Annotated in this window: 40 protein-coding genes and 3 tRNA genes; 24 read left to right on the forward strand and 19 right to left on the reverse strand. The window is 59.7% G+C overall.

The window, feature by feature from the left end; translation table 11 throughout:
• Positions 1-156 precede the first annotated feature (156 nt).
• The 9 genes from ACOYNB_RS12055 (at position 157) to ACOYNB_RS12095 (ending at position 6,898) form a co-directional block, all read left to right on the forward strand.
• The gene (locus tag ACOYNB_RS12055) at positions 157-309 is read left to right on the forward strand and encodes a hypothetical protein (protein WP_422839296.1); all 153 of its coding nucleotides are present in this window, start codon (positions 157-159) and stop codon (positions 307-309) included.
• A gap of 116 nt (positions 310-425) precedes the next feature.
• On the forward strand, positions 426-761 hold the full coding sequence (locus ACOYNB_RS12060; RefSeq protein WP_422839297.1) for a TfoX/Sxy family protein: 336 nt from the start codon (positions 426-428) through the stop codon (positions 759-761).
• 117 nt (positions 762-878) lie between these two features.
• Positions 879-1,274 (forward strand): VOC family protein, encoded by a 396-nt coding sequence (locus tag ACOYNB_RS12065; protein WP_422839298.1) that lies wholly within the window; start codon positions 879-881, stop codon positions 1,272-1,274.
• 288 nt (positions 1,275-1,562) lie between these two features.
• Complete coding sequence (locus tag ACOYNB_RS12070; RefSeq protein WP_422839299.1) at positions 1,563-1,901, forward strand: hypothetical protein; 339 nt, start codon at positions 1,563-1,565, stop codon at positions 1,899-1,901.
• Between the two features lie 119 nt (positions 1,902-2,020).
• Entirely contained in the window at positions 2,021-3,337 is a 1,317-nt protein-coding gene (locus ACOYNB_RS12075; protein ID WP_422839300.1) for a hypothetical protein, read from the forward strand.
• 40 nt (positions 3,338-3,377) lie between these two features.
• Positions 3,378-4,025: a response regulator gene (locus tag ACOYNB_RS12080; RefSeq protein ID WP_422839301.1), complete on the forward strand. Its 648-nt coding sequence runs from the start codon at positions 3,378-3,380 to the stop codon at positions 4,023-4,025.
• Between the two features lie 94 nt (positions 4,026-4,119).
• A complete protein-coding gene (locus ACOYNB_RS12085; protein WP_422839302.1) occupies positions 4,120-5,889 on the forward strand; it encodes a sensor histidine kinase in 1,770 nt (589 codons plus the stop codon).
• A gap of 51 nt (positions 5,890-5,940) precedes the next feature.
• The gene (locus tag ACOYNB_RS12090; protein WP_422839303.1) at positions 5,941-6,183 is read left to right on the forward strand and encodes a hypothetical protein; all 243 of its coding nucleotides are present in this window, start codon (positions 5,941-5,943) and stop codon (positions 6,181-6,183) included.
• Positions 6,173-6,898 carry an alpha/beta family hydrolase gene (locus ACOYNB_RS12095; protein WP_422839304.1) on the forward strand — a complete coding sequence of 242 codons (726 nt, stop codon included), beginning with the start codon at positions 6,173-6,175 and terminating at the stop codon, positions 6,896-6,898. Before ACOYNB_RS12090 ends, ACOYNB_RS12095 begins: the two co-directional genes overlap by 11 nt.
• A gap of 20 nt (positions 6,899-6,918) precedes the next feature.
• On the opposite strand, the gene ACOYNB_RS12100 is transcribed toward ACOYNB_RS12095, so the two are convergent.
• The gene (locus tag ACOYNB_RS12100; RefSeq protein ID WP_422839305.1) at positions 6,919-7,572 is read right to left on the reverse strand and encodes a c-type cytochrome; all 654 of its coding nucleotides are present in this window, start codon (positions 7,570-7,572) and stop codon (positions 6,919-6,921) included.
• 284 nt (positions 7,573-7,856) lie between these two features.
• On the opposite strand from ACOYNB_RS12100, the gene ACOYNB_RS12105 reads away from it, so the two are divergent.
• Both ACOYNB_RS12105 and ACOYNB_RS12110 read left to right on the forward strand, forming a co-directional pair.
• Positions 7,857-9,002 carry an FIST signal transduction protein gene (locus tag ACOYNB_RS12105; RefSeq protein WP_422839306.1) on the forward strand — a complete coding sequence of 382 codons (1,146 nt, stop codon included), beginning with the start codon at positions 7,857-7,859 and terminating at the stop codon, positions 9,000-9,002.
• Positions 8,995-10,134 carry a GGDEF domain-containing protein gene (locus ACOYNB_RS12110; RefSeq protein WP_422839307.1) on the forward strand — a complete coding sequence of 380 codons (1,140 nt, stop codon included), beginning with the start codon at positions 8,995-8,997 and terminating at the stop codon, positions 10,132-10,134. Before ACOYNB_RS12105 ends, ACOYNB_RS12110 begins: the two co-directional genes overlap by 8 nt.
• 20 nt (positions 10,135-10,154) lie before the next feature.
• Here ACOYNB_RS12110 and ACOYNB_RS12115 read toward each other — a convergent pair whose 3' ends face one another.
• Complete coding sequence (locus ACOYNB_RS12115; RefSeq protein ID WP_422839308.1) at positions 10,155-11,045, reverse strand: LysR family transcriptional regulator; 891 nt, start codon at positions 11,043-11,045, stop codon at positions 10,155-10,157.
• 104 nt (positions 11,046-11,149) lie between these two features.
• Between ACOYNB_RS12115 and ACOYNB_RS12120 the strand changes: the two genes are divergently transcribed.
• Complete coding sequence (locus ACOYNB_RS12120) at positions 11,150-11,893, forward strand: SDR family oxidoreductase (protein WP_422839309.1); 744 nt, start codon at positions 11,150-11,152, stop codon at positions 11,891-11,893.
• Here ACOYNB_RS12120 and ACOYNB_RS12125 read toward each other — a convergent pair whose 3' ends face one another.
• On the reverse strand, positions 11,894-12,745 hold the full coding sequence (locus tag ACOYNB_RS12125) for an SDR family oxidoreductase (RefSeq protein WP_422839310.1): 852 nt from the start codon (positions 12,743-12,745) through the stop codon (positions 11,894-11,896).
• Positions 12,746-12,836: 91 nt separating this feature from the next.
• Here ACOYNB_RS12125 and ACOYNB_RS12130 point away from each other — a divergent pair, with 91 nt between their 5' ends.
• Positions 12,837-13,247, forward strand: coding sequence for a winged helix-turn-helix transcriptional regulator (locus ACOYNB_RS12130; protein ID WP_422839311.1), 411 nt, complete (start codon positions 12,837-12,839; stop codon positions 13,245-13,247).
• A gap of 161 nt (positions 13,248-13,408) precedes the next feature.
• On the opposite strand, the gene ACOYNB_RS12135 is transcribed toward ACOYNB_RS12130, so the two are convergent.
• The 3 genes from ACOYNB_RS12135 to asd all read right to left on the reverse strand — a co-directional run bounded on the left by ACOYNB_RS12135 (position 13,409) and on the right by asd (position 16,593).
• Positions 13,409-14,656, reverse strand: a complete 1,248-nt coding sequence (locus tag ACOYNB_RS12135) for an MFS transporter (RefSeq protein ID WP_422839312.1) — start codon at positions 14,654-14,656, stop codon at positions 13,409-13,411.
• 5 nt (positions 14,657-14,661) lie between these two features.
• A complete protein-coding gene (locus ACOYNB_RS12140; protein ID WP_422839332.1) occupies positions 14,662-15,663 on the reverse strand; it encodes a zinc-dependent alcohol dehydrogenase family protein in 1,002 nt (333 codons plus the stop codon).
• Between the two features lie 84 nt (positions 15,664-15,747).
• A complete protein-coding gene (gene asd / locus ACOYNB_RS12145) occupies positions 15,748-16,593 on the reverse strand; it encodes an archaetidylserine decarboxylase (RefSeq protein WP_422839313.1) in 846 nt (281 codons plus the stop codon).
• Positions 16,594-16,703: 110 nt separating this feature from the next.
• On the opposite strand from asd, the gene ACOYNB_RS12150 reads away from it, so the two are divergent.
• From ACOYNB_RS12150 to ACOYNB_RS12165, 4 genes are all read left to right on the forward strand, one after another.
• Positions 16,704-17,759, forward strand: a complete 1,056-nt coding sequence (locus ACOYNB_RS12150) for an ABC transporter substrate-binding protein (protein WP_422839314.1) — start codon at positions 16,704-16,706, stop codon at positions 17,757-17,759.
• A 28-nt stretch (positions 17,760-17,787) separates the two neighbouring features.
• On the forward strand, positions 17,788-18,615 hold the full coding sequence (locus ACOYNB_RS12155) for an ABC transporter ATP-binding protein (protein WP_422839315.1): 828 nt from the start codon (positions 17,788-17,790) through the stop codon (positions 18,613-18,615).
• Positions 18,615-19,388: an ABC transporter permease gene (locus ACOYNB_RS12160; RefSeq protein WP_422839333.1), complete on the forward strand. Its 774-nt coding sequence runs from the start codon at positions 18,615-18,617 to the stop codon at positions 19,386-19,388. Before ACOYNB_RS12155 ends, ACOYNB_RS12160 begins: the two co-directional genes overlap by 1 nt.
• 64 nt (positions 19,389-19,452) lie before the next feature.
• Positions 19,453-20,124: a YceH family protein gene (locus tag ACOYNB_RS12165; protein ID WP_422839316.1), complete on the forward strand. Its 672-nt coding sequence runs from the start codon at positions 19,453-19,455 to the stop codon at positions 20,122-20,124.
• On the opposite strand, the gene ACOYNB_RS12170 is transcribed toward ACOYNB_RS12165, so the two are convergent.
• Both ACOYNB_RS12170 and ACOYNB_RS12175 read right to left on the reverse strand, forming a co-directional pair.
• A complete protein-coding gene (locus ACOYNB_RS12170) occupies positions 20,121-21,050 on the reverse strand; it encodes a prenyltransferase (protein ID WP_422839317.1) in 930 nt (309 codons plus the stop codon). The genes ACOYNB_RS12165 and ACOYNB_RS12170 overlap by 4 nt on opposite strands.
• 3 nt (positions 21,051-21,053) lie before the next feature.
• Positions 21,054-21,599 carry a DUF1415 domain-containing protein gene (locus ACOYNB_RS12175; RefSeq protein WP_422839318.1) on the reverse strand — a complete coding sequence of 182 codons (546 nt, stop codon included), beginning with the start codon at positions 21,597-21,599 and terminating at the stop codon, positions 21,054-21,056.
• Between the two features lie 87 nt (positions 21,600-21,686).
• Between ACOYNB_RS12175 and ACOYNB_RS12180 the strand changes: the two genes are divergently transcribed.
• On the forward strand, positions 21,687-22,532 hold the full coding sequence (locus tag ACOYNB_RS12180; RefSeq protein WP_422839319.1) for an urease accessory protein UreD: 846 nt from the start codon (positions 21,687-21,689) through the stop codon (positions 22,530-22,532).
• A 162-nt stretch (positions 22,533-22,694) separates the two neighbouring features.
• Positions 22,695-23,477, forward strand: a complete 783-nt coding sequence (locus ACOYNB_RS12185) for a response regulator (protein ID WP_422839320.1) — start codon at positions 22,695-22,697, stop codon at positions 23,475-23,477.
• 16 nt (positions 23,478-23,493) lie between these two features.
• Here ACOYNB_RS12185 and ACOYNB_RS12190 read toward each other — a convergent pair whose 3' ends face one another.
• The 4 genes from ACOYNB_RS12190 to ACOYNB_RS12205 all read right to left on the reverse strand — a co-directional run bounded on the left by ACOYNB_RS12190 (position 23,494) and on the right by ACOYNB_RS12205 (position 28,178).
• A complete protein-coding gene (locus ACOYNB_RS12190) occupies positions 23,494-24,456 on the reverse strand; it encodes an NAD(P)H-dependent flavin oxidoreductase (RefSeq protein WP_422839321.1) in 963 nt (320 codons plus the stop codon).
• A gap of 134 nt (positions 24,457-24,590) precedes the next feature.
• Positions 24,591-26,396, reverse strand: coding sequence for an acyl-CoA dehydrogenase (locus ACOYNB_RS12195; RefSeq protein ID WP_374258624.1), 1,806 nt, complete (start codon positions 26,394-26,396; stop codon positions 24,591-24,593).
• A 91-nt stretch (positions 26,397-26,487) separates the two neighbouring features.
• Positions 26,488-27,417, reverse strand: coding sequence for an electron transfer flavoprotein subunit alpha/FixB family protein (locus tag ACOYNB_RS12200; protein WP_422839322.1), 930 nt, complete (start codon positions 27,415-27,417; stop codon positions 26,488-26,490).
• Between the two features lie 11 nt (positions 27,418-27,428).
• Positions 27,429-28,178 carry an electron transfer flavoprotein subunit beta/FixA family protein gene (locus ACOYNB_RS12205; RefSeq protein ID WP_374258628.1) on the reverse strand — a complete coding sequence of 250 codons (750 nt, stop codon included), beginning with the start codon at positions 28,176-28,178 and terminating at the stop codon, positions 27,429-27,431.
• A gap of 173 nt (positions 28,179-28,351) precedes the next feature.
• Between ACOYNB_RS12205 and murI the strand changes: the two genes are divergently transcribed.
• Positions 28,352-29,203, forward strand: a complete 852-nt coding sequence (gene murI / locus ACOYNB_RS12210) for a glutamate racemase (protein WP_422839323.1) — start codon at positions 28,352-28,354, stop codon at positions 29,201-29,203.
• On the opposite strand, the gene ACOYNB_RS12215 is transcribed toward murI, so the two are convergent.
• Positions 29,204-37,786 (reverse strand): beta strand repeat-containing protein, encoded by an 8,583-nt coding sequence (locus tag ACOYNB_RS12215; RefSeq protein WP_422839324.1) that lies wholly within the window; start codon positions 37,784-37,786, stop codon positions 29,204-29,206.
• 345 nt (positions 37,787-38,131) lie between these two features.
• Between ACOYNB_RS12215 and ACOYNB_RS12220 the strand changes: the two genes are divergently transcribed.
• From ACOYNB_RS12220 to ACOYNB_RS12230, 3 genes are read left to right on the forward strand one after another with little or no spacing between them, the layout of a single operon-like run.
• On the forward strand, positions 38,132-40,039 hold the full coding sequence (locus tag ACOYNB_RS12220; RefSeq protein ID WP_422839325.1) for a tetratricopeptide repeat protein: 1,908 nt from the start codon (positions 38,132-38,134) through the stop codon (positions 40,037-40,039).
• A 9-nt stretch (positions 40,040-40,048) separates the two neighbouring features.
• On the forward strand, positions 40,049-41,170 hold the full coding sequence (locus ACOYNB_RS12225; RefSeq protein ID WP_422839326.1) for an O-fucosyltransferase family protein: 1,122 nt from the start codon (positions 40,049-40,051) through the stop codon (positions 41,168-41,170).
• Between the two features lie 23 nt (positions 41,171-41,193).
• Positions 41,194-43,167, forward strand: coding sequence for an FkbM family methyltransferase (locus ACOYNB_RS12230; RefSeq protein WP_422839327.1), 1,974 nt, complete (start codon positions 41,194-41,196; stop codon positions 43,165-43,167).
• A 13-nt stretch (positions 43,168-43,180) separates the two neighbouring features.
• On the opposite strand, the gene ACOYNB_RS12235 is transcribed toward ACOYNB_RS12230, so the two are convergent.
• From ACOYNB_RS12235 to ACOYNB_RS12255, 5 genes are all read right to left on the reverse strand, one after another.
• Positions 43,181-44,272: a hypothetical protein gene (locus ACOYNB_RS12235; RefSeq protein WP_422839328.1), complete on the reverse strand. Its 1,092-nt coding sequence runs from the start codon at positions 44,270-44,272 to the stop codon at positions 43,181-43,183.
• 2 nt (positions 44,273-44,274) lie between these two features.
• Positions 44,275-45,681: a TolC family protein gene (locus tag ACOYNB_RS12240; protein WP_422839329.1), complete on the reverse strand. Its 1,407-nt coding sequence runs from the start codon at positions 45,679-45,681 to the stop codon at positions 44,275-44,277.
• A gap of 8 nt (positions 45,682-45,689) precedes the next feature.
• The gene (locus tag ACOYNB_RS12245; RefSeq protein WP_422839330.1) at positions 45,690-46,919 is read right to left on the reverse strand and encodes an HlyD family type I secretion periplasmic adaptor subunit; all 1,230 of its coding nucleotides are present in this window, start codon (positions 46,917-46,919) and stop codon (positions 45,690-45,692) included.
• A gap of 2 nt (positions 46,920-46,921) precedes the next feature.
• Positions 46,922-49,213, reverse strand: coding sequence for a type I secretion system permease/ATPase (locus ACOYNB_RS12250; RefSeq protein WP_422839331.1), 2,292 nt, complete (start codon positions 49,211-49,213; stop codon positions 46,922-46,924).
• A 175-nt stretch (positions 49,214-49,388) separates the two neighbouring features.
• A tRNA-Gly gene (locus ACOYNB_RS12255) sits at positions 49,389-49,464 on the reverse strand.
• A gap of 178 nt (positions 49,465-49,642) precedes the next feature.
• Here ACOYNB_RS12255 and ACOYNB_RS12260 point away from each other — a divergent pair.
• Positions 49,643-49,731: transfer RNA gene (locus ACOYNB_RS12260), tRNA-Leu, on the forward strand.
• Between the two features lie 126 nt (positions 49,732-49,857).
• On the opposite strand, the gene ACOYNB_RS12265 is transcribed toward ACOYNB_RS12260, so the two are convergent.
• Positions 49,858-49,933, reverse strand: a tRNA-Gly gene (locus tag ACOYNB_RS12265).
• Positions 49,934-49,935 lie beyond the last annotated feature (2 nt).

Here is a 49,935-nt window from a genome sequence, read left to right on the forward strand (position 1 = left end):
GCCAAGCTCACCCTTGGCTAGTTCGGGACGGGGAAGTCCCTTTCATTCGTTAGGCTCCCTCACACAGCCCTCATTGACAGCCCCTTGGTCCCCGCGTGGCGCGGGGTCCGCCTAAGGGTGGTAAGGTGAGCCACTAACAACCCAAAGGTACGCTACATGGCCAAGCCAAATTACCAGTTCGAAAAGCGTCAACGGGAGCAGCAAAAGAAGCAAAAAAAGGTCGAGAAGGCCCTTCGAAAAGCCACACCAGCTCCTCAGGGCGATGCCGCCCCCATCTCACCGGAACAAGGTGAGGCAATCCCAAGTTGATTTGACGATGCTCGCGAGCTGACTGCCCCCAGTCTGACAGGGCGTTCAACGCGTGCACCACCAGAGCGTGAGGCACATCGACAGGCAAAGCGCACAGCTCGGAACCAGCAATTCAAATGGCAAGTGATCTCAACTTTGTCGAACATGTCTGCGAGCAAGTAGGACTCGGAAGCGCCCTGTCGTTCAGGAAAATGTTCGGCGAGTACGCCCTCTACATCGACGGCAAAGTTGTCGCACTCATCTGCGACAACCAGGTGTTCGTCAAGCCAACGCCCGAGGGAGAGCAGATCCTCCGTCAAGTCACAATGGCTTCTCCATATCCCGGCGCAAAGCCACAGTTCCGGATCGACGAAGCTCTAGATGATCGCGACCTGCTGAAGATGTTGTTTACCGCTACCGCACGAGCGCTTCCTGTGCCAAAAGCGAAGAAGCCCAAGGCAAGGGCCAAATGAAGCCATGCATAGGGGCGCCGGCGTGACCTACCCCATATTGCTTGCGATGGCAACGCAAGTGCGCCGCGTTGCTTGATATGCTGCGGTGATCCGCACTCAGCTTTGATGGGAGTTTCGATGTTCAGTCACATCATGGTCGGCTCCAACGACATTGAGCGCTCAAAGCGCTTCTACGATGCCGTTCTCTCGGTCCTTGGCGCCCCAGAGGCGTTGCGCAACCAGAATGCAACGGGCCACACGAGGCTGTTCTATCGACACGAGGGCAACACATTCAGCGTTGTCGAACCCATCAACGACGAGCCCGCCACGTTCGCAAATGGGGGAACCATCGGCTTCAAGTGCACCTCCCCTGAGCAAGTCCAGGCGTTTCACGACGTAGCGGTCGCCAATGGCGGCACATCCATCGAAGAGCCGCCCGGCCTTCGCGAAGGCAGCCTGGGCGCCATGTATCTGGCCTACGTCCGAGACCCCGACGGCAATAAGCTATGTGCCCTGCACCGCGTCAAAACCTGAGTCCGGTTGGGTCACACGCACAGGCACACGGGCACGATCCGCTGACACACTGACCAGCCCTGCCCAAAGATGACAGCTCAATTCGACGATTCGTTCTTGTTCAACGGCAAGGAATATGCGCTCGCGGACGTCCGTGGCGACGAGGATGGCTTTTGAACCCACCTCATTCAGCAACAACACTGCCACGGTGATTTCACCGCCGGTTGATGAAGGCCCCCTCACCCGCTTGGTGCAGGTCGAAATCGACACAATCAAAGTCCACTCACCATGCCGACGCATCGCAACATCATGACAGCACTCATCGTGCTCGCGATGGGGTTGGCTGTTTCATCGCTGGTGTTGTTTGTTTTGCCGGGCTACTACCTCTTCCTCGTGGGAGACTGGCTGTTTGGCACTCAGCTTGGCCACATTCACGGAGACAACCTGCTCCCGATTGCCATGCAGGTTCAGATGTTGTGGGCCCCTGCACTGCCATTGAGTTATGCGTTTGCACGCCGCTTTTATCTTCAACGCCCGGGGCGCACACGCATGGTGTTCGCCGTCGCAATGGGCATGCTGACGCTCTACGCGTGGGCTGCAGCGTTGGCTGTCGTCTTTCATGCGTTGATGGCCGAGGTGCCGGCCTAGCCCCCCATATGGGCTACATCCCCCCACATCAAGATGTGAAGCACAAAGAGTGAGGGCTTCGAACAATCCAGTGACATCACGTGACGTGATGAAAAGATCAATTACTGGATGTGTTGAGCATGAAAAAAGCCCTCTCTTACGCGGCCGTGTCCACGGTCTTGGTCACGCTGTCGGCATGTGGTGGCGGTGGTGACTCGTCTGATCAGACTGTCACACCCAGATCACTGTCACAGCAAACGGTCACCGATACTGGCGCCACGTTGATGACACCCACCACCAGCGAGCAAACAGACGTCAGTGGCGCCGACAAGGCCTTTGACCTGGTAGCGACCGTCGGCGACAGCTGGCGCATTGTCCTGAACACCACGGGCAAGACTTTCAAGGTCTATACGCTGGGCTCCAGCTACGATGCAGTCCAAGCATACGTGGGGTCCAACCTCCAGATCCTGGACGACGGCGACTTCACTTACTACTACGGCAACGTCAACGGCAACTGGGGTTCCAACATCCAGATCGCGGTAGACAAGCGCACCCAAACCGTGACCGGCTGGGTGACGCAGGCAGCCCAAGCTGGTGGTGTGAGCAGCATCAGCAGCCGTGTGCTGGGGTCCGCCTATCAGGTCTCCAACCCTGCCAAACTGGCCGGCGATTACGTTTACCTTCGCACCACCAGCTACACGGCCACCAATGGTGTGACCAGCTATGGCGACGAGCCAGGCCACATGCGCCTGAAGTGGGACGGTGCCTACCTGACCGGCCTTCTGTGCCCCAAGTCTCGCATCAGCGCGGATGACCAGTTGTGCGTGGATGATGCCGGCGTCGGCACCACATCGGGTCCCGTCACACCGCTTCCGCTCACGTTCGGTCAAGACAGCCAAACCGGCCGCATCTACCTGGCAACGTACGACCGTCAGAACCGCGGCGACATCTTCTACCGCAACAACATCAACGTTCAGATGGGCGACCGGGGCGCCGTCATCGCCATGGACTATGACTTCAGAAACCCCTTGGGGGCACGCTACCTGGGCGCGATTCACGCCGTCAAAGAAGCGACGCTGAAACAGGCTGACGTGACCACCACCATGGAGTGCATCACATCGTCCAGCCGATCTGCCTCCAGACAAATGACGCTGCAATTGAAGTCAGACAACACGTACACCTACACGTGGAACAGCACAGGATCGGTCGAAAGCGGCACTTATGTCATCAACAAAATCACCGATGGCTTCAGCAACACAACCAACATCAAGGGTGGCGTGGTGCTGACCGACAGTTCAGGCAACACCAACCCCAAAACGCTTTTGCCCCTGTCGTCCAGCATCTGGGCCTTGCACGATGACTATGGTGACACGCACCTGACCTACTGCATGCCACATAACCCTGGCAAAGTGGTCTGGCCTTCCACTGGCAACACAGGTGGCGGCGCAGTCAACTAAGCGGAACGCACGATAGACTTCTTCAAAACAGGGGGCGCAGGTGAGCAGTATTGGTTTGGTCGAGGATGATGCACTGACACGCAATCGTGTAGTGAATCTCATTGCGGCAGAACCGCAATGGCAATTAGCTTTTGCCGTAGAGTCACTTCAGCAGGCCTACTCTGCATTAGCTGAAGCTCCCCCTGATGTTTTGCTGGTGGATCTGGGCTTGCCGGACGGCAATGGGCTGGATCTCATCCGCTATGTGATGCAGCGCGAGCTACCTTGCCAGACCTTGGTCATCTCCGTCTTTGGTGAAGATGACAAAGTCTTTGATTGCATTGAGGCGGGTGCCAGCGGCTATCTCATCAAGGGCCAGGGCGATGCCGACCTGGCTGCGCATTTGCGCGACCTGTTCGCCGGTGGATCCCCCGTGTCCCCCCGCATCGCACGGCGACTTCTGACCGCCGTACGGCAAGCCCGCCCCACCCCTCCCGAACCTGATCCATCGCCCCCAGCAGACCTCACCGCCAAAGAGTTTGAAACATTGAGCCTGCTGTCGCTGGGCTACTCCTATGCAGAAGTAGCCAATAAGCTGGATGTGTCGGTGAACACGGTGCGTTTTCACATCAAGAGCATCTACAGCAAGCTCTACGTTTCCTCCCGATTCCAAGCTGTTCAAGAGGCTAGCAAACGTGGTTGGCTTTGAACGTTTGATGAGGCTCGCATGGTTGCTGCTTGGGCTCTTGCTGACCGGATGGGTACAGGCAGCTCCCATCATTCATGGCGCGGAACGGACCACAGTGACCATCTGGGACGTGGACATCGCACCTCGCCTGGTCACGCCTGCGGACGCCGAGTCCACCCAGTGGCACCCCGTTGAGCTGGACCACGCCTGGCGCCGCAAAAAATGGTGCGACGCCCCCATTTCCACGTATAGATTTCAATTTCACCTGGACACTGTGCCCAAAAATGGCTTGGGCCTTTACCTCAGGCGTGCAGGCAACCGATTGACCGTATGGATTAACCAAGAGCCTGCGGCTCGTTTCGGTGCACTCAATGAGCCCAATGCTGACTTTTCCAATCTACCGCTGTTCGCACCATTTGCCTGGCACGCGCTGAAGCCAGGGCTGAACACCGTCCTGATTCAAGTGGCGGGCGATTGCAGACGTTACTCAGGCCTGGCCCACATGGACATTGGCCCGCGTGACGTGGTGGAGCCGGTTCAGCAATCGGCTCGACGTGCAAGAACCTATCCGACCGTGGGCATTGTGTCCGTCTGCGGCTTGTTGGCAGTCGCTGGCTTTGCATTTGCCACCATGACGCGCCAGCGCATTGCGCTGTTTTTTGGGCTCTCCAACGGACTGTGGGCCATTCGTGCTGCGCTGTGGGGCATGACAGACCTGCCCATGCCCTACAGCCTGTGGTTCTTTTTGATTGATGCCACATATGCTGCCTGGATGTCATTGGTTGTGATGCAGTGTTTGTGGCTGGTGTCTGTTCAAAAGCCATGGCTTGAACGCCTCCAATGGCTGGCCCTCGCATTCATGTTGGTGACCTCCATCACTGCGGCAACCGGGCACGCCATCTGGCTGAAAGCGCTGGGGTTGGAAGCAACGATGCTCAGCGCCGCCCTGGCCATGCTGAGCATCATTTACGAAGCCATTCGTCGACCGAAAGAAACCAACGTGGCCATGAGTCTGGCCACACTGCCGATGTTTGTTCTGGCCGTGTGGGATCACTGGAATGTCTGGCTGTCTGGGGCCCGCGACGCTTACCAGCGGTATTACTACTCGCCTCTGCTGGTGCTGTTCATGCTCGTTGCGATCACGCTACTGATGATGCGCCAGTTTCAACTGGCCATGCGCAACGACGAGCAATACCGCCGATCACTGGAACAAGAAGTGGAGCGCCAGCGTGCCGAGCTTCAAGTACAACATGAGCGAGAGCGTGCTCGCGCACAACAGACGGCGGTGATGGCCGAGCGTCAGCGGATCGTGCGCGACATGCACGATGGGCTAGGAGCCCAACTGGCCGGCATGCTCGCCGTCGTGCGAAGTGACCAGGCCATCGCGCAAGAGTTGGAGGCAGACATTGCCTCGGCCATTGCGCACCTGCGCTCGACCATCGACAACTTGAGCACCTCGGAAACCGATCTCTCCACCGTGCTGGCACAGTTCCGCTTTCATCATGAACAGCGATTGAAGCGGGCAGGCCTGGAGTTGATCTGGCAAGTGGAGTTGCTACCCGTGCCTGAGTGGCCCTCGTCCGCGCTCTGGGAGTTACAACAAATGCTGAGAGAAGCCTTCGCCAACATCTTGAAGCATGCCCGAGCAAGCACCATCACGGTCCGAGCCGACTGTCGCGATGGCCTTTGCACCATTTGCATCCAAGATGATGGGTGCGGCTTTGACCCGGCGTCGGTTCGAAATGGGCGGGGCATGCAGCATTTGCGTGAACGCGCAACCCACATTGGTCTGCATTTTTCCCTGACGAGCGACAAGGGCCTGGGCACCCAAATTCGCTGGACGTGGCCCCTTGAGCATGTTCCGCCCACGCAAGGCGCCAGTTGATGCCATAAGGTCTAGACTGGCAGCAGTTCCACTTGTTGCCACCTTGTGCCCATGCTTCGCGTACTGATTTATGCCCTGGCCATCCTGCACCTTGGGCCCGGCTTTGCATTTGCGGTTCTGGCCTTTGGTTGCGAGCCATCCGCCCCCCTGCTGGGCACGCTCTGCGAGCAAAGCTCCATGGCGGCTTTTGTCTGGATGACACTGGGCGCTTGGGGCGTGATGATTCTGGCCTTGGTGCTCAAGCACCTCTGGCGCCGTCATACACACACCGCAGCCACTGGCGATGCACGCTGAGTATCTGGGGTCTCGCCACGCCAGGACATTGATCGTCGTGGTGGGACGCAACAATCAAGACAAAGCATCAGAGCCGATCATTTCGATTCAGCATCGCTTGCATGATCTTGGTGCCAGCATCTGCTGGCTCGACACCAAGGCGCGCTTTCATGGTCGTCAGCGCGAAATGACCTTGGCTCGCATCCGGCATCAGTGGCTGAGCGACTGGAGCCACGCGCACCCCAAGGCAGGACGCTTAGCACTGCGGTTGATCCGACTGGCACTGAAAATCAAATACCCGAAGCGCCATGCCTATGTCTTGAGGCGCTATCAAGCAGAACCGACTGCAGAAGGCTTGCGTCGATTCATCAACACCCTGCGCAACCCCACCATTCATGTGGTGACACATTCGGCTGGCGGCATCCTGGCGACTCAAATTGCCAACGAGACGGCCATTCAAAAGATCGTGTGTTTTGGATACCCGTTCAAACACCCCGATCACCCTGAAGAACCGCACAGAACCTCACACTTGCGCGACATCCGCAAGCCGGTGTTGATCTGTCAGGGGAGGATGGACGAGTATGGCGCTCCGGAACAACTCCACCGGTATGCCACCTCATCGAGCATCAAGGTGCACGCCGTGGAATCCGACCACGACTACGCGGCACTCTCTGCGGTTGAACAAGCCTCGCTAACCGGGCTCATCACAGACTTTTTGTCGCTGAGTGATGCATAGCCCGGTCGGCCCTGAACTCATCAGGGCATCGAGCTCACGTAAACCGCCAATGCGTTGATGTCATCATCCGACAGCATCTGGGTGGTGGCACGCATCAGAGGATTAGGACGAACTGGATCCTTGTCACGATAGCGCTTCAGGTTCTTGCGCAAGTAATCCGGCTGCTGCCCGGCAATGCGAGCGAACTGCGCGTTGCCTCGCCCATCGTTACCGTGGCAACGGAAGCAGTTGGATGAGAAGATTTCTTGACCGCGCTTGGCCAACCGCGCATCGGTCACAGGCTTGCGAGGTACTTCGCGCGACGAGTAGAAGAGGACCATGCCCACTTTCTCGTCCGAATTCATGGCCTTGATCATGCCCTCCATGAACTCGTACTTGCGCTTGCCTTCAGCAAACAGGCGAACCTGCTCCATCAAATATGAACTGTTTTGACCTGCCAGGTTGGGCACATCGGGCTTGACGCTGTAACCACCGTCACCGTGGCAGTTGGCACAAACGGCCGCAACCTTCTCACCCGTACGGATGAACGTTGCCAAACGGGCGGGATCGGCCTGCACTTCAGCCAGACGCTGGGCCAGATCTACGGGAGGTGCACCGGGCTTATCTGCCGCCCAGGCCATGGAAGAAGCCAGCAACAGTCCTGTCAACCCGAACCATACCCGCAGTCTTTTCATGTCGTGCACTCCTAAAAAGCTGACGTATGTTAAGCGAGTCTGCGCACGACATATTGACCGATGTTGCTCAGAAGCCAGATATTGCAGCCCGAGTGCAATAGTTCACTGCGCCATCTCAAAGTCTGTTGTGACACTGTCTAAGGGGCATCCCCAAGCATTCGACGTGTACTAATGCGCGGCGGCCCCTTGACGCTCAGGGTGAACGCCTAGACGCGTCCGATAAATCAAATATAGAGTGTCTAAAAGTTTCACTTGGCGACAAACCGTACTGGAAGCATGACCTCATGAGTTCAGGTCACCTCATCCGCATCGGTCACTCGACTCAGCCACACACTCGGGACGCCGTTCTGGAGTTTTGTCTGGCTGTGGATCAGCCTGACCTGGCGCTCGTGCTGTTCTTTTGCTCGGACACGTACGATCTGGATGTGGTGGCCGCCGAGTTATCGACACGGTTTTCCGGAATACCCGTGTTGGGATGTTCCACTGCCGGGGAAATTGGTCCTCAGGGATGTCGGGACCACAGTATTTCCGGGGCAAGTTTCAGCAAAGCAGGGTTTGCCGCGACGGTCTGCTGCATCGATGCACTGCATGACTTTGAAGTCACAGACGGCAAGGCTTTTGTGACCGAGCAGTTGCGGCAATTGAGCCAGCGAGCGCCCACCGCCGAGCCTCAGAACACCTTTGCCTTGATGCTGATTGACGGTTTGTCGATGGCCGAGGAAAAAATCACCCGCTCACTGCAAAACGCACTGGGCCGGATTCGCCTGATCGGTGGGTCTGCAGGTGACGGGATGGATTTCTCGAAGACGCTGGTCTACTGGAACGGCACGTTTCAATCGGACCGCGCAGCCATGGTCTTGGTGAGCACCCCTCACCCCTTCGAAATCTTCAAGATTCAGCATTTTTTGCCCACCAGTGAGCGGCTGGTGGTCACGGCAGCGGATACGTCGAAGCGCTTGGTCACCGAAATCAACGGCCTGCCCGCAGCACAAGAGTACGCCCGCCTGATCGGTGTCCCCGTGGAGGCATTAAGCACCGAGCACTTTGCTGCGGTGCCCTTGCTGGTGCTGATCGACGGAACGTCGTACACAAGGTCCATTCAAAAGGTGAACGCAGACGGCAGTCTGACCTTCTTCTGCGCGATCGAAGAAGGCATCGTCATGCGCGTGGCACAGAGCGAGGACATCCTGAGCAACATGCAGCACTCGTTCGAAGAGATTGCACGCAAGATCGGTCGCCCCACGCTGACGATCGGGTTTGACTGCATCCTGCGCAAACTGGAAAACCAGCGACTGGGGCTGAATGCTGACATCTCTGAGGTCTTCAGCAGTTATCACACTGTGGGCCTCAACACGTACGGCGAGCAGTACTGCGGTGTGCACGTGACCCAGACGCTGACGGGCGTGGCGATTGGAGATGGCCGTGGCTGACGCTTTGCCGCCCTCTTCCAATCTGAAGGCTGAAAATGCCGCACTCCGCGATGAAGTCACTCGCCTGAACAAGGTCGTCGAGGCGCTGATGAACCGCGCCGAGCGAAGCACCAACACAGAGGGGTCTGACTTTGGGCAATTCCAGACCACCCTGATGCTGGAAGACTTGGTGCGTCGACGTACCGAAGATCTTGAAAGTGCCCTGCGCAACAACGAACGCATCACACGCGAACTTCAGCATTCGGAGGCGCGTTTTCGGGGGCTGGCCAACCAGTCGATGGTCGGGATTGCGATCGTTGAGCACGGTCACGTCACCTACATCAATCCAAGGCTCCAGGAGATGTACGGCTACACAGCCGAGGAGCTGAACGCACGCGGATTCATGTCTGTGGTGGTGGACGAAGACCGGGCCAAAGCATCGGCCCTGCTGAGCCAACGTCTGAGTGGCGAACTCAAACAGGTGCATCACTGCTTTCGAGCGCGACGCAAGGATGGTGACGTCATTGATGTGGAGTTGCACGGCAGCTCCATGGAGATCGACGGCGGTGTGGCCTTGATCAGCCTGACCCTGGACGTGACCGAGCGGGTGCGTGCCGAGCGCGAGGTGCTCGCGCTGCAAAGTCAATTGAGAGAACAATCCGTCCGGGATGCACTCACGGGCCTGTACAACCGGCGCCATCTGGACGAGGTCCTGTCGCGAGAGTTGCTGGTGGCCCAACGCTATCACCGCCCACTCAGCATCGTGATGGCCGATGTCGATCACTTCAAAGCGGTAAACGACCGCTACGGACACTCTGCCGGGGACATGGTGCTGCGCAATGTGGCCGATGTTCTCAAGCGCAACGCCCGCGCAAGCGACATATGCTGTCGCTACGGCGGGGAGGAATTCTTGCTGGTCATGCCGGGCATGCCCCCTGAGGCAGCTCGTTTGCGTGCAGAGCAATTGCGCCGCGAGATTGCGTCCAGTCCCTGCATCTATGGCGACATGCCCATCAAAGTGACCTCGTCATTCGGTGTCGCCTCGTACCCTGCGCATGGCAATGAGAGCAGCAGCATCATCAATGCGTCGGATGCGGCCCTCTACGCCGCCAAAAATGGTGGTCGCAATCAGGTCCGGAGTGCCGTGATTTGAGTGAAGCCCCGTTGACCCAGTCACAGCGCGAGTGATTGCACCAGCGCATCAAACACGACCCGCACCCTCTTGGGTACCGGGCCTTGTTGCGGACGATACAGATACAGATCCCAAGGCGGCGGCTCCAACTCAGGCATCAACCGGACCAGCGCACCTGAAGCCAATTGCCGCTGAACCAAGAAGTCAGGCAACTGCCCAATGCCGATGCCAGCACACACGGCGTCCAGCTCGACGTCGGTATCCGTCGAGATGCAGACGTGCTGAGTCGGTGAAAAATAGTGCCCATTGGCGAAAAACCAAGGCCAGGGACGTCCGGTTGACAGGTCGTACTGTCCCGTCAGCGGCCAATCGTGGAGTTCCTCCACCGTCTGTGGTGCCGTCTTGCCGGTCAAAAGACCAGGCGTGGCCACGACATGGAACTGAACGGGCCTCAGTCGGCGAACCACGAAGCGGTTATCGCGAATGGCACCGATTCGAATGCCCAGATCAATGCGCGCATCCACCACATCGTCCAGTTGATCGGAAAGCCGCAAATCAAAACGCAGCCCGGGATGCTGCTTGGCAAGATCACGCAAAACAGGCCAGACCATCAAGCGGCCGGTGCTGACTGGCGCCGTCAGACGGACCAAACCCTGCATGCCACGCTCGTGCGGTCGGGCGCCGGACTCGAACAAGGCATCCACGCCTTCGAGCTGAGCGCGAGCCTTGACGCAAAAGGCTTCACCGAAGGTGGTCAGCACCACCTGACGCGTGCTGCGATGAAACAGCAACTCCCCCAGGGTGGACTCCAACTCTTTGACCGCTCGCGTCACGGCCTGAGGTGCCACGCCATGACGCAGCGCTGCTTGCTTGAAGTTCAGCGTCTCCGCAGCGGCACACACCAGCCTCAGTTGCTCCAGTCGATTTGACATTCATTCTTCCGTTTTTTGGAATTATGAAATCAAATTCATTCCATTTACAAGACAACCTGGCCTCGCGAACATCACGCCATCGCAACGTTCAACTAGGACAGTTCATGAGCAACAACATTCAAGACAAAGTGGTCGTCATCACGGGCGCATCCAGCGGTTTGGGAGAAGCCACGGCACGACATCTCGCCAGCTTGGGGGCGAAGGTGGTGCTCGCAGCGCGTCGTGCAGATCGACTCGGCCAGATCGTCGCCGAGATCCAAGCTCAAGGCGGGCAGGCCATTTACCAGCAGGTGGACGTGACTGATCTGGCGCAGATGCAAGCACTGGTTGCCGCAGCCATCCAGACATTCGGTCGCATCGATGTGCTGGTCAACAACGCCGGCTTGATGTCCATTGCCCCGATGGCCGCACTCAAGGTGGACGAGTGGGATCGCATGATCGACATCAACGTCAAGGGTGTGCTCTACGGGATTGCTGCCGCTTTGCCTGAATTCCAGAAGCAAAACAGTGGCCATTTCATCAACATCGCGTCCGTTGCGGGCATCAAGGTATTCAGCCCCGGTGGCACGGTTTACAGCGGTACCAAGTTTGCCGTCCGCGCCATCTCCGAAGGGCTTCGGCATGAGGTGGGTGCCAACATCCGAACCACGACCATCGAACCGGGCGCAGTGGACAGCGAGTTGAAGTTGGGCAGTTCGCACGAAGCCAGTGCCAACGCCGTCAAAGACTTCTACAAGATCGCCATTCCCGCGAGCGCCGTCGCACGTGCCATCGCCTATGCGATCGAGCAACCCGCGGAAGTGGACATCAATGAGATCGTGCTGCGCCCAACAGCACAAGAGTTCTAATCAGGGCAAGACGCCGGCCACCATCGCGGCGAGCGGGGTGGTTGGCCGACCAATCAGGGCACTCAACTGGCGCTGACCGTCAAACAAGCCCCCCTTCGATGCACCGACATCCGAGTCGGCGAGCAGGTCAGCCAACGGCTCGGGCAATCCCGCGCCAACCAACGCTGCCTTGAAGTCAGCCTGAGGCAGGTCCACATAGGGAATGGTCTTGCCAGACTGGCGGCTGAGTTCAGCCGCAAACTCAGCCAAGGTATAGGCATCGTCCCCCGCCAGCTCGTAAACCTTGCCGGCCTGGTTCGGGCTGCTCAGCACGACGGCAGCGGCCTCTGCGTAATCGGCTCTGGCCGCAGAGGCGATCTTGCCTGCGCCCGCACTGCCAATGAAGGCACCGTGTTGCAGCGCGGGTTGAACACTGGCCAGGTAGTTTTCGGTGTACCAGCCATTGCGCAAGATGACGTGAGGAAGCCCCGATTCCGTCAACAGGGCTTCGGTGGCCAAGTGCTCGTCTTTCAGCGCAAGCGGACTGACATCGGCATGCAACAAGCTGGTGTAGGCCACCAAGCCCACGTTGGCTCGCTGGGCCGCTTCAATCACATTGCGGTGCTGAGGCAAGCGTTGCCCCACTTCACTTGAAGAAATCAGCAGTACCTTTTGCGCGCCCTGAAAGGCGGCATCCAACGATGCCGGCTGGGTGTAATCAGCCTGACGAACCTGAACCCCTCGGTCAGCCAAGTCGGCCACGCTGGCGGGGTTTCGGACTGCCGCAACAATTTGGTCTGCGGGAAGACGATTCAACAAAGACTCGATCACCAAACGGCCCAGTTGGCCCGATGCACCTGTCACAACGATCATGATCAGCACTCCTAAGTAGTCAACAGAAGAAAGTGCTGTCAGAATAGAGTCTTAACTTACTTTTTGTAAGTACACACCGAAAGGTAAGTATATGAATCTCCCTCAATCTCTGCGCGAAGCTTTGCAACGTGGCAACGTTTTTGCGGAGCAATGCCCGTCCAGAGACATCCTCAAGCATGTGACGAGCCAGTGGGGCGTACTGGTTTTGGTTGCACTGCTGGACGGCACGCACCGTTTCAGCGACCTGCGCCGCAAGATTGGTGGTGTGAGCGAAAAGATGCTGGCGCAGACACTGCAAAGGCTGGAAGCCGATGGCTTCGTATTGCGGCAGGCTTATCCGGTTGTTCCGCCCCACGTCGAGTACAGTCTGACCGCTTTGGGCGAAGGAGTCGGCAAGCGGGTCGAGGGCCTGGCTGACTGGATTGAGAGCAATCTCGACCTCATCATGGATGCGCGCACCCAAAGAGCAGAAGAGGCGCTGGCTGCACACACCCTGATGTAATTTCAACGGATCAGACCGTGCTTGATTTCAATGCACTGCTGCAGCACGGTACCGCGTGGCTGTTCTTCCCTAGCGCCATCTTGCTCGGCCCCCTATATCTCCGGCGTTTTGATCATCCTCCTGGGCATGTACGTGACCTACCAGGGGTTGCACACGCTGCTTTAATCCCCCGACGCGGCAACCAAGGGGGCCTGCACCCACACACGCCCGACGATCACGTGGATCAGCAAGGCCAGCGTACCGTTGATCACCAACGCTTCCCGCACGCCCCACGCGTGCACGGTCAAGCCCGTGACCAGGCTCCCAAGCGACATGCCGCCGCGCATGGCCAGCATGAACATGCTGGCTGCCTGCCCGCGCAGGTGAGATGGCGCACATGACTGCAAGACCGCATTGGCCGAGGCATTGGACACCGTCATGGCCACACCCGCGCACAGCAGCAACGCCACCAGCCCGAGAGACCAGGGATTGAGCGCTGCCAGCAAGACGATGACGGCATAAAGCAGGGCAAACCACGCGCTGAAGCGGCGACGATCGCGCTGGGGGTCCACGGCCAACAAGGCTGACGCACCCAGCAAACCGCCCAAGCCAAAGGCCCCCAGGGCCAGACTGAAATCGGCCGCACTGCCTTGAAACACCTCTTTGACGAGGACCGGGCAAAACGTGATCAACGGCGCGCACAGCAAGGCCGTGGTCAGCACGGTCAGCAAGCCGCCGCGCAAACTGGGTTCGCGGGCCACCGCACCCACACTCGCCAGCAGTTGTCGATGGTCCAGCGCAACGCTCAAGCCTTTGGCAGCCGGGAGTGCGGGCAGCACCCACAACGCGACCAGAATGAATGGCACGTAAGACAAGGCACTGACCGCAAAAGCCCCCGCCATGCCCACGCTGGCCATCAGCACACCGGCAATTGCCGGCCCCAGGATGCGTGACAAGTTGAACTGCGTCGAATTGAGCGCAATGCCAGTGGGAATCTGATCCGGGCGAACGATGCTGGGCACTATCGACTGAAACGATGGCATGGACAAGGCATCGGTCACCCCCACCACCAGCGACATGGCAATGACCATCCAGGGCGACACCTGGCCCGTGAGGATCAACACGACCAGCACCACCGGGCACACCATCTGAATCGACTGAAAGATCGCGATGGTCCGACGCCGGTCCGTCTGATCCGCCAAGGCACCGCCGACCAGCGTCAGCAGCAACACGGGAGCCCCTGAAGCGAAGGAATCCAGTCCGAGCAGAAAGGGCGATGCACCCAGGCTCAACATCAGCCACGGCTGTGCCATCTGCTGCGCCCACGTCCCAATATTGGCCAGCAAACTGGCGAACCAGAACGTGCCGAATCGACGCGTCAGCAGCAGCCCCATAGACTGGCGGAAATGGCTACGTTCCAGCCTCGGCATGCGTTTCAAGGCACCAGCACAGCGGCACCGCTGAAACGCCCTGCCCTCAAGTCATCCAAAGCCTGGTTGGCCTCGGTCATGGCATAGGGATGTGCGGTCACATCCAGCTTGCAGGCACTCGCCAGCGCCATGAAGCCGTCGCCATCTGCGCGCGTCAAATTGGCGACCGACACGATGCGCCGCTCCTTCCACAACCACGCATACGGAAAGGATGGAATGTCACTCATGTGGATGCCAGCGCACACCACCACGCCAGCTGGCCGGATCGCCTGCAAGGCCAGCGGCACCAAACTCCCCACCGGGGCAAACAACAAGGCAGCATCGAGTGCGACCGGGGGCTTGGCCTCCGAGGGCCCTGCCCAAACCGCCCCCAGTTGGCGCGCCAGGGCTTGCGCGGACTCATCGCCCTCTCGCGTGAAGGCATACACCTCGCAGCCCTCAAACCGAGCCATCTGAATGACCAGATGCGCGGCAGCACCAAACCCGTACAAGCCCAAACGAGGCTTGGGGCCCTTCAGCGCATCGGCGGCCATCCGCAAGGCCCGAAAGCCGATCAGACCGGCACACAACAAGGGCGCCGCTTCGAGGTCGTTGTACTGATCGGGGATGGGAAACACATAGCGTGCATCGGCCACCACATGCGAGGCATAGCCGCCATGAATCTGATAGCCCGTGAAGCGAGCCTGCTCACACAGGTTTTCATGGCCGGACCGACACAACTCACAGGTGCCACACGTCCATCCCAGCCACGGCACCCCCACGCGTTGCCCAACCATGAGGCCCGAGACGTCGTTCCCCATCGCATCAATGACCCCGACCACTTCGTGCCCAGGAACCACCTGCTGACCAGGAAACGGCAGGTCACCATCGACGATGTGCAGATCCGTCCGGCAAACACCACACGCCTTCACCCGCAAGCGAACTTGTCCCGCTGTCGGCTGAGGCAACTGTTGCCGCCACACTTGTTGCAATGGACGCCCGGGGGCCTCCATTTCCATGGCGTACATGTGATCCATCGTCTCGCTCCAAGGTCGTTGCTTGAAACGATAGCACCGCTGCGGTCATCCCCCGGCAACGGCCTTTGACGTGTATCAGCCTCGCTTCGCCATGGCTTCACCCATGCGAACCGGTGCAGCAGGGGCCCAGCTCTCGTTGAACTGCAGGTCGCCCTTGGGAAACAGCATCACCACGGTCGAGCCCAGCAGGAAGCGACCCATTTCCTGGCCCTTCTTCAACTCGATCTTCTGGTCGTCATAACACCACTCGTGCACTTGCTTGCTGCGAGGCGGGTTCACCACGCCATGCCACACCGTGGCCATGCTGCCCACGATGGTGGCCCCAACCAGGGTCAAAACGAAAGGCCCGTTTGCCGTTTCAAACACACAGACCACGCGCTCATTGCGAGCGAACAGACCAGGCACGCCACGGGCCGTCGCGGGGTTCACCGAGAACAGCTCACCCGGCACATAGATCATGCGGGTCAAGCGACCATCACAAGGCATGTGAATGCGGTGATAGTCCTTGGGGCTCAGGTAGATGGTGGCAAAGTGGCCATCGTCAAACTGTGCGGCCAACTGGGCATCTCCGCCCACCAGTGCGGTGGTCGAATAGTTGTGCCCCTTCGCCTGGAAGATCTGATCCTTGGCAATCGGACCATATTGGCTGATTGCGCCATCCACCGGGCAGATCAGATCAGCCTTGGCCAAGGGACGAGCCCCCGCCTTCAGCGGGCGGGTGAAAAACTCGTTGAAGGTCGCGTAACTGGTGACATCCGGGTTCGCGGCTTCGCTCATGTTCACGCCATAGCGCGCCACAAACCAACGAATGAAGCGCTCGGTCAGCGCACCACCGCGGGCGGAAGCGGCTTTCCCCGCCAGGGTAGTCAGAGCCACCTTGGGCAGCAGGTATTGCATCCAGACAAACAGACGATCAGACACGGCTTCATCCACAAACAATCAATCGAGACGCGCATTCTAGGCGCACAGGTTGGCACGGTTTTCGCAATCAAGACTGTATACAGTTTTGACACTCACCGGAGTCTTGATCCATGGCCACCGTCCTGCACACCCGTCGTTCCGTTCTGAGCACCTTGGCAGCATGCGCCGCACTGACATGGGGCATCGCGGCCCCCACAACGGTGCATGCCGAAACCCCCATCAAGTTCCAGCTCGACTGGCGCTTTGAAGGTCCATCGGCCCTGTTTCTCCAGCCCGTCGCCAAGGGTTACTTCAAGCAAGCAGGGCTGGATGTGTCGGTCGATGCGGGCAACGGCTCTGGCGGTACCGTGACACGCGTGGCTTCCGGAACCTATGACCTGGGCCTGGCCGACATGGCTGCGCTGATGGAGTTCCACGCCAACAACCCAGACGCACCCAACAAGCCCGTGGCCATCATGATGGTCTACAACAACACGCCGGCAGCCGTTTTTGCGCTGAAAAAGTCGGGCATCAAATCCCCTGCTGATCTGGCCGGCAAGAAGCTGGGTGCCCCGGTCTTTGACGCCGGACGCAAGGCTTGGACGATCTTTGCCAAGGCTAACAAGGTGGGCCCTGTGACCTGGATCAGCATGGACCCGCCCCTGCGCGAAACCATGCTGGTGCGTGGCGATGTCGATGCCATCACCGGGTTCTCGTTCACCTCGCTGTTGAACCTCGAAGCCCGTGGTGCCAAGGCTGATGAACTGGTGATGTTCCCCTACGCACAGTACGGCGTGAAGCTGTACGGCAATGCCATCATCGCTTCGCCCAAGATTCTCAAAGAGAACCCCGAAGCCGTCAAAGCCTTCCTGAAGGCCTTTACCAAGGGCGCCAAAGAGGTGCTCGCCAACCCCGACGCCTCGATTGAACACGTGAAGGCTCGCGACGGCATCATCAACGTCGAGCTGGAAAAGCGTCGCCTGAAAATGGCCATTGACCAAGTGGTGGCTAGCCCCGATGCCCGTGCCGAAGGATTTGGTCAGGTCAAGCTACCTCGCCTGGCACTGATGGCGTCGCAAGTGGGCGATGCCTTCAACACCAAAACACGTGTCAACCCCGATGCTGTGTGGACTCCAGCCTATCTGCCCTCTGCCGCAGAGCTGAACATCCTGCCCGCCAAGAAGTAAGCCGCCCTCAGCCGAACAAGGATTGGTCATGGACGCTTTTGTCGATTTTCAAAATGTCTGGCTGGCCTACAACGATGAGTTGTGGGAAAAAGGCCAGTTCGCCGTGGAGGACCTCAACCTCCAGATTCGCCAAGGCGAGTTCGTGGCCATCGTCGGCCCATCGGGTTGCGGCAAGTCCACCTTCATGAAGCTCACCACCGGTTTGAAGATGCCTTCCCGAGGACGCATCACCATCGGCGGTGAGCCCGTGACCGGCCCACTCAAGATCACAGGGATGGCCTTCCAGGCCCCTTCCCTGCTGCCATGGCGGACCACACTGGACAACGTCTTGTTGCCGCTCGAGATCGTGGAACCGTATCGCTCCACCTTCAAGGCCAAGCGTAAGGAGTACGAGGCCAAGGCCCGCGCCTTGCTGCAAAGCGTGGGGCTGGCGGGTTACGAAGACAAGTTCCCTTGGCAGCTGTCCGGGGGCATGCAGCAGCGTGCGTCCATCTGTCGAGCGCTGATCCACGAACCGCAAATGCTCTTGCTGGATGAACCGTTCGGGGCCCTCGACGCTTTCACCCGCGAAGAGTTGTGGTGTGCCCTGCGCGACCTACAGGCCCAACAGAAGTTCAACGTCATCCTGGTGACCCACGATTTGCGTGAAGCCGTCTTCCTGGCGGACACCGTGTACGTCATGAGCAAGAGCCCAGGACGCATTCTGGCCAAGCGCGAAATTGAACTACCCCGACCACGCGACCTGGAAGTGACCTACACCCCTGAGTTCACGGCTGTGGTCCATGAACTGCGCGCCCACATCGGGGCCATGCGCAAACCCGCATCCATCAGCACCACCTCGGAGATCGCGCAATGATGAAGATTCCACCCAAGCATCTGGCCCGCTGGGCGCCCTGGGTGCTGCTGTTTGCCATCGTCATCTTCTGGCAAATCATCTGCTCGGCCTTGAACGTCTCCGAGTTCATCTTTCCCAGCCCTGCCCGCATTGCCAGTCAAATTTACGAGTTTCACGATGAAATCCTCAAGCACGCTTGGCGAACCCTGTGGGTCACCTTGGTGGGCTTTGGGATCGCGATCGTGGTGGGGGTCCTGCTGGGCTTCCTGATCGGCAGCTCCCGCCTGGCCTATGCCGCCATCTACCCGCTGATGACCGCTTTCAACGCCTTGCCCAAAGCCGCCTTCATCCCGATTCTGGTGGTGTGGGTGGGCATTGGCGTGGGCCCCGCCATCCTCACCGCGTTCATGATCAGCTTCTTTCCCATCATGGTGAACATCGCCACAGGCCTCGCCACGCTGGAGCCTGAGTTGGAAGACGTGCTGCGCGTGCTGGGTGCCCGACGCTGGGACGTACTGGTGAAAGTGGGCCTGCCTCGCTCACTGCCCTACTTCTACGCTTCCCTGAAGGTCGCCATCACCTTGGCCTTTGTCGGCACCACCGTGTCCGAGATGACCGCATCCAACGAAGGCATTGGCTACCTGCTGATCTCGGCAGGCTCGTCCATGCAAATGGGCCTGGCCTTTGGCGGTCTGGTGGTGGTGGGCGCCATGGCCATGCTCATGTACGAAGTCTTCTCGATTGTGGAGAACCGCACCACGGCTTGGGCCCACCGCGGCAGCCAGAATCACTGAACCGCGTTCAAAACGCCTCGCGTGGTAAGGTCAGCTCCCTGACTGAACCACGCGAATGCGATCCATGAGCCTGCGCCCCCTGACCGCTGAAGAAGCACGCGTTCTTGCCGTGCTGGTTGAAAAGCAGCACACCGTTCCAGACAGCTATCCGCTGTCCCTCAACGCACTGACCCTGGGCTGTAATCAGAAAACGGCTCGCGATCCCGTCATGAACCTGACGGAAGCACAGGTGCTCGAAGCCGTGAATGGACTGCGCGAACTCAGCCTGGTCTCAGAAGTCAGTGGCAGCCGCGTTGTTCGCTTTGACCACAACGCGGCACGTGGCTTGGGCGTGCCCAGTCAATCGGTCGCACTGCTGACCATCCTGATGCTGCGCGGTCCGCAGACCGCCGCCGAGTTGCGCCTGCACAGCGAGCGCCTGCACCGTTTTGCAGACACATCATCGGTCGAAGCGTTTCTGGATGAGCTAGCGAGCAAAGAGCCCCCACGTGTGGTCAAGCTGCCCCGAGCGCCCGGCGCCCGCGAATCGCGCTGGGCTCACCTGCTGTGTGGCGAGGTCTCGATCGACACACCCGCCCCCATGGTGGCGGCTGATGCCGCAGGCTTGGCTGACGAGGTCGCACAGTTGCGAGCTGAACAAACTCGCATGGCGGCCGAGCTGGCTGACTTGCGAGCACTGGTTCAACGTTTGGCTGCCGAGTTGGGCATGCCTGCTGCCGACACCTCAAACACTTAACCGTGAGACAACACCATGCCCAGCGCAGCCAGCGCTGGCGTAGCCAAGACCACCCCAACGTTCAAACCCAAGGCGGGTAGCAACTCGGCCATGTCGTCGGCATGCGCCTTGGCTTTTTGCCAAGCCGTGAGCGCCATCGGCATGGTCAGCACCGCCAAGCCCGTGCCCATGGGCCACCAGCCCCAGGCCAATCCCATCAGCAAGACACCGTAGGCCACGCCGTATTGCGCGGCCAGCAAAGGCACGCAACCCGCCCGCCCCCACAGCATGGGCAAGGTGCGACGCCCGACAGATCGATCGGGCTCCACATCCGGGTACTGGTTGAGCAGCAGCAGGTTGTTGGTCAACGCAAAGGGCAAGATCGACAACATCAAACCGGTCCACGATGCCTGCCCCGTCAGCACAATCTCGGTCCCCAAGGCCATCAAAGGACCGAACCCCAGACCAGGGGCAATCAGGCACAGCCACGGCTGACGGGTCACCCAAGGGGTGTAAGCCACCACCAGAATCAGGCCCAGCACCCCCACGGGCGCCAGCGACAGCATGCGCCCCGGCTCTTGCCACAAGAAGTACAGGCCAATCAGGGCCGTCAGCGACAGCCCACCCATCCCCATGCTCAGTGCGATGGGTGCCAGATCAGGCCGCGCCGGCAATGTGCCACTGCCACCACTGAAGGGCGTCTTGCGCGTGCGCTGATCCAGGCCCGACTTGAAATCCGCATACTCATTGAGCGCATTGACGCCCACATGCGCCATCAAGGCTCCCAACACGCACAAAGCCGCCTGGACACCGTCCATCTGCAAGCCTTGCAGTCGCAACTGCCACCAACTCCACGCCACGGCCAGCGACATGCAGGCCGGCGTCAAGAACAAAAATGGCACCCGCGCAGGGCCCCACCAAGGTTGCTTATCGGATGAGCCCGCCATGGATCACACCTGCCAGAGTTTCTTCCAACCTTCCAAGCCCATCTTGCGCAAGGTGGCCTTGTTGGTTTCATAAATGTCTGCTGCATCCGGAAATGCCTCCACTGCCCGGTCCAGGCTGGCTTCACGGATCAAATGCAGTGTCGGATAAGGCGAGCGATTGCTGTAGTTCTCGATGTCGTCAGACTTGGCATCGGCGAACTGGTAGTCCGGGTGGAAGCTGGCCACCTGAATCAGGCCACCCAAATCGAGCTCTTCGACGGCGGCATCCACGATATCCAGAAAATCATTGAAGTCGAAAAAGTCCTGCAGGACTGCCGGATGCACCAGCAAGGTCGTATCGATCTCTTCCGGATCCGCGTCGCGCAGAAGCGTCAGTTCATGCACCAGATCGGTCAGCAACTCGCCAGGCGTGGTGGCATCCGACACGCTGTAGCGGACCTGATTTTTCACGTGCACGCTCTTGGCAAACGGGCACAAGTTCAAGCCGATCACGGCCTTGACCAGCCAGTCACGCGTGTCAGCAACGATGGTGTCTTTGTCGAAGTTCATGCGCACATTGTCACCCCAGTCATGCTGCGCTTTACACTGATCGGACTGTTGTCTGTCTAGGCGCCTGTCATCAGGCGAATGCGTTACATGAGCTGGCACGGCCACCTGTCTCTGGATTACCGACGCGATGGCGCTCGCACCATTGCCCACGACCGCCATCACGGTCCGCTTCGGGTATTGCAGCGCCTCTATCCCGAAGGTGATGCCATTTGCCACCACGTGCTGGTTCACCCACCGGGTGGCATTGTCGGAGGCGACGTGCTGGACATCGAGGCCCGGCTGGCCCCGGGCAGTCACGCCGTCATCACCACCCCCGGTGCTACGCGCTTTTATCGCAGTGCCGGCGCCGAGGCCATTCAAAATCTGAAGGCACAGCTTGCCGAAGATGCTCGCCTGGAATGGCTGCCGTTAGAAACCATTGCCTACCAAGACAGCATCGCCCTCAACAAAATGAGGTTTGAACTGGCCCCCGGGGCCGAGATGATGGGGTGGGATGTGGTGGCACTGGGCTTGCCCGCGGCGGATCAGGCTTTTGATGCTGACAGCCACCCCAACGGCCGATTCACGCAAGAAATCGAACTGCCTGCCATTTGGCTGGAACGTGGCACCGTGCATAGCACCGACAAGCTGCTGCTGGACAGCCCCCTGGGTTGGGCCGGGCACCGTGTCATGGGCACCTTGTGGCTGGCCAGCGGTACGGCCATGAGCCGCACCCGGCGCGAGTCCTTGCTGGAGTCGGCTCGCAGCCTTCACACCACGCACACGCTCGCGGCCACATCAGGCAGCAGCAGTCCGCACGAACAGGTGGTGGTGGTGCGGGTGCTGTCAACCAAAGTTGAGCCACTGATGCACTTGCTGACCCAGATCTGGGGCGCCTGGCGGCAAGAGGCTTGGCAATTGCCCCCCTGCCCGCCCCGCATCTGGCGCATGTGACGCCTCGTGCCTCGGAAGAAGACCGCCGGCATCCCCACGCATGGGGGACTTCTTCGCGACGTTCCGCCTCTATGATCGACTCATTCAAAAAATAACCGCCCCACCGGCATTCAACGCTGAATCGACGGCACTGGGGTGGCACACAAGCAGGAGTTTCGCGCCATGAAGGTATTGTTGATCGACGACCATCCACTGATCGTGGCTGCCCTGCAGTCGGTCATCAAAGGCCTGGGCGAAAACGTCACCGTCGACGCGGCAGACAGCGGGCGCGCAGCACGTGACACCCTCCGTGCAGACGCCAATTACGATCTGGTGCTGCTGGATTTGCACCTTGGCGATGCCGATGGCTTTGACCTGCTGGGTGAATTCCGCAGCCGCTACCCAGCCATTCCGGTGGTGGTCATTTCCGCGTCCGACCGGACCAGTGATGTCATCCGCGCCATTGACCTGGGCGCCATGGGATTTGTCCCCAAGCGTGCCAGCAACGAAACCCTGTTCGACGCTTTGCAGCAGGTGATGTCAGGGGGCGTCTATGTGCCCCCCATGACGATGAGTGGCGATGGCTCGGCCACGGGGTCAGTGCAACTGCAGCAAGTCCGGCAAGAGGCTCAGGATTTCGGCTATCAAACCATGCCGTCCTTGAGCGAACTGGGGCTCACCCCGCGTCAGACCGACGTACTGAACCTGCTGCTCAAGGGGCAACCCAACAAGCTGATCGCGCGTGAGTTGGGCTTGTCCGTCGAAACAGTGAAGGACCACGTGGCGGCCGTGTTGCGCGCGCTCGGCGTGAACTCGCGCACGCAAGCTGTGATTGCGGTAAGCCAGATCCTGCAAAAGCAAGCGGTACAGGCCCCAGCAAACGGAGGCATCGGGCACCCGTACCGAACGACCGCTTACGGCACCACACCTGCCGGCCCATCGGTTGCAGGCTGGCGGGTTCGCTAAGCGTTGCACACCCCGCTCAAGGTCGACAAAAGGCTGATCGCGCTTGCGCGTACTCAGCCTTGAGGCGTGCCACCAATTCGGCCGTGGGTTGAACGGCCTTGATGGCGCCAATACCCTGCCCGCTCCCCCAAATGTCCTTCCATGCTTTGGCCAGCTTGGGCTCGGCATTGCCAAAACTCATGTCACTGGGATCACCCTCGTCGAGGTGATCGGGGTCAAGGCCAGCGTTGACGATGGAGCCACGCAAGTAGTTGCCGTGCACACCGGTGAACTTGCTGGCGTACACGATGTCTGCACTGCTGCTGTCCACAATCATCTGCTTGTAGGCATCGACTGCACGTGCTTCATCCGTCGCGATGAACGCAGAGCCCATGTAGGCGAAGTCTGCCCCCATCACCTGCGCCGCCAGAATGGCACGCCCGGTCGCTATGGAACCAGACAAGGCCAATGGGCCATCGAACCACTCTCGAATTTCCTGCACCAAAGCGAAGGGGCTCGTGGTCCCGGCATGACCGCCCGCACCGGCGCACACGGCAATCAAGCCGTCTGCCCCTTTCTCCACCGCCTTGTGTGCGAACCGGTTATTGATGACGTCATGCAGCACGACACCGCCCCAGTTGTGCACCCCTTGATTGACATCTTCACGGGCCCCCAGAGAAGTGATCACCAGCGGCACTTTGTATTTCTCGCACAGTGCCATGTCGCAATCGAGTCGGTCATTGCTTTTGTGAACGATCTGATTGATGGCAAACGGTGCGGCGGGCTGCTCTGGGTGCGCTGCGTTCCATGCAGCCAAAGACTCGGTGATCTCAGCCAACCATTCGTCAAGTTGCGAGGCTGGGCGAGCATTGAGTGCCGGCATGGATCCCACGACGCCAGATGTGCATTGGGCGATCACCAGTTTGGGGGTGCTGATGATGAACATGGGAGACGCGATCACCGGAAACGGCACGCGCTGCAAAACAGACGGCAAGGGCATTCGGGTCTCCATATCAATGTGCAAATGTGCAAATGGGCAAAGCAAAATGCCCTCACCGGACGGGCCGAGTGAGGGCATCGGATTCATCACACAACCGGCTATCACCGATTGTGCGTTAAACCTTGATCAATCGATCAGAAGGCATCCACAGGCATGGCCGACACGCTATCGCCACCGTTGAGGATGATGTCGCGCAGCGAAGCCACTCGAGCCAGGATGTGATCGCCGTAGAAACGGGCAGTCGCGATCTTGGCGGTCATGAAGTCGGCGTCTTCACCAGCAGCCAGCTTGTCTTCGGCCACGATCAGGGCACGTGCCATTTGCCAACCCGACACCAGGTTACCAGCCAGCATCAGGTAAGGCACCGAGCCAGCAAACACGGCGTTGGGGTTGGTCTTGACGTTGGCCAAAACAAACTCCACCACTTCCAGGAAGGCTTCGCGAGCGGCCTTCAGCTGGGTTGCCAGCTTCTTGCCTGCAGCGCTGTCGCGACCAGCCAGTTGGGCTTCGACTTCAGCGATTTGAGCGGCAACGGCCTTGGCCACAGCGCCCTTGTCACGTGCAGTCTTGCGGCCCACCAGGTCGTTCGCCTGGATGGCAGTCGTACCTTCGTAGATCGGCAGAATGCGCGAATCGCGGTAGTACTGAGCGGCGCCGGTTTCTTCGATGAAGCCCATGCCGCCGTGCACTTGCACGCCCAGCGAGGTCACTTCAACGGAGTTCTCGGTCGAGAAGCCCTTGATCAGCGGCACCAGGAATTCGTAGAAAGCCTGAGCTTGCTTGGCGACTTCCGCATCGGGGTGATGGTGAGCGGTGTCGTAAGCAGCAGCGCCCACCAGAGCCATGGCGCGAGCCCCTTCGGTCAGTGCACGCATTGTCAGCAGCATGCGCTTGACGTCGGGGTGGTGAATGATGGCGGCAGAACCAGGCTGCGAACCGTCCACGGGACGCGACTGCACGCGGTCCTTGGCGTAGGCCACGGCGTGTTGGTAAGCACGGTCGGACACGGCCAGACCTTGCAGACCCACGTCGTAACGAGCAGCGTTCATCATGATGAACATGTACTCGAGACCGCGGTTTTCTTCGCCCACGATGTAGCCGATGGCGCCTTCGCCGACTTCACCCTTGTTGTCACCGTAGACCAGCACAGCAGTCGGCGAAGCCTTGATGCCCAGCTTTTCTTCGATGGAGGCGCAGTAGACGTCGTTGCGCTTGCCCAGCGAACCGTCTTCGTTGACCATGAACTTGGGCACCACGAACAAGGAGATGCCCTTCACGCCTTCAGGCGCGTCAGGGGTACGGGCCAGCACGAGGTGGACGATGTTCTCGGCCATGTCGTGTTCACCGTAGGTGATGAAGATCTTCTGGCCGGAGATGCGGTAGGTACCGTCTTCCTGCTTGACCGCCTTCGAGCGCACCAGAGCCAGATCCGAACCGGCTTGAGGCTCGGTCAGGTTCATGGAGCCAGTCCACTTGCCGGAGATCATGTTGGGGATGTAGCGCTGCTTGAGCTCTTCGCTGGCAGCGGTCAACAGGGCTTCGGTGGCGCCAGTGGTCAGGATCGAGCACAGCGAGAAGCTCAGGTTGGCAGCCATGGTGTGCTCAATGCAAGCCGCACCGATGATCTTGGGCAGACCTTGGCCGCCGTATTCCACGGGCTGTTGCAGACCTTGCCAGCCGGCTTCGGTCAGGGCCTTGTAGGCATCCTTGAAACCAGCAGAGGTACGCACCTTGCCGTCGTCCCAGGAACCGTGGTCTTGGTCACCGCTCCAGTTCAGGGGGGCCACGACTTCTTCGTTGAACTTGGCGGCTTCTTCCAGAACGGCTTGGGCGGTTTCGTAGCCAGCGTCTTCAAAACCGGGGATCTGAGCGACCTTGTCCAGGCCAGCCAGTTCCTTCATGCAAAACAGCTGGTCTTTAACGGGAGCGCGATAGGACATGTGTTTCTCCAATAACGACAAAAGGGGCGCCTCGAAAGACGCCCCTGAGGGTGTTCTCAGTCAGACCATGAGTCTGCCATGAGTCCCCAAATTACAGGGCCTTGACGAGTTCGGGCACAGCCACGAACAGGTCGGCTTCCAGACCGAAGTCAGCCACTTGGAAGATCGGGGCTTCTGGATCCTTGTTGATGGCCACGATGACCTTGGAATCCTTCATACCGGCCAAGTGCTGGATGGCGCCGGAGATACCGCAGGCGACATACAGTTGAGGCGCAACGATCTTGCCAGTTTGACCGACTTGCAGGTCGTTCGGGGCGTAGCCAGCGTCCACAGCAGCGCGCGAAGCACCGATGGCGGCGCCCAGCTTGTCAGCCAGCGGAGGCAGAACTTCGTTGAACTTCTCGGCAGAACCCAGGGCACGGCCACCGGACACGACGATCTTGGCGGCGGTCAGCTCAGGACGCTCGGACTTGGTCACTTCGCGACCGACGAACGAGGACTTGCCGGAGTCAGCAGCGGCAGCAACGGTTTCCACAGCAGCGGAACCACCGGTGGTGGCAGCAGCGTCGAAAGCGGTACCACGAACGGTCATCACCTTGACAGCGTCAGCCGATTGAACGGTGGCGATGGCGTTACCAGCGTAGATGGGACGCTCGAAAGTGTCAGCCGAGATCACCTTGGTGATTTCGGAGATTTGAGCGACGTCCAGCTTGGCGGCCACGCGAGGAGCCACGTTCTTGCCCGAAGCGGTAGCGGGGAACACGATGTGGCTGTAGCCCGAAGCCACGGCCAGCACTTGCTCAGCCACGTTCTCAGCCAGGCCATCAGCCAGTTGAGCGCCGTCAGCGTGCAGAACCTTGGAAACGCCAGCGATTTGAGCGGCAGCAGCGGCAGCAGCACCAGCGTTGGAGCCAGCAACCAGAACGACGACGTCGCCAAAAGCCTTGGCAGCGGTCACGGCGTTGAGGGTGGCACCCTTGATGCTGTTGTTGTCGTGTTCAGCAATAACGAGAGCGGTCATGCGTTATCTCCTCAGATCACTTTGGCGACGTTCTTCAGCTTGTCGACCAGGGTCGCCACGTCGGCAACCTTGATACCAGCGGAACGCTTGGCAGGCTCTGCCACGCTCAGGGTCTTGATACGGGGGGCCACGTCCACACCCAGGTCAGCCGGCTTCACGGTTTCCAGGGGCTTCTTCTTGGCCTTCATGATGTTAGGCAGCGTCACGTAGCGAGGCTCGTTCAGACGCAGGTCGGTGGTGACCACGGCTGGCAGGCTCAGCGAAACGGTTTCCAGACCGCCGTCGACTTCACGGGTCACGTTGACCTTGTCGCCAGCCACTTCCACCTTGGAGGCGAAAGTACCTTGGGGCAGACCGGCCAAAGCAGCCAGCATCTGACCAGTTTGGTTGGAGTCGTCGTCAATGGCTTGCTTGCCCAGAACGATCAGCTGAGGTTGTTCCTTGTCGACCAGAGCCTTCAGCACCTTGGCAACGGCCAGAGGCTGAACTTCTTCGTCGGTTTCAACCAGGATGCCACGGTCAGCACCGATGGCCATCGCAGTACGCAGGGTTTCCTGGCACTGAGCTGGGCCGACGGAGACGGCGACGATCTCGGTAACAACGCCCTTTTCCTTCAGGCGGGTGGCTTCTTCGACGGCAATTTCGTCGAAGGGGTTCATGGACATCTTGACGTTGGCGATGTCGACACCAGAGCCGTCAGACTTCACGCGAACTTTCACGTTGTAGTCCACAACCCGCTTGACCGGAACCAGAACCTTCATGAGTTGTTCTCCTGCGTCATGAGGAAGAGTTGAGTAAAAAGCCGTGCCCAAAAAAGCACGATCGTTCGATTCTACAGTGAGTTGGCACTCCGTGCACCCCTCAACTGCGTAAAAGAAAGACAATATGCGACTTCGATGGTGAAAGCGCTTCGTCCAGGTGACGATTTTTGTTCATGCCCAGTCAAATTACCGACGTCAGTGCAGTTGATTTGACCCCCGACAAGGGTGAAGGACACCGAATTGGGGTGTTTGACTCCGGACTGGGGGGATTGTCTGTACTGCAGGCGCTCCGCGCACGCCTGCCGCATGCAGAAATGCTCTATGTGGCCGACTCCGGTCATGCACCCTATGGGGAAAAGGACGTGGCGCACATCACGGCACGCAGTCTGCACATCAGCCGCTTTCTGCTGGGTCAAGGGGCGGATGCCATCGTCGTGGCTTGCAACACAGCCACCGCTGCCGCGGTGCACGCGCTGCGCGCGCAATGGCCGCATGTGCCGATCATCGGCGTTGAACCGGGGGTGAAGCCCGCGGTCAAGCAATCGCCAGGCAAGTGCATCGGTGTGCTGGCCACGCCTGGCACGCTGGCAAGCGAAAAGTTCCGTCAACTGGTGGCGCGGCATGTCCACGAGGCGCGCATCACCTTGCAAGCTTGCCCCGGTCTCGCCAAAGAAATTGAAACCGGTGTGCTGGACAGCCCCAGGCTGCGTGAACTGGTGACGGTTTTTTCCGCTCCTTTGAAAGAGGCTGGCGTCGACACCGTGGTGCTGGGGTGCACGCACTATCCTTTCGTCCGTGCCTTGTTCTCACACGCTTTTGGCGAACATGTATCGATCATCGACACGGCAGAGGCCGTGGCACGTCAGGTCGCGCGTCAATTGAACGGCACCCCCTCCAATGACAACAGCCTGAGTCCGCCACATAAGGGCGAAACCAGGCTGTGGAGCAGCGGCGACCCGAAGCACCTGAGTGAAACGGTGCACCGCTGGCTGGGGTTGAGGGCGGAGGCCCGCCCCCTCCCCTGATCAGATCAGCAAGTTCTTGTTCTGATCATCCAGCAGGCCCTTCAGCGGATCAACGGCCAGCGAGGTGTCGGCAACGGCGGTGCTTGTTGCGGCCGTGCTGGTGTCTGCCGTGGCAGTGGTCGACGCGATGCTGCTGGAGGTGGCACTTGCACTGCCGTCCGTGCCACTCAGCTGATTCAGCGCTTCGGACTCAGCTGGTGCAGCCAAGATATCTGCAACGCTGACTTGGGCAGCTTGCGTTGAGGTGCTGGCGTCTGCGGCCGCGCCCTGCTGGAACCAGACGTCGGCCATGTCATGCGACTTGCCATCTGTCGTGGTGTAGCTGGAGACCAGCTTCAACAGGTTACCGTTGTCCACCGTGGTGCCGGTCTGGGCGTGCAGATCCAGCGAGAGGATGCCAAGGTCGGCCAGCGACTTGAGTTCGCCAGCATCCGTGACGCCGTCTTGATCGCGGTCCACCCAGACCTGCAGCTTGCCGAAGTCAGCATCGGTGGCAGACAGGGTACCGTCCTGGTTGCTGTCAAGCTGTGCCATGGCGACGTAGCCGTTGCCAGCATGCGTACCGTCAGACTTCAGCGTGCCAGAGCCGAACAGCTCGGTGCCGTTGTTGATGATGCCGTCACCGTTGCGATCCATGACCAGCAGGCCATCGGTCGATGAGGCCCAGCCGACCTGTGTCGCGTTGCCCGTGCCATTGAGGTCGAACGTGACGCCAGAGACTGCCTTGGAGACTGTGCTCACACCGTTGCCATCCAGATCCAGAACAATCGGGGTTGCGGCGAACATCGCATCCAGTTGAGCACCCGACATCGCCGAGACGTCATCGGCTTCGAAGGCCGAGATCTGGGTCATCGACATGGCCCGGATGTCTGCGGTTTGCAGCGCTGCGATCTGATCGGTCGTGAAAGCCACGATCTGTTCGGTCGTCAACACGGCAGCTTGCGCCGTGGTCAACGCGACGATGTCGTCGGTCGTCAGCGACGCGAACTGCTCGGTGCTCAAGGCCACGATTTGCGCCGTCTTGAACGCTGCCATTTGCGAAGTGGTCAGCGATTGCAGATCAGCAGTTTCGAAAGCGTGAACCTGGCTGGTGCTCAGCGCTGCAACCTGCTGGGTGCTGAGTGCTGCCAGGTGATCACTGCTCAAGGCAGCAATGCCGTCCGTGGTCAGGCTGCTGATGGCCTGGGTGCTGATGGCTGCGATGTCCTCGGTTTGGAAGGCTGCAACTTGTTCGGTCGTCAGCGCAGCGACTTGGGTGCTGCTGAAGGCATGAACCTGAGCAGTCTGGAAGGCAACGATGTCATCTGTTGCAATCGCGGCGATTTGCGTTGTGGTCATGGCCGAGATTTGCAGCGTGGTGATCGCCCCCACCTGGTCTGTGGTCAAGGCCACGATCTGATCGGTCGTGAAGGCCTTGAACTCATCGCTGGTGAAGGCCTTGATCTGCGTCGTGCTCATCGCAGCCAGATCGTCAGTCGCAATGGCTGCCACTTGCGTGGTGGTCATGGCAACCAGTTGGGCCGTCGTCAGAGCGCCCACTTGCGTGGTCGTCAATGCGTCCAGCTGATCACTGCTCAAGGAGCGGATTTGATCCGTACCCAGCGCCTTGATCTGCGTGGTGGTCAGCGATGCCAGGTCATCTGTGGCCATGGCATTGAGTTGCGTGGTGGTGAACGCAGCAACCTGTGCGGTGCCCAGCGCCACAACCTGCTCGGTCGTCAGTGCCTGGATGCCTTCGGTGGTCAGACCGCGCAGCGCACTGGTGCTCAGCGAGCCGATGTCACCGGTTTCCATCGCAGCGACCTGATCTGTACTCAGCGCAGCCAGTTGTGCGCTGCCCAGAGCCTTGATCTGATTGGTGTTGAGCGCAGCGATGTCTTCAGTGCCGAAGGCCGCGATTTGCGAACTCGACAACGACGCCACTTGCGTGGTGGTCAGCGTCGACACCTGGCCCGTTTCGAATGCTGCAACCTGCTCCGTGCTCATCGCGGCCAGTTGCGTCACGCTCAAGGACTTGACTTGATCGGTCGTCAGCGCAGCGACGTCATCCGTCTGCATGGCAGCAACTTGATTGGTACCCAAAGCTGCTACCTGAGCCGTTGTCAGTGCAGCGGTCTGATCAGTCGACAGCGCCTGAATGCCCTCGGTGGTCATGCTGCGCAGGGCCGCGGTACCCAGCGCCGAGATGTCGCTGGTTTCGATGGCGGTGATCTGGTCGGTGGTCAGGGCGGCCACTTGCGTGCTGGACAACGCCTTGATCTGATCCGTGCCGAAGGCAGCAATGTCTTCGGTCGAGATCGAGGCGATCTGGGCCGTGCTCAGGGACTGGATCACGGCCGTGGCAACGGTATGCAGTTGCTCAGTGGTCAATGCCTGGATCTGGTCGCTGGTCAGCGCCTTGACTTGCGCCGCAGTCAGCGAACGCAACTGCGTGGTGGTCAGCCCGGGGATGTCGTCGGTGGCGATGGCGGCGATTTGACCTGTGGTCAGGTTGGCAACCTGAGCCGTTGTCAGTGCAGCCACCTGATCAGAAGACAGCGCCTGGATGCCTTCGGTGGTCATGGAGCGCAGCGCCGCAGAAGCCATGGCGCCGATGTCACCCGTTTCGAAGGCGGCAACCTGTTCCGTCGTCAGCGCGGCAACTTGCGTGCTACCGAGCGCGGCAACCTGGGTGGTGCCCAGCGCAAGGATGTCTTCCGTGGTCACCGCAGCGATTTGGCTGCTGGTCAGAGCGGCTACCTGCGTCGCCGTCAGCACAGACGCCTGGCTGGTTGTGAACGCGGCAATCTGATCGGTGCCCATGCCCTTGAGTTGTGCGGCAGACAGGGCCTTGACCTGATCGGTGGTCAAGGCAGCCACATCCTCCGTCCCCATGGCGTGGACTTGTGCTGTCGTCAGTGCGACCACTTGTGTGGTGCTCAGCGCAACGATCTGTTCAGTGCTCAGTGCCTGCACACCATCGGTGGTCATGCTGCTCAGCGACGCGGCCGTCAGCGAGCTGATGTCGCTGGTTTCAATCGCTGCGACTTGGTCTGTGGTCATCGCAGCCAACTGCGCACCCGTCAGAACCTTGATCTGGTTGGTGTTCAGGGCAGCAACGTCTTCCGTGGAGATCGCAGCGACTTGTGTCGTCGTGAGCGAAGCCACTTGGACGGTCGTCAGCGCCTGCGCTTGTTCCGTTGTCAAGGCGCCAACCTGTTCCGTACCCAGCGCACGGATCTGAGCGCTGCCCAGTACCTTGATCTGGTCGGTGGTCATCGCAGCCAGATCTTCTGTCTGAACCGCCTGCACTTGCGAAGTCGTCAACGCAGCCACCTGTGCCGTACCCAGCACCGAGACTTGATCCGAGGTCAGCGCCTGGATGCCATCGGTGGTCATGGCGCGCAGCGCCGTGGTGTTCATCGCCACGATGTCATTCGTTGCGATGGCGGCCACTTGTTCGGTGGTCAATGCTGCGACCTGCGTGCTGCCCAAAACCTTGATCTGGTCACTGGACATGGCAACGACATCGTCGGTTTCCATCGCGGCGATTTGCGACGACGAGAAGACTGCGACTTGCGTGGTGGCGAGGGCCGCCACTTGGTCGGTGGTCAAGGCCTTCACCCCATCCGTGGTCAGACCACGAAGGGCGGCGGTGTTCAGCGAAGAAATATCACTGGTTTCAATCGCCACAACCTGATCCGTGGTCAGCGCAGCCACTTGCACGCTGGTCAGCGACTTGATCTGGTTGGTGCCCATGGCCGCGATGTCATCTGTCGACACCGCGGCAATTTGTGTCGACGACAGCACGGAAACTTGCGCCGTGGTGAGGTTTGACACTTGATCGGTCGTCAAGGCATGGATCTGATCCGTACCCATCGCCCTGATCTGTGCTGCTGACAAGACAGCGAACTGCGTGGTCGTCAGTGCCTGGACATCGTCGGTCGCCATGGCGGCCACCTGATCGGTGGTCAGAGACACCACTTGTGCCGTGGTCAGCGCAGCCACTTGTTCAGTGGTCAGCGCCTGGATGCCATCGGTCGTCAGGCCTTGCACCGCAGACGATGTCAATGCCGTGATGTCGCGTGTTTCGATCGCAGCAACCTGATCGGTGGTCATGGCCGCCACTTGGGCATTCGTGAAGTAGCGAATCTGGTTGGTGCCCAGGGCTGCCACGTCATCGGTTGCCATCGCCGCCACTTGTGCTGTGGTCAACGCCGTCACTTGCGCAGATGTCAACACACCCACTTGATCCGTGGTCAGTGCCACGATCTGGTCTGTGCCCAACGCACGGACTTGATCGCTGGTCAACACCTTGAACTGGTTGGTGGTCAAGGCCGCCAAGTCATCCGTTTCCAGCGCCTTGACCTGGTTGGTGGTCAGTGCAGCCACCTGGGTTGTGGACAGGTTAGAGACTTGGTCGGTCAACAAGGCCTGGATGCCTGCAGTGGTCAACCCTCGCAGCGCCGTCGACGAGAGGCCGCTGATGGCACTGGTGGAAAAGGCAGCCACCTGGTCGGTACCCAGGACAATGGTCTGCGCGCTGCTCAACGATGCCAGCTGAGTAGTGCCGAGTGCAGCGATGTCTTCAGTCTGGATGGCAACCACCTGATCCGTTGCCAAGGCACCAACCTGAGCGGAAGTCAGGACACCCGCCTGATCCGTACCCAGCGCCACGATCTGATCTGTGGTCAAGGCATGGACTTGTGCCGTGGTCAGGGCGCGGATCTGGTTGGTGGTCAGCGACTGCAGGTCATCCGTCTCGATTGCACGGATTTGCGTGGTCGACAACGCAGCCAACTGAGAAGTCGTCAGCAACGACGCTTGCTCTGTGGTCAACGCGGCAATCGCGGAAGTGGTGAACCCTTGCACCGCTGCGGTCGTCAGCACCGAGATGTCATCGGTACCGATGGCGGCAACCTGGTCCGAACTCAACGCGGCGACCTGCGCACTGGTCAGCACACGCATCTGATTGGTGGTCAGTGCGCGCACATCATCTGTTTCGACGGCGGCGACCTGATTCGTGGAGAAGGCAGCCACCTGGGTGGTGGTCAATGCAGCGACCTGATCAGTGGTCAGCGCCTGAATGCCGGTCGTCGTCAGGCCACGCACAGCCGCAGTGGTCAAGGCATGGATATCGGCCACGTCAATCGCAGCAACTTGATCGGTGGCCATCGCAGCCGTTTGCGCGCTGTTGAAAGCGGCCAACTGTGTGGTGCCCAAGGCTGCAACGTCATCGGTTGCCAGCGCGGCCACCTGTGCCGTACCGAGCGCTGCGACTTGCGCCGAGGTCAGCACTGCCACCTGGTTGGTATTGAGCGCCTGAAGTTGGTCGCTACCCAAGGCAAAAACTTGTGCGGTGGTGAGCGAGCGGATCTGCGCTGTGGTCAGGGCATCGACATCGTCCGTAGCCAGAGCAGCCACTTGCGAGGTCTTGAGAGCGGAAACCTGTGTGGTCGACAGCGACGAGACTTGCTCGGTGGTCAAGGCCTGGATGCCATCGGTTGTCAGGCCACGAATGGCCGCTGTGGTCACCGCATTGAGGTCAGCCGTCTGGATGGCTGCCACCTGCTCTGTGGTCAAGGCCGCCACTTGGGCGCTGCTCAACATACGGGCCTGGTCGGTGGTCAGCGCGACGACCGCGTCCGTCGTCAGGGCAGACACCTGCGTGGTCGTGATTGCAGAAACTTGCGCACTGGTCAGTGCTGCGACCTGCGTGGTGTTCAGCGCAGCTACCTGATCCGTACCCAAAGCCACCACTTGCGCAGAAGCCAACGCACGCACCTGTGTGCTGCTCAAAACATTCAGATCATCGGTTTCAATGGCTGCGACTTGGGCCGTCGTCAAGCCACCCACCTGCACGGCAGTCAGGTTCGCAACTTGCTCAGTCGTGAGCGCCTTGATGCCATCGGTCGTCATGCCACGCAAGGCAGCGCTGGTGATCGACGTGATGTCCGACGTCTCAATGGCCGCGACCTGCTCGGTCGTCAGTGCGGCCACTTGGGCGCTGGTCAGCACCTTGAACTGGCTGCTACCCATCGCAGCGATGTCTTCACTGGAAATCGCCGCCACTTGCGCCGTGGTCATGGCAGCAATCTGCGTGGTCGCCAGCTTGCCGATCTGTGAAGTTTCGAGCGCGGCGATCTGATCGGTACCCAAGGCTCGGATCTGGACCGAATTGAACGCATTCAGCTGTGCTGAGCCCATGGCCGCAACGTCATCCGTCGCAATGGCCGCCACTTGTGCGGTGGACAGACTAGCAACCTGTGCCGTCCCCAGTGCAGCAACCTGCTCGGTGGTCAAGGCCTGGATACCGTCTGTCGTCAGGCTACGCAGCGCAGCCGTTGCGATCGCAGAGATGACCCCAGTTTGAATGGCGGCCACCTGCTCTGTGGTCAACGCAGCGATCTGCGAGCTGAACAAGCCCTTGATCTGCGTCGTGCCCATGGCCGCGATGTCATCGGTCTCGATGGCAGCAACCTGTGCGGTGGTCAGCGCGTTGACCTGCGCAGAAGTCAGCGATTTGACCTGATCCGTCGTCAAAGCACCGATCTGATCAGTGCCCAATGCGCGAACCTGTGCCGAGCTGAAGGCTCGCACCTGGGTCGTAGTCATTGCGGCCACATCGTCCGTGCCAATCGCAGCAACTTGAGCCGTCTTCAGCGCGCCAACTTGTGTGCTGGACAAGGCCGCGACTTGATCGCTGGTCAGCGCCAAGACACCACTGGTGGTCATTCCCTGCAGCGCTGCCGTGGTAATCGCGGTGACTTGATCGGTCGCGATGGCAGCGATCTGATCGGTGCTCAGTGCAGCCATTTGCGCGCTGGTCAGCGCACGGATTTGAGCTGAACCCAAGGCATTGACGTTGTCCGTCGCAATGGCGGCAACCTGAGCCGTTGTCAGTGCAGACACCTGCGCCGACACCATGGACGACACCTGCTGTGTACCCAGCGCAGCGATCTGATCAGTGCCCAGCACCTTGACCTGCGTGGAACTCAGCACCTTGATCTGGTTGGTGGTGAGCGCAGCGACATCGTCGGTTGCAATCGACGAGACTTGTGTGGTGCTCAAGCCCACCACCTGGGCGGTGCTCAAGGCGGCGACTTGCTCAGTGCTCAAAGCCTGAACACCGTCCGTGGTCAGGCCCTTGATGGCGGCTGTGGTCAGCGACGAGATGTCGGTGGTTTCAATCGCCGACACTTGGCCCGTGCTCAGCGCGGCCACTTGCGTGCTGCTCAGCGTCTTGATCTGGGTCGTCCCCATGGCGCTGATGTCTTCCGTCGAGATGGCCGACACCTGAGCCGTGCTCAGCACCGTCACCTGCGCCGTGCTCAGCACACCAACGTGAGAGGTGGTCAGCGCGTCGACCTGATCGGTCACCAGCGCCTTCACCTGCGCCGTCGTCAAGCTCTTGATCTGATCGGTGGTCAGCGCCTGAATGTCTTCGGTTTGAATCGATGCGACCTGGGTGGTCGTCAGCCCCGCCACCTGTGCGGTGGTCAGTGCCGCCACTTGCTCGGTCGTCAGTGCCTGCACGCCATCAGTGGTCAAACCCTTGATGGCGGCTGTGGTCAGCACGACCAGATCCTCGGTCTGCACTGCTGCCACCTGCTCGGTCGACAATGCGCCGACTTGTGCGCTGGTCAGTACCTTGATCTGCCCCGTCGTCAGGGCCTGAATGTCATCTGTGGCGATCGCGCTGACCTGGGTGGTCGTCAGAGAGCTGACTTGGGCAGTCGTCAGGGCGGTGACTTGGTCTGTGTTCAGCGCCACGACCTGTTCGGTGGTCAGTGCACGAATCTGGGTCGAACCCAGCGACTTGATCTGTGTGGTGGTCAGCGCGTCCACGTCTTCTGTCGTGATTGCGGCAACCTGAGTGGTCGTCAGCGCAGCCACTTGCGTGGTCGCCAGCGCCACCACTTGATCGGTACCCAGCGCCTGAATGCCACTGGTCGTCAGGCCACGCAAGGCGGACGTGGTCAGCGCAGAAATATCGCCCGTCTCAATCGCGGACACCTGGTCGGTGGTCAACGCAGCCACTTGAGAGCTGCTCAGCGCCTTGATCTGGGTGGTCCCGAATGCCTCGATGGCATCCGTCGTGACCGCTGACACCTGGGTGGTGGTCAGTGCGCTCACCTGGGCACTGGTCAGTGCTGCGGCCTGACTGGTGTTGAGCGCCGCCACCTGATCCGTCTCCAGCGCACGAATTTGAGCGCTGCCGAATGCCCGGATCTGTGTGGTGTCCAGCTTGTCGATGTCTTCCGTTTCCAGTGCAACCACCTGCGTGGTCGACAAGGCGCCAATCTGGTTGGTCGTCAGCACCGTGACCTGCTCGGTCGTCAGCGCTTCGATCGATGCCGTGGTCAGCGCCCGGACTTGGGCTGTGCTGAGCAAGCGAATCAGATCGGTCTGGAATGCCTGAATCTGGTCGGTACTGAGTACAGCAATGTCTGCCGTCTCAATCGCCTTGACTTGCGTCGTGGTCAGCGCCGCGATTTGGTCTGTATCGAATGCCGCCCAATCGGCCGTGGTCAGTTTCGCGATCGTTGTGGTCGACAGCGTCGCAATCTGCGCGGTGGTCAACGAGTCAATGATTGAGGCCATGGGACACCCGATATCTGTTCGTGAAAAATCACCCGCCCCAAGCACAATTGCTCGAAACGGATTTCGCAGTCATCAGCCTAAAAAAAAACGTCAGGCTGGTATCCGCGAATAAACGGTGTGATCAGGGCTCACTCAGATGCCATCCAAATAACTCTGATCACCTCGTCGGCATATCGGTCACACTGTTGCCAGCTTGAGCAGATTTTTAACATCTCAGCAACAAAGGCCCTGAACTGTGATGTGCTCACGCCTTTTTTTAGGTGAACAGGTTTTCAGGTTTGATGCACCATGTGAAAGATCGGCTGAATCCCATCCGTCGGATACTCATTTCGGAATATGACAACGATGACAGCGCCTAACGCCCCTGTTTCTGAGGCCGTCCTTGATCAAAATTTCCTGGTTCAGGCAGTCACCCTGCAAGGTCAGGGACAAGATGACGGCGCCGAATCAATGTTCCGGCAGTTTCTGGCAGCACACCCGAACGATCCGGTCGCGCTCTACTCTCTGGCCGTAATCCTCCTCAAGCGGGCAGACTGGGATCAGGCCATGCAGGTTCTGGAACACGGCACCAGGGTCGCGCCCCACTTTGCGCAGTTGTGGGGTGCCTACGCCTCGGCACTGCACGCCACGGGTCAGCGCGACGCGGCCCTCGCGGCTTATGACAAGGCGTTGGCCGTCAAACCCGATTACGTTGAAGCCCTCATCAACAGCGGTACCATCCTGCGCGAAAGCCACCAGCATCTCGCCGCACTCGAGCGTTTCAACAAGGTTCTGGAAATCAATCCGGATTACGAAACTGCCTTGGGCAACTGCGCCATCCTGCTGACCGAATTCAAGCGCAGTGAACAAGCCATCGGCATGTTCCAGCGACTGCTGAGCATCAACCCCCGTTACGACTACGGGCTGGGGCTGCTCTGCTACGAGCGCATGCACATCTGCGACTGGACCGATTTCGACAACACGGCTCGCAACATCATCGATGGGGTCCGGGCCCACCAGCGCACCTGCAAGTCCCTGGGCTTCATGGCCATCAACGATTCGGCGGCAGACCATCTGCAGTGCGCGCGCATCTTTGCCGAACACAAATTTCCACCGGCCACTCGCAAACTGTGGAATGGCGAGCGCTACAACCACCAACGCATCCGTGTTGCCTACGTGTCACCCGACCTGCGCGAGCACCCGGTGTGCCACCTGATGGCCGGTATTTTTGAAAGCCACGATCGCAGTCGATTTGAAACCGTCGCGATTTCTCTGGGCATCGACGACCAAAGCCGCCTGCGGGGGCGCATGCTCAAGGCGTTCGACCACTTCATCGACGCCCGCACCATGAGCACTCCCCAGATTGCGCAGCTCATGCGTGACATGGAAATCGACGTGGCCATCGACCTCGCGGGCTACACCTCTGACTCGCGCACCGATGTATTCTCGTACCGCCCTGCCCCGGTTCAGGCCAACTACCTGGGCTACCCTGGCACGCTCGGCACCAGTTACATCGACTACATCATCGCCGACCGGCATGTGATCCCGCCCGATCACCAGGGCTACTACGATGAAAAGGTGGTTTACCTGCCTGACTCGTACCTGCCCACCGATGTCAGCATCCAGATCGCCGAACGCACCCCTACGCGCGAAGAGTGCGGACTGCCAGAGCATGGCGTGGTGTTCTGCTCGTTCAACCACGACTACAAAATCTCGCCACATGTGTTCGCCGTGTGGATGCGCCTGCTCCAGCAAGTCCCTGGCAGCGTGTTGTGGCTGATGTCGCGTAACGAACTGTCCCAACGCAACCTGTGTGCGCATGCCCAAGCACATGGCATCGATCCGTCTCGCCTGGTCTTCGCCAAGCGCGTCCCGCGCGTGGAGGACCACCTGGCGCGCTACCGTCAGGCGGACATGTTCCTGGACACGCACCCCTACAACGCGCACACCACTGCTGCCGATGCACTGATGGCGGGCCTGCCGGTCGTGACCTACATGGGCCAGTCCTTTCCTTCGCGCGTTGCAGGCAGCCTGCTGACCACCATCGGCATGCCCGACCTCATCACGCACAGCCTGGCCGACTACGAGGCACTGGCCCTCAAGCTGGCGACCCAGCCCGAGACCTTGGCCGATGTCAAACGCCACCTGGCACAACAGCGCCACAACACGCCGCTGTTCGACACCGAGCGCTTCTGCCGCAATCTGGAGGCCATCTATGTCGCCATGTGGCGTCAAAGCCAGCTGGGCTCAGTCCGCGATGAACTGGGGCAATGAGCCATGAGCATGGACCTCGCACAAGCCGCCTTCGATCGTGGCAACTATCAAAAGGCGGACATGTTGTGCCGGCTGCAAATCAAGGCGCACCCGGATGACCAGGCCCCCATTGCCCTGCTCCGCCGCATCTACGAAACGCTGGGCCTCTCACGCATGGGCCAATACAGCAGCGATGCCCCACGCTACTTGCTGATCAAGGCATGGGGCTTTGGCTTCTGGTCCGATCTGGATCACGTGCTCGGCAGCTTGTTGGTCGCCGAGCTCACCCATCGCACCCCGGTGGTCTATTGGGGCAAGAACAGCCTGTTCAGAGACGCCAACACTGTCAATGCCTTTGAAAGCTTCTTCCGCCCCGTCTCCGACGCCAAGTGGACCGACCTCACCCGAGAAGGTCAGCGCTACTACCCGCCCAAATGGCAAGCTCAGAATCTTCAGCAAGAAGATGTGGCCAAGTGGACGGGTCCCGGCTCCCGACTCAGCGGCTTGTACCTCCTGGCCAGGGACGAGGAAGTGGTCGTTTCCGACTACCACACCAAGATCAACGATCTGCTGCACTGGATTCCTGAAGGGCATCCGCTCAGCGGCCTCGGCCGCATTCAGATCTATCGACAGCTCTTCCAGAAATACATCCACCTGCGCCCCGAACTCACGCAGTTGGTTGACTCGATCTGGCAAAAGTACATGGGTGCGCACAACTGGCTCGCCGTTCACGTGCGTGGCACTGACAAGGTGCTCGAAATGGGCAACCTTGATGCCATCAACGGTCTGTATCACGACCGCATCCAACGCATCCTGGACGTCAACCCCAGCCTCAACCTCTTCCTGCTCACGGACAGCACATCGGTGGTCGACGAGTACCAGGCCCGCTGGAAAGGCCGGGTGCTCAGCCTCCCTTGCCAGCGTGGACAAGCGCAAACCGGCGTGCACCTTGAAGGGCACCCCGGCACCGAAATCGGCGTGCAGGTGATCCTCGATGCCTGGTTGGCAGGCCAGTGCGACTTCTTCCTGGGCAATGGCGGCTCCAACGTCTCCACAGGCATTCGCCACCTCAAGGACTGGGGCAAAGGCACTTACTTCCTGCTGGGTCCAGACTTTCTGGAACAGATCGACCTGTCTCTGCACGACTGGTAAGCATCAGGCTGGAGAAACGCTTCATGAACACTCGGATCGTTGTGGATGGTGTCTTCTTCCAGATCGGGCGATCCGGCATCGCACGCGTCTGGACGCACGTCTTCCAGCACTGGATCGCCTCGGGCTTTGCGCAAAACGTGATCGTGGTGGACCGTGCCCACACTCTGCCGCGTATCCCTGGGCTCACCATCGTGGCTGCCCCCGCGTTCAACTATGGCGACCTCGACGGTGACCGGGCCTTGCTGCAACGCATCTGCGACCTGCATCAAGCCGATGTGTTCGTTTCCACGTACTACACCTATCCGCTGCACACACCATCCCTGATGCTGGTGCACGACATGATTCCTGAAGTTCTGAAGTGGGATCTGACCGAACCCATGTGGCGCCAAAAGCAAGGCGCCATGGCTTATGCACGCACGTTTGCAGCGGTATCTCACAACACTGCCAAAGATCTGCGTGCGCACTTGGGAAGGCCAGAGCTTCCTGTTGCGGTCACCCACAACGGTTGCGATTTTTCACCCGCGTCGACCGAGCAGATTCAGGCCTTCCGAAGCAAGTTTGATCTCACGCGCCCCTATTTCCTGCTGTCCGGCACCCGCACTGACTACAAGAACGCCCGGCTCTTTTTCGAAGCATTCTCACAGTTGGGCGACGAGCGTGTCCGCTACACCATCTTCTGCACCGGCGGCGGCGAACTGGAGCCCGACTTCAAGGCGCTGGCGGGCTCAGCCGACATCCGGGTCACCATCCTGAGCGATCAGGACATGATCGCGGCTTACAGCGGGGCCTCGGCACTGGTCTACCCTTCTCGGTACGAAGGCTTTGGCTTGCCCGTGCTCGAAGCCATGGCCTGTGCATGCCCCGTCATCTGCACCGACGTCGCGTCCTTGCCAGAAGTGGGCGGCAACGCACCGCTGTACGTCCATCTGGATGACACGGCCGCCACACAAATGGCTCAGCACCTGCGTGCCGTACAGCATGAAGTCGTGCGTTCAGCCATGGTGGCGCGAGGGCTGCAACAAGCGAAGGCCTTCAAGTGGGGCACCATGGCCAAGGGCTTGGCGCAGGCCCTGCAGTCAGCCGCCAGTCTCACAACAGAGGCTTCACCGAGCCTCCCCGTCAAACTTCGCGACACCGATCAGGTCATCCGCGGCCAAGGCTATTCGTTTGCGCTGCCTGCCGATCACTTGCTGGCCCAATATCAGCGCGACCACCGCCTTTACGACCGCTTCCTGCCGGTCCTGGCATCGCAGCTGCCCGCACACAGTGTCGCCATTGACGTGGGCGCAAACTGCGGAGACACGCTGGCAGCCATGTTCGATGCCAACCCCACCCTGCACTATCTGTGCGTCGAGCCTGACACCACCTTTTTCAACTACCTCCAGCACAACGCCCTGCACATCCAGCATGCGCACCCACGTGCGCGCATTGACCTGGTGAAGTCTCTGGTGGGACGAAGCGGCCACAGTGCAGTGCTGGCCGGCGGCGGGGGCAGTAAACATGCGCAGCAAGTCTCTGCCCCTGATGCACAAACTCCGACTACAGATGTCCATCACAGCATCCCGCTAGACGACATTTCACAGCAGGTGCTGGGTGCTCACATCGGCAACGTGCGTCTGCTCAAGTCCGACGTGGACGGGTTCGACCACGATGTTCTCGGCTCGGCCGAGCAGCTGATTGCCAGCGCCAAGCCAGTTCTGTTCTTTGAGTGCCAAGTCAGCAACGCTGACCAACTGGACGCCTACAAAGCCTGCGTCAACACACTCTTTATGCAGGGCTACAGCGGGTTCTGGCTATTTGACAACTTCGGCAACCCCATGTTTTGCGCCAAACATGCGCAAGACATTCACCAGGTGCTGGACTACATCTGGCGCCAAGGTCGACAACAAGCCACCCGCTCGATGTACTACATCGACATCCTGGCCGTCACACCTTACGACCAGTCACTGGCCGATACGGCCGTTCAGGCCTACCTGCAACGCTACGCGGGCACCTGAGTCAAGCCGCCCATCAGGCGGTCACAAAGCGCAAGCCCAGCGGCAAGTGCTCACTGCCTGTGAGACGCACCGCCAAGCGGCCCGCACATGCCATGCGCAATGCACGCAACATGGCATGCATGCGGTGGCTCAGCATGTGCCCTTCCAAAATGAAGTCGGAGCGCGCTTTCACACCGGCCTCACCCAATCGGTCGAAGTTGGCATTGGCTTGTTCAATCGCCGCGCGAATGGTGGGCATCTCGAAATCATCAATGCGCACCATGCCGAGTCGCTCTTGAACCTCTGGTGGAAAAACCACGTCGAAATCAGCAATCATGCGCGGCGCAATGACCACCAGGCCCGCCAACAGCGCATCAAACACGCGAGTCGACAAGTCACGCTGAACCGGCAAGATCAAGGTCGCCTTGTGTCCGACCCACTCAGCCAAACGCTCCTTACTCGATTTCCCGAAATACCGCCCCCGATCATGTGAAGGCATCAACAGGCTGTCCGCCTGATCCAGCTCGGCACGCAACTTGGCCAGCAACTCCGAACGCCAGGAAAACTTATAGTCGACGTAATTCAGCAGCAGCTGACTGGAACGCGTTACGCCCGACAGTTCACTTAATAACTCGCGGGCTTCCTGAACCGTCCACTGCGCCGAGCAAGCCGGCACGTGCATGCCTTCCGGGCATGACAGGTTGTTCAGATAAGCGCTGTCGTACGCATGTGATGCAAAGTACATGTCGCACGTCATCACCGTCTTGAGGTTGTTCATGTGGGCCAGGTGGTTATCCCACAGCCACAACAACACCACCATCTTCGGATGTCGACGCCGATACTCCATCACCCGCACGGCCATGTCAGCCCCGTGGGCCGTCAGGATCAGAACGTCCACGCCGCCCCAGTCGGTCACTTCGTCATGGGGCACATACTCAAACCCCTCTAACGACGCCAGAAGCTCGTCGGGTCCCGATGCGAAATAGTTCAGCGTGACCGTGGCCGGCGCAGGTGCCCACGTCCAGCGGACGACATCTTTTTGTCCGAGCTCATGAAAACGAGCGGACAACTGGTCCGCTCGCTGCACAGGCCACAAACCTTGATCGGTGTAGGCATTGACGATCACGTTCAGCGTTCCTCCACGCCCAACCAGCGCATCAAACCGCCCCCCATGGACCGCAGCTGAGCATTCGCTTGATACCCGTCATGCAGGGCATTCACATAGGCTACACGCAAATTGAAGTGATCGCCTTCAGCGGACATCACATCAAACAACGAACGCTTTCCCAGTTGAGACCACTGCTGAAACGTCGAGTTGCGCACACGCTCACTGTCCTTCAACACTTCGACATAGCGCCGCGCACGATCAAACGCACCAGAGGCCAACTCTTGCACCTCGAACGCGCGGGAGGTCTTGGTGTTCAGCGTTTCTTCGTACTGACGTCTTGCTGCCTCGGCGCGACGTGCCGCTGCGGCCGATGCGGCCTTGTCCGAGCCACCATTGAACAAGTTGTACGACACGGACAGACCACCCTGCACCGCCAGACTCTTGGTGTCCCCCTGCACACCGCCTGTCGAGTTGGCCACCCAACTGACCTGCGGTTTTTGCCCAGCTTCGACCGACTCTGCGTAGCGCATCGCCCCTTCAGCCTGCAGACGCATCTGCTGCATCTCGTTGCTTTGCTCCAGCAGACGAATGATTTCCCCCGCCTCCATGGTCTGCGTCAGCGGCCCGGCGATGCCCTCCCCAATATTGGCCTGATCGCCCACGAGCTTGCGCAGCCGGATCTCAACCTGACGACTGGTGGTCAGTGCATTGTCTCGTGCGAGTTCAGCCTGTGCCTGCGTCTTGCGTGCCTGAACCAACTCGCTGGCTCGCCCCCGATCCACGTCCACAATCTGCTCCAGCGCTTCAACCAGGCAGCTCATCTTGCGCGCGTACTGTTGGTACACCTTGGCCTGGGTGCGATAGCGATTGCGCTCCAACGCCGTGGAAACGGCTTCGAGCACCACCTGCTCACGGGTCGCTTGCAAACCGTACTGCGCAGCCCCCGCCATCTCTCGCCGGTATTGCGTCAACGCATTGAGGCGCCCACCGTCATAAATCAGGCCCGACACATTCAACGTCCCCGTGATCTGCGTCCCCTTCTTCAAGGTCTCGCCTGCGTAGCGGCTGTATGCAGGGCCCAGTGTGCCATTCACGCCGATTTGCGGCAGAGCTGCACCACGGGTCTCTTCAATGTCGTACGAGGCTGCGTCAGCCAGCAACTTCGCGGCCCCCACCAAAGCACTGCGCTTGGCCGCTTCACGTGCGATCAACTGCAACTGCGCCTGCGGCGTCAAAACCTCCGCCGTGGCCCCTTCCCCCGTGGCGCTGTCTGCTGGGGCCACCGCTCGGGCCTTCGGCGACTTCCACGAGCCCTTTTCGGGTTGAGGCGCGATGTCGTCCGCACAGGCCGAATAGGCTGATGTTGCCGCGACGCTCAGCACGCCCGCCAACATCAATGTACGCATGAACAATGTGGTCGATCTCATGGTGTCATTCACCTTTCCCGGAAAGCTTCCTGAGACTTCAGCACTGGCTTGAGCAGGAACTGAAGCACCGAACGTTCTCCGGTGCGAATTTCGATCGTGGCCGTCATCCCCGGCATCACGCTCAACGGTTTTCCCTTGGCCTTAAGGGTAGACACTTCTGAGCGAATGAGAGCGCGGTAATAAGTATTGTCTTGTGCCGCTGTTTTCGATTCTTCACCCAGCGCATCTGGGCTGATGTATTCCACCGTTCCCTTCAAACCGCCGTAGGTGTAGTAGTCGTAGGCGCTCAGCTTGACCTCAGCAGGCAGCCCCACACGCACAAAACCGATGTCAGCAGGCTTGATCCGCGCCTCGACCAACACCCGGTCCCCAACGGGCACGATCTCCATGATCGTCGCGCCCCCCGGTACCACACCACCAACCGTTCCCAACTTGATGTTCTTCACCAACCCTCTGACGGGCGAATACAAAGTCGTCCGTTGCAACACATCATGCTTGACCACAATCTGCTCTTCCAGCTGGGCCAACTCGGAGCGAACCCGTACCAACTCCGTACTGGCATCCTGACGGAAGCGATTGACACGCTCCTGAATCTGCAACTGCATGTCATTGGCCTGACGATGCAACCGCATCACTTCTACCTCAGAGATCAGGCCCTTTGCCGACATGCGTTCTGACATGAACACTTCGCGATTCAGCAAGCTCAAGCTACGCCGAATGGCCCCCACGCCCTCATCCAAAGCGCGACGGCGCGCGTTGTAAACCTCCGTCTCGCCATTCACCAATTCCTGGTCCGCCGTCACGTCTGGTGGAAACTTCAGGGCACGCCCTGTCGATTCGGCTTCCAGCCGCGCCAGCGTCGCTTTCAGCGCAAGCCGCTTGGCCACGCCTTCGTTCTGCTGCGCCTCGACACGGGTAGGATCCAGTTGCAAAAGCTCTTGCCCCTTCTCAACCAGTGCACCTTCTCGCACGGCGAGGCTACGCAAAATCCCGCCCTCCAGGCTGGCAATGTTTTGCTCCCGTCCGTCTGGCACCACCTTGCCATCGACACGCGTCACTTCATCCACGCGGGCCAGCGCCGCCCACACGATCGTGATGATGACCGCCAACAGCATCAGATAAATGGCCCACGAGGCGCTGGGAGAGATTTCGGCCAGCTCAGCCTCTTTCAAACCAGACAGAAAGGCACCATCACCTTTCACATACCGTCCGCTGACTCGATCTTCACGACTGGGCATGATCAAGCCGCTCCAGGAACTGCTGCCTGCGGGACCACAGGTTGTGCCGGATTCGATGGCACGGGCGTCGGCCCTGTGGGGGGACGCTGACCAGCCAGAGCGGCCAGCACGGCGGCCTTGGGCCCATCGGCCAAGATACGGCCACCATCTACCACGATCACGCGATCGACCACGTCCAACAGCGCCGGCCGGTGCGTCACCACCACCAAGGTGCGATCACCCACTGCCGTCTTGAGATGCTTGATGAAGCTGGTTTCAGCCTGCGCATCCATCGAACTGGTCGGTTCATCCAGCAGCAAGATCTGCGGGTGCGTGACCAGACAGCGAGCCAGCGCAACGAGCTGCCGCTGACCACCCGACAGCAAGCTGCCACCCTCACCCACAGGCAGGTCGTAACCCAGCGGATGCGCCGCGGCAATCTTGTCCAGCCCCGTCAACTTTGCCACGTCCAGGAAATGCGCCACATCCGCGTTCGCCCGACCCAGCATGACGTTATCGCGCAAAGTCCCCTGGAACAAGCGCGGCTCTTGAGACACAAAGCCAACATGAGCGCGGAAATCTGCGGGATCAATCTGGCGCAAGTCGATGCCATCAATCTCGACGAAGCCATCACCTGGTTGATACAGGCCCCCGAGCAAGCGCAGAATTGTCGACTTGCCACTTCCGATCTTGCCCAACAACGCCACCCGTTCGCCGGCCTTGATGTTCAGGCTCACACCCTTTAGCACCATGGGCGCATGCTCCTGCGTGCCCTTCGGGTACGCGAAGCGCACGTCATGCAGTGCCAATTGCCCTTGCAGCTTCGGACGTGCGAGGTAACGTTTGCTCAAATCCCGCTCAGTCGGCAACTTCATCAGTTGATCCAGCGACAGCAAGGCCGCCTTGGCACTCTGGTAACGAGAAGCCAGGTTCACCACGCTCCCCAACGGCGCAATGGCCCGGCCACCAAACATCACCGCGGCGATCAGTGCGCCCCCAGTCAGTTGACCCGCGTCGATCAAATGGACGCCCCACAGCAGCATCACCACCGTGATCAACTGCTGCGCCACCATGGCAAAGTTGTTCACCCAGCTTGCCATCGAGCGCGTACGCAGCGCCGACATGGCGGCCACGGCACTGGCATCCTCATAGCGTTGGATGAAATGCCCTTGCGCACCGGCTGCGCGTACATCCTCCAAGCCCTCTACCGATTCGATCAGCACGCCATGCAGTTCGGCCTGCTGGTTCATGTTGGCGCGGGTATAGCGGCGCAAGATGCCCTGAATCACCCACGTCAAGCCCAAAACCAACGGAACCGTGATCAAGAGCACCAAGACCATGGGCCCCGCGACCAGCCAGGTCACCAGCACAAACAAGAAAATGAACGGCAGATCCGTCAACGCAGAAATCGTGGCCGAGGTCGAAAAATCCCGCACCACCTCGATCTGTGCCAGACGATGCGCAAAGGCTCCAGCCGACTCCGGTCGGTGTTCCAGCTTGATGCCCATCGCTTGCCGGAAGATCAGACTCCCCAAGGCGATGTCGGCTTTCTTGCCCGCCGCATCAATCAAATAACTGCGCAACTGGCGTGCGGCCAAATCAAAAGCAATCGCAATCAAGGTGCCCGCACCAAGCGACCACAAGGTCACAAAAGCCTTGTTCGGGATCACACGGTCATACACCACCGACGTGAACAAGCCCGTCACGATCATCAAGATGTTGCTCAGCAACGCTGCCAACATGGCTGACCGGTAATACGGAACGAACCGCTTCAGCGTGTCCCAAAGCCAGTGCCCGGATTCCTCCTCCACAGCCGCCTTATTGGCCCGCATGCCCGGCTTGAGTGCGGCAATGATGGTGTAGCCCGAATACTCGGACATCAACTCATCTTCGGTGGCCGTGACCACTTCCTCATCCGCCCCCGGCATGATCACTTCATAGCGATCTTCGCCAGATCGCTTGCTGCGCGCGCTCAAGCGGCGCATCACAATGCAAGCATCCCCGTTCTTGAGCAGCATGATGACTGGCATCAGCAGCGACAAAATCTTGCCTGGCGAACGCCTGACCAACGTTGCACTGAACCCGGCCTGCTTAAGCACCTTCAGCGCCTGATCTGGCGTCAGGATGCCCTGCACGGCCTGCCCTTCCATGAGGGACTGTTCCGAACGGTCCACACCATGATGACGACACAGCCACAACACGGCTTCGAGCAACGGATCCCCATCGTTGCGCTCTGGCGCAGCAATAGGCTCCTCAGTTGGCATGAATTCAGCCAACTGGGGTTCTTGCTCCGGCAGTTCGTAGGGGTTGTCCAATGGGGGCTCCTGCGCCAAGTTACATCGACGCACCCCGATACTAGAGAGGCCTTGCCTACAACTTAAGCGCCAAAAGCACCACGAAGGCAGGCTATTTCTTGCTCTGACGCCCATGAACGCCAGATAGCCCCGGAAATGAAAAAAGGAAGCACATTGCTGTGCTTCCTTTTAAAATTGGAGCGGGATAAGAGGCTCGAACTCTCGACCTATACCTTGGCAAGGTATCGCTCTACCAACTGAGCTAATCCCGCATATCGCTTGGCTTGTTTGCCGTGATGTCGTTGGCGCGTCATCAGCGAAGAATTTAATTATGCACCATTTTCTGAGCCGCTTGCAAACTACTGTTGTTTTTTATTCGCATCAGCCAGACCACTCCGCCCTGGCCGAACCGGCAAACCGGAGGCGCAGGCAGTACACTCACGCCCGCAAGCCCTGGTGGTGAAATCGGTAGACACAGCGGACTTAAAATCCGCCGACGCTAAAACGTCGTGCCCGTTCGAGTCGGGTCCGGGGCACCAACACAGCGATCTCGCACACAGCCAACCACCCTCGGGTGGTTTTTTTACGCCTCACGCATGCGACACCTACCATCCAGGTGTCCCAAACGGAAAAGGGAGTCTACTTTCGTAGACTCCCTTTTGGAGTGGAGCGGGATAAGAGGCTCGAACTCTCGACCTATACCTTGGCAAGGTATCGCTCTACCAACTGAGCTAATCCCGCGT

The organism is Aquabacterium sp., from assembly GCF_049317225.1.
Lineage (GTDB): Bacteria > Pseudomonadota > Gammaproteobacteria > Burkholderiales > Burkholderiaceae_C > Aquabacterium.

What these genes read in the sequence shown, in the direction of transcription:
- ACOYNB_RS12055 (WP_422839296.1), top strand. Translation starts at nt 157, where the DNA reads ATGGCCAAGCCAAATTACCAGTTCGAAAAGCGTCAACGGGAGCAGCAA.
- ACOYNB_RS12060 (WP_422839297.1), top strand. Translation starts at nt 426, where the DNA reads ATGGCAAGTGATCTCAACTTTGTCGAACATGTCTGCGAGCAAGTAGGA.
- ACOYNB_RS12065 (WP_422839298.1), top strand. Translation starts at nt 879, where the DNA reads ATGTTCAGTCACATCATGGTCGGCTCCAACGACATTGAGCGCTCAAAG.
- ACOYNB_RS12070 (WP_422839299.1), top strand. Translation starts at nt 1,563, where the DNA reads ATGACAGCACTCATCGTGCTCGCGATGGGGTTGGCTGTTTCATCGCTG.
- ACOYNB_RS12075 (WP_422839300.1), top strand. Translation starts at nt 2,021, where the DNA reads ATGAAAAAAGCCCTCTCTTACGCGGCCGTGTCCACGGTCTTGGTCACG.
- ACOYNB_RS12090 (WP_422839303.1), top strand. Translation starts at nt 5,941, where the DNA reads ATGCTTCGCGTACTGATTTATGCCCTGGCCATCCTGCACCTTGGGCCC.
- ACOYNB_RS12095 (WP_422839304.1), top strand. Translation starts at nt 6,173, where the DNA reads ATGCACGCTGAGTATCTGGGGTCTCGCCACGCCAGGACATTGATCGTC.
- ACOYNB_RS12100 (WP_422839305.1), bottom strand. Translation starts at nt 7,572, where the DNA reads ATGAAAAGACTGCGGGTATGGTTCGGGTTGACAGGACTGTTGCTGGCT.
- ACOYNB_RS12105 (WP_422839306.1), top strand. Translation starts at nt 7,857, where the DNA reads ATGAGTTCAGGTCACCTCATCCGCATCGGTCACTCGACTCAGCCACAC.
- ACOYNB_RS12115 (WP_422839308.1), bottom strand. Translation starts at nt 11,045, where the DNA reads ATGTCAAATCGACTGGAGCAACTGAGGCTGGTGTGTGCCGCTGCGGAG.
- ACOYNB_RS12120 (WP_422839309.1), top strand. Translation starts at nt 11,150, where the DNA reads ATGAGCAACAACATTCAAGACAAAGTGGTCGTCATCACGGGCGCATCC.
- ACOYNB_RS12125 (WP_422839310.1), bottom strand. Translation starts at nt 12,745, where the DNA reads ATGATCGTTGTGACAGGTGCATCGGGCCAACTGGGCCGTTTGGTGATC.
- ACOYNB_RS12130 (WP_422839311.1), top strand. Translation starts at nt 12,837, where the DNA reads ATGAATCTCCCTCAATCTCTGCGCGAAGCTTTGCAACGTGGCAACGTT.
- ACOYNB_RS12135 (WP_422839312.1), bottom strand. Translation starts at nt 14,656, where the DNA reads ATGCCGAGGCTGGAACGTAGCCATTTCCGCCAGTCTATGGGGCTGCTG.
- ACOYNB_RS12140 (WP_422839332.1), bottom strand. Translation starts at nt 15,663, where the DNA reads ATGTACGCCATGGAAATGGAGGCCCCCGGGCGTCCATTGCAACAAGTG.
- ACOYNB_RS12150 (WP_422839314.1), top strand. Translation starts at nt 16,704, where the DNA reads ATGGCCACCGTCCTGCACACCCGTCGTTCCGTTCTGAGCACCTTGGCA.
- ACOYNB_RS12155 (WP_422839315.1), top strand. Translation starts at nt 17,788, where the DNA reads ATGGACGCTTTTGTCGATTTTCAAAATGTCTGGCTGGCCTACAACGAT.
- ACOYNB_RS12160 (WP_422839333.1), top strand. Translation starts at nt 18,615, where the DNA reads ATGAAGATTCCACCCAAGCATCTGGCCCGCTGGGCGCCCTGGGTGCTG.
- ACOYNB_RS12165 (WP_422839316.1), top strand. Translation starts at nt 19,453, where the DNA reads ATGAGCCTGCGCCCCCTGACCGCTGAAGAAGCACGCGTTCTTGCCGTG.
- ACOYNB_RS12170 (WP_422839317.1), bottom strand. Translation starts at nt 21,050, where the DNA reads ATGGCGGGCTCATCCGATAAGCAACCTTGGTGGGGCCCTGCGCGGGTG.
- ACOYNB_RS12175 (WP_422839318.1), bottom strand. Translation starts at nt 21,599, where the DNA reads ATGAACTTCGACAAAGACACCATCGTTGCTGACACGCGTGACTGGCTG.
- ACOYNB_RS12180 (WP_422839319.1), top strand. Translation starts at nt 21,687, where the DNA reads ATGAGCTGGCACGGCCACCTGTCTCTGGATTACCGACGCGATGGCGCT.
- ACOYNB_RS12185 (WP_422839320.1), top strand. Translation starts at nt 22,695, where the DNA reads ATGAAGGTATTGTTGATCGACGACCATCCACTGATCGTGGCTGCCCTG.
- ACOYNB_RS12190 (WP_422839321.1), bottom strand. Translation starts at nt 24,456, where the DNA reads ATGCCCTTGCCGTCTGTTTTGCAGCGCGTGCCGTTTCCGGTGATCGCG.
- ACOYNB_RS12195 (WP_374258624.1), bottom strand. Translation starts at nt 26,396, where the DNA reads ATGTCCTATCGCGCTCCCGTTAAAGACCAGCTGTTTTGCATGAAGGAA.
- ACOYNB_RS12200 (WP_422839322.1), bottom strand. Translation starts at nt 27,417, where the DNA reads ATGACCGCTCTCGTTATTGCTGAACACGACAACAACAGCATCAAGGGT.
- ACOYNB_RS12205 (WP_374258628.1), bottom strand. Translation starts at nt 28,178, where the DNA reads ATGAAGGTTCTGGTTCCGGTCAAGCGGGTTGTGGACTACAACGTGAAA.
- murI (WP_422839323.1), top strand. Translation starts at nt 28,352, where the DNA reads ATGCCCAGTCAAATTACCGACGTCAGTGCAGTTGATTTGACCCCCGAC.
- ACOYNB_RS12215 (WP_422839324.1), bottom strand. Translation starts at nt 37,786, where the DNA reads ATGGCCTCAATCATTGACTCGTTGACCACCGCGCAGATTGCGACGCTG.
- ACOYNB_RS12220 (WP_422839325.1), top strand. Translation starts at nt 38,132, where the DNA reads ATGACAGCGCCTAACGCCCCTGTTTCTGAGGCCGTCCTTGATCAAAAT.
- ACOYNB_RS12225 (WP_422839326.1), top strand. Translation starts at nt 40,049, where the DNA reads ATGGACCTCGCACAAGCCGCCTTCGATCGTGGCAACTATCAAAAGGCG.
- ACOYNB_RS12230 (WP_422839327.1), top strand. Translation starts at nt 41,194, where the DNA reads ATGAACACTCGGATCGTTGTGGATGGTGTCTTCTTCCAGATCGGGCGA.
- ACOYNB_RS12240 (WP_422839329.1), bottom strand. Translation starts at nt 45,681, where the DNA reads ATGAGATCGACCACATTGTTCATGCGTACATTGATGTTGGCGGGCGTG.
- ACOYNB_RS12245 (WP_422839330.1), bottom strand. Translation starts at nt 46,919, where the DNA reads ATGCCCAGTCGTGAAGATCGAGTCAGCGGACGGTATGTGAAAGGTGAT.